Below are 57,671 nucleotides of genomic sequence, written 5' to 3'. Positions count from 1 at the left end.
CAGGTGCCTGAAAGCTGTCGCTTATCGGGTTAAAAGGGAAGCTGGTGCAAATCCGGCGCGGTCCCGCCACTGTAAAGGAGAAATCACCAATCGGGTACAAACTCTCAAGTCAGGAAACCTGCCTGTTCACTGCAAAGACTGTCCCTTTCGAGGAAAAAGGAGCGTCGCGTTTGAATGATCGCAGGCTCTTCGAGCTTGGTGTAATCGTTTATTTAGCGCATGCCCCTCTTGTTTCTTTGTGAAAAGAAGCGAGAGGTTTTTCTTTTGTTGGGGGAAGCGAGGAAGGAGCTTTAAGATGAAGCTAAGGAATATAAGCAAGATGCAGCGCCACGGTTCGAAGCTGGTTGTGCTGATTAGTATCATCGTGCTGCTAATCATAGCAGGCTGCGGGAATTCAACGGTATCACCAGGCAAGGGAGAGCTTGTTGAACCACCGAAGGCAGGTACTGGCCAGGATTCAAAGCTGCCTAATGGGCAGACAGCAGCCCCAACTGCTAAAGCGACAATCTATCCGCTCAAAGTGAAGGACGCGACAGGAAAGGAATTTATTTTTGACAAAGCGCCCGCCAGACTGGTATCGATTTCTCCAAGTGAGACGGAGACGCTGTTCGCGCTCGGCCTGGGTGAGCAGGTGTACGGAGTATCGGATTTTTGCGATTATCCGGCAGAGGCTTTGAAGAAGCCGAAGATGGGCAGCATCGTCAAGCCTAATGAGGAAGCACTGCTGGCATCGAATGCGGACCTGATTGTTACAGGCGTGTCGATGAAAATACCAGCCGTGGAACAGCTGCGTTCGCTGAAATTGAATGTGTTCAAGGTAGAGCCAAAAACTGTCGACGATGTGTTGAATAATATGCTGCTGTTCGGTCAAATTTTCAATAAGCAGGAACAGGCGGAGAAGCTGGTTGCCGAGATGAAGGCAGATCGCCAAAAGGTGACGGATGCCGTCAAAAACCTGCAGCCGGAGCAGAAAAAACGCGTATTGCTTGAATTCTCACCAGGCTGGACGGTTGGCAAAGGCGAATTCATGGACGAGCTGATTACGTTATCCGGGGGTATCAATATTTATGGAGAAATGGCCGGCTATTCGCAGCTGAATGAAGAAAAGGTGATCGCCGCCAATCCGCAGATTATTTTGTACCCGAGCAATTTGATCGACGACAAATCCAAAAAAACTTTAGATCAAATTATTAAAGAACGCAGCGGCTGGGAAAAAATCGATGCCGTGAAAAACAATCGGATCGTGGGTGTCGACAAAGACTGGATCAGTCGACCGGGGCCACGGATCACACAAGGTCTTGTTGATATTGCCAAGGGCATATACCCGGAATTGGTGAAATAAATGAAGCAAAAGCTGTTGATTTGGGGAGGGGCAGGTATGCTGCTCCTTCTTCTTGCCATTACACTATCCTTATCGATTGGGACGGTCCAGCTCCCTCTACTGCAGGTTTGGGGGATCGTGGCTCACCAGATTCCATTGATAGGCGACCATATATCGGTGAATTGGGAAGCTTCCTCCGAGCAGATTGTCTGGCGGGTACGGTTTCCGAGGGTGGTGCTTGGTGTATTGGTAGGTGCTTCGCTTGGAGTTGCCGGTGCGGCTTTCCAAGGGGTGCTGCGCAACCCACTGGCTGATCCATATACATTAGGTGTTTCCTCAGGGGCCGCTGTGGGTGCTTCCTTCCTGATCTTGTTCGGACTTCAGTTTTCTTTATTGGGCATTTGGACGATACCAGCCGTAGCATTCGGCACAGGCATGGCGTCGCTCTTGACGGTACTGCTGCTAGCCCGTATGGACGGGAAGCTGCAGATCGAAACTGTTATTTTATCCGGTGTTGTGATGCAAGCGTTTTTGGGTGCTTTTGTAGCCTTGATGGTGTCGATGTCGAAGCAGGTTGTCAACGAGATCGTGTTCTGGCTGATGGGCAGCTTGACACTGCGGGGTTGGTCCTATTCTTTGATTTTACTGCCGTATTTGGTGCTTGGTGCTTTGCTGCTGCTGTTGTTTGGACGCGCGATGAATCTGCTCTCCCTGGGAGAAGCCCAAGCCGCGCATATGGGGGTTAACGTCGAACGCACCAAGCTGACGGTATTGATCGCAGCTACCTTGGTAACCGCAGCTGCTGTATCCGTATCGGGCGTCGTTGCGTTTGTTGGATTGATTGTCCCCCATTTACTGCGTCTATTGGTTGGACCGGATTATCGGCTGCTGCTGCCGCTATCATTGATTGGAGGCGCCCTCTATGTGCTGAGTGCCGATACGCTGGGCAGGATGTTGCTAAGTCCCACGGAAATTCCACTTGGCGTGGTGACCGCATTTCTCGGTGCGCCGTTTTTTGTTTATTTGCTGCGCAAGAGCAGGCGACGAGCGCGATAGATTGTAATGAATCGTGTGGGTTGTTATCTAGTAATTATGGTGAGTTGTAAAAGTAGATAGTTATCTGAGAGCTGCAACAGTGATCGGAGGAAGGGTTTGCTTGCGAAGCGCCTCCATGCTGCAAAAAGTGTGCGTGTAGAAGGCCAGTGAGATGGGGTGAATTCAATGCCTGAAATTGGCGAAATGGCGATCATTCAAGTGGATAATGTCAGTAAAGCATATAGAACGCAAACGGTGTTGGAGCAGGTCAGCTTCACCGTAAAGCCTGGAGAATGTTTCGGTATTATCGGCCCGAATGGCAGCGGCAAATCATCGCTGTTAAAGCTGTTATCCGGTATAGACAAGCCAGATACTGGTCGTGTACTGTTGGAAGGCCGAATAGCTCATTCGTATCCTCGTAAGCAGTTGGCGCAATGGATGGCTGTGCTGGAGCAGGATTCGCTGCCTCCGCTTGGTTTCACGGTGCGGGAGATGGTTGCCATGGGCCGTTATCCCTTTCAGAACTGGTTGGGTGATGAATCGGCTGCAGATGTTGAACCACTGATTGAACATATCCTGCAGCGGCTGCAGCTTGAAGTGCTGGCAAATCGCACAGTGGACCGATTAAGTGGAGGGGAACGGCAGCGTGTTGCGCTTGGCAAGCTGATGGCGCAGCAGCCGCGTTTGCTGTTGTTGGATGAGCCAACGACTTATCTGGATATTGGCTATCAGCTGCAGATGATGGAATGGATTCGCGACTGGCAGCTGAAAGAGCAGCTAACCGTTGTTGCTGTACTCCATGATTTGAATCTGGCAGCACAATATTGCGACAGGCTGCTGCTCATGGAGGCTGGCAGGATCGTAACCATTGGTCGGCCCAGGGAAGTCATACATAGCGAGCTATTGGAGCCGGTGTATCATACCCGTCCTATTGTGCTGGAGCATCCGATATATGAAGTTCCACAAATTTTGCTTCATGCAGACAGAAAAAATAGCCGTATAAAAGGGGAAGAATGAGGATGCCTACATCACTGGAAACGATGATTTCAGCTATTCAACCGATAAATTTGGATGCTGTTCAAGCTGCGTCAGATCATTTGGATCAGCTAACGAAACCGCCGGGAAGTCTCGGCAAGCTTGAGGAGATAGCCAAGCAGCTGGCAGGTATTACAGGGATAACGGTTCCAAAGATCGGTAAAAAGGCAGTCATTGTCATGGCAGCCGACCATGGCGTGTGTGAGGAGGGAATTAGCGCTTTTCCATCTGAGGTTACTCAGCAAATGGTACTGAATTTCTGCAGCGGTGGGGCTGCTGTGAATGTATTGGCTCGTCATGCCAATGCCGATGTGGTCTGTGTGGATATCGGAGTGAATGCTCCATTGGAGCACCCTTTGCTGTATTCACGTAAGGTGCGCTTTGGAACTGCCAATATGGCCAAAGGGCCTGCGATGACAGAGCAGGAAGCGCTCCAGGCAATCCAGGTCGGTACTAAACTGGTTGAAGAGCTGGCAGCACAGGGATATACGTTGTTTGCAACTGGCGAGATGGGTATCGGTAACACGACAGCAAGCTCTGCCATATTAGCTGTATTAACGGAGGAAGAGATTAAGCACACGGTAGGACGCGGGACGGGTATAGATGATGAGCGATTGCAGCATAAGCAAGCTGTTATTGCGCGCGCCATCGAGCTCAATCAGCCGGATAAGGATAATGCTCTGGACGTTCTTGCCAAGCTGGGAGGGCTGGAAATCGCAGGGCTAACCGGGGTAATTCTTGGTGCGGCATTGCATCGTTGTCCGATTGTGATAGATGGATTTATTTCCTCAGCTGCGGCACTTGTAGCAAGTCGAATTGCGCCGCTGAGCGTTTCTTATATGATTGCTTCCCATCAGTCGCAGGAGAAAGGGCATGAACGCTTGCTGGAAGCCATCGGATTGTCTCCAATGCTGCATATGGATATGAGGCTTGGTGAAGGTACAGGAGCTGTGCTGGCATTCCCGATTATAGAAGCAGCACTCAAGATTATGATGGAAATGGCTACATTCGCAAGTGCCGGTGTTTCACAAACGGATAATCAAACAGACTCTTAACAACTGGAGGGGCTTCCATGCTCGTATTGGTGACAGGTGGCGCGCGCAGCGGCAAAAGCTCCTTTGCCGAGGCCTATACCGCTAAGCTTGGTGATCGGGGATTATACATCGCTACAGCACAAGCTTATGACGATGAAATGAAGGAGAGAATTGGGCTGCACCGTCAGCAACGAGAAGAAACGGGTTTTGAATGGACGACTTTAGAAGAACCTCTGCTTCTGACAGAAGCCTTGCAGTCATTCAAGAACAAGAATGATGGAAAAAAGGAAACCGATGAAGCTGTTATTTTGGTTGACTGCCTGACCCTATGGCTAAGTAATTGGCTGTTGAAGGTCGAGCAGATGCCAGATATGGAGCAGCTTTTGCGAGCAAAGCTGGATGAATTGGTTGCTGTTTGTCAATCCGTTGCCAGCCAAGGAAAACATTTGATTCTTGTTACGAATGAAGTTGGCTATGGTCTCGTTCCAGAGTACAAGCTGGGTAGGCAATTCCGGGACCTGTCGGGTACGATGAACCGATTGTTGGCCAACGCGGCAGATCAGGTATTTCTGGTTACGTCCGGGATTCCGGTGGAGCTGACAAGCTTACGCTACAAGTTGTAGCATCAAAAAGGAGATGGCAGGTGGACATAGGTGTTGTTGTATTCTTGGCAAGAAACGGCGATCATGCTATTGGCTGCCATTATGATTGATTGGTGGATTGGAGATCCACGTTGGCCAACACATCCTGTGATTCGCATAGGACAGTGGATCAGCTGGCTGGAATCGAAGCTGCATCGGGAGAATGCCACGGCTGTATCCAGGCAGGCACAACGGCTGAAGGGGATTGTACTGCTGGTCTCGACGCTTATGTTTACATTTCTCGTGATGTATACGCTGCTGCTTGTCGCACGTTGGATTCATCCATGGCTCGGTTACACGGTGAATGTCTGGTTCATTTCGACAACGATTGCAATTAAAGGTCTCAAAGATGCGGCTATGCAGGTGTATCGTCCTCTCCAGCTTGATCAGATGGAGGAAGCAAGAAAGTACGTCGGTTATATCGTTGGTAGAAATACCTCTGAGCTGGACGAACCAGAAATTACGAGAGCAACGGTGGAGACTGTAGCGGAAAATATCGTCGATGCTGTTGTGTCCCCGTTGTTTTTTGCCCTACTGGGCGGTGCGCCCTTGGCGATGCTGTATCGTGCGGCGAACACGCTGGATTCGATGGTTGGTTATCGAAACGATAAATATCTGTATTTCGGCTGGGCATCGGCGAGATGGGATGATGTGATGAACTGGCTGCCTGCTCGTGTCACCGGCTTCTTGCTGGTAATGGCCGCAGCTGTCCAAAGAGGCTGCTCCGCTGTCAGGGCAGTCCGGTCGATCGTACATTTTGCAAGACTGCATCCAAGTCCCAACAGCGGAATTCCTGAATCGGCAGTGGCGGGTGCACTCGGTATCGAGCTTGGAGGCGTGAACGTCTATCATGGGAGGACAAGTGAGCGGGCTCGGATGGGCTGGCCGCTGCGTGAACGAGGTCGATCCGATATTATTAATACAATCCAATTGTTATATGTGGTTAGTTATTTGATTGCGGGAGGGTTGATATGCGCACTATGCTGGGCTTGGTGGTAAAGATGCTGGCGGCCTGTGCAGCAGCCTTTCAATTTTTGACTAGACTCCCGGTTCCGATTCAGCTGCAATATGACAATGCTTTATTTCGCAGAAGTGTGATCTTTTATCCGCTTGTAGGTACGGTTCTCGGACTGCTGCTTAGCTTGACGGGATTGCTGCTGCAAGGCTATGGACTGCCTGACGGATGGCTATCGGGCGGTATTGGGTCCAGCAGTGTTGTTGCCGCGCTCCTACTCGTATTATGGGTGGCCATGACAGGAGCCCTTCATTTGGATGGTCTGATGGATACTGCAGATGGTATCTTCAGCCATCGTTCACGCGAGCAGATGCTGGAAATTATGAAGGACAGTCGAGTCGGCGCCATGGGCGTGGTTGGCTGTATGCTGCTGCTGCTCTGCAAGTGGACACTACTTCAGCAGTGGCTGACGCTTCCCGTTGGAACCTTTGCTTACATGCTGCCACTCTCTGCTCTTTGGAGCCGCTGGTATATGGTAGTGGCGATTGCTTGTTGGCCTTACGCAAGGAATGAGGAAACGAAACGTGGACTGGGTTCTTTTTTTCGCGGAATTGGTTGGAAGCACTTATCGATACATACGGCTTTGGCTATAGCTTTGTCCCTTCTGCTCGCTGGCTGGCATGAAGGTGAATGGATCTCTAGTCAGGCGCTTATGGCAACGGGTGTGGCGCTGCTGAGCACACTGCTGATCGGTGTAGGCATGAGTATGTACTTAAACCGTAAGCTTGGCGGGCTGACAGGAGATACCTATGGTGCAATGAATGAAATTGTGGAAACAGCCCTGCTGCTGATCATCTATCTGGTTGTTCGTTAACAGAAGCATGCTTCGGCCATAAGGAAAGAATGTCCGTTAATAGGGAATCAAGGTTGTGTGTATCAGGATTGGGAGGATGGAATCATGTTAGAAAAGTATGGTCATGGCGGCGATTTATGGACGGCAGCAGAAACTTTCGGCAAAACCAAGAATCAATTTCTTGATTACAGCTCGAATATGAACCCGTTGGGTCCACCTGCTGTCGTGGAGCAGATTCTGCGGGATCATTGGCGCGATATGGCTGCCTACCCTGATCCGGCTGTAAGGGAACTGCGCGGCAAGCTGGCCGAGAGATATAAGATACCCGTCGAATCTGTTCTTGTAGGTAATGGGGCGGCCGAACTGATTGATCTGGCTGTAAGAGTGCTTCAGCCTGCCGTGATGGCAGTAGCAAGACCTTCATTCACGGAGTATGAGGAAGCTGCGGAAAAGATGGGCGGCCGCATTTTGAATGTACCTCTGCATGCACATCACGATTTTGAGCTGCAGCTGTCCGATGTAGAGTATGCGCGTGCCGCTTCAGATTTGTTATTTCTGGGGTCTCCTAATAATCCGACAGGAAGGCTATTATCTGAACAAGTGAGAGCATATTTAGCGAAGTCTGGTAAGCCGGTCATTCTCGACGAGGCATTTATCGATTTTTGCCCTGAGGAAGAGCAATTGACCATGATACGAATTGCAGCACAATCCAGTCATCTGATGGTCATTCGCTCGATGACGAAGTTTTACTCCATCCCAGGATTGCGGCTCGGCTTTATTGTGGCACATCCGGAGCAAATTAGCCGGCTGCAGCGGTTGCAGGTGCAGTGGAGTGTCAACATGCTGGCTCAGCTTGTTGGCATCGGTGTGATGAAGGATCACGATTATGAACAAAGCACGCATAACTGGTTAGCCAAAGAACGCCCATGGATGATCGGTCAGCTGCAGCAGCTTGGTCTCCAGGTAACGCGGAGCGATACGAATTATATTTTATTTTCGCTGAGTGGTCTTGGGTTGAAGGCGAAGGAACTGCAGCAGGAAATGGGACAGCGCGGCATATTAATAAGGGATGCTTCCCGATTTCATGGGCTGGATGAGACCTATGTCCGTGTAGCTATTCGATTGCGAGAGCATAATGAGCGGTTGATCGCAGCGCTGCGGGATTCACTTGAAGCGTTGGCAGCACGGCAGTCGATAATGGAACGTAATTGGATAAAGTCCGATGCTGTTGACCAAGGTGATATCGTGCAAGTTAAGAATACGCCAAGCAATGAAGCAGAAGGTCATCCTTTGAAAGGGGCAAGAAACGCAGCCGGACTTCCGCTGAAGCTGCAGCAGGCACCGACGCTGATGGTTCAAGGGACTTCCTCGGATGCGGGTAAAAGTCTGATTACGACCGCCTTTTGCCGTATTTTTCTACAAGACGGTTACCTGGTTGCTCCATTTAAATCGCAAAACATGTCGCTCAATTCATATGTCACATTGGATGGCAAGGAAATTGGACGCGCACAGGGGATGCAGGCGGATGCCTGCCGGATTGCGGCAACAACCGATATGAACCCGATTTTGCTCAAACCGAAAAAAGATATGGTCGCTCAGGTCGTAGTTCACGGCAAACCTTATCGTGACTATGATGCACGCACGTATCGGGAAAAGTATTTGCCCGAAGCGGAGCTGATCGTCAAGGATTCCTTGCAGCGGCTGCGTGAGACTTATGATCTTGTTGTGATTGAAGGAGCCGGAAGTCCTGCTGAGGTTAATCTCAAGGACCGTGATATCGTCAACATGCGGCTGGCTGGCTGGGCAGATGCTCCGGTTGTGCTGGTTGCGGATATCGACAGGGGGGGAGTCTTTGCATCACTGCTCGGTACGATGGAAATATTTACACTCGAGGAACGGGATCGTGTGAAAGGCTTTATTATCAATAAGTTCCGTGGTGATGTAACGCTTTTGAAGCCAGGCCTGGATTGGCTGGAGGCGCGCACAGGCAAGCCGGTGCTTGGCGTAATTCCCTTTTTGCCGGATCTTGAGCTGGAGGATGAGGATTCTGCATCCCTGGATCGGAAGCTGTCTGCCGGAGGGCTGCAAAGGCGCTCTAAAGAAACCGATGGTTATGCAGATGGTACAGAGCATCCGAAGCTTGATATTGCTGTCATCAGGCTTCCACGCTTGTCCAACTTTACAGATGTGGACCCGCTTCTCTATGAGCAGGATGTGCAGGTGCGTTATATTAGCTCACCACAGGAGCTTGGAGCTGCGGATGCGATCATGATTCCAGGCAGCAAAAACACGGTCGATGACCTGCTTTTTTTAAGAGAGACCGGATTGGAAAAAGCATTGCTTGAGCACGCGCGGCAAGGCGGGCATATCGTCGGCATATGCGCAGGGTATCAAATGCTGGGTGAACGGCTGCTCGATCCGCTGCATTCCGAGTCTGACCGTCCCGAGACCGAGGGCATGGGTCTACTGCCGCTCGAGACGACTTTTGCAGCAGATAAGCGTACAGTCCGGACCTCTGGCACGACCCGCCTGTTTGCTGCTGAGGACGAGTTGTTTACGATAAGCGGCTATGAAATTCATATGGGACAGACGCGTTTTTTGCGTCCGGTCGTACATCCTTTTCAGCTTCAAGAAGAGCAGGGGGAGCTGGCACCGCATCCGGATGGAGCGATTACGGACAACGGCAAAGTATGGGGGACATATGTACATGGGATTCTGCATAATGATGCATTTCGCAGAGCCTGGCTGAATGAGCTGCGAAGCAGTAAGGGTTGGGAGCCCAAAGGAATTGAGCTTGCTTTTCAAGCACGCAGGGAAACGGCGTTCGATCGGCTGGCCGATCATGTCAGAAGTCATTTGGATATGGCACGTTTATATGAGATGATAGGCGTAGATACGCAAGGCTAATTACAAGCACTTATACAAGTTATAGAACTTGTTTCAAAAGAAGAAGATATTGATCTTATTCATAGAGGAGGCTGAACGATGAAAATTTATACACGAACTGGTGATGCCGGGCAGACCGGAGTTATTGGGGGCAGAGTGGATAAGGATGATGTGCGTGTGGAAGCGTACGGAACTGTGGATGAATTAAAATGCTTTGTCGGTCAGGCGATGGGTTTTCTGGACAAGGATAAATTTGAGGATTTGCTCAATGATTTGCTGGAAATTCAGCATGAGTTGTTTGATTGCGGCTCGGATCTGGCACTGCTCAAGCAGGAGCTTCGCCCTTACAAGGTAACCGCTGAAATGGTAGACCGGCTGGAAGCATGGATTGATAAGTACGACGCGGAAACACCGGATATTACGAAGTTTATTTTGCCGGGAGGAAGTCTTGCTTCTTCCACACTTCATGTATGCCGGACCGTGTGCCGCCGGGCTGAGCGTCGTGTCGTTACACTGGCTCGTACACAACCGATCAATGAAGAGGTGCGCCGTTATTTGAACCGTTTATCCGATTTCTTTTTTACCGTTGCCCGTTTGGCCAACAGCCGCATAGATGTGAAAGATATTGAATATGCGCGCAGCGCTAACGTGTTTCGACGCAAATGAGCAGCTATTACGAGCCTTTAACGTACACGGTTTCAGTGGAAGAAGACGGCTTTTATCTGAAAACGATTTTGCAAAATCGAATGTATGTGTCCCGCAAGTTGTTGTCCCGATTGAAGCTTACCGAGCAGGGGATTTTACTTAATGGGCAGCGTGAATACATCAGCGTCCGCGTTCATACCGGAGATGTGATTGAGGTCCGCATGGAACAGGAGGAGTCCGAGGACATCCTGCCGCAGGAGCTGCCGCTTGATATACTTTTTGAGGATGAGCATCTATTGATCGTCAACAAAGCGGCTGGGATGATCGTGCATCCAACTCATGGTCATTATGTCAACACGCTGGCCAACGGGGTTGTCCATTATTGGCAGCAGCAGGGTAAGAGCTACCGCTTTCGCCCGATTCATCGCTTGGATCAGGAGACGTCCGGTACGCTGGCTATAGCCAAAAACCCGTTTGTGCAGCAGCAGGTGTCGGAGCAAATGAAAGCCAATCTGGTGAAAAAGGAATACGTAGCGCTGCTGTACGGCGTTATGGAGCAGGATGAGGGTACCGTGAACGCGCCTATTGACCGAGACCATGAGCAGCCTCATATTCGAATCGTGACGGAGTCCGGTTATCCAGCGGTAACGCATTATAAAGTGGAGCAGCGCTTCGAGGAAGTGACACTGGTGCGTCTATGGCTGGAAACCGGACGTACCCATCAAATCCGCGTGCATATGCAGCATCTTGGACATCCGCTGGTTGGCGATAAGCTCTATAAAAGGCAGCAGGCAGAGCTAAACGAACAGACAGCTGCGGACTTGGTTGAAACCGATCTAAAGGATTCTTTGACAGGGGCAGCACTCGATGAACCTTCAATATCGGATAAACATGCAACGCTTGTCCTGGAGCGGCATGCCTTGCATGCCATTAAGCTTGGATTTAACCACCCTGCTACAAAGCAGTGGATTGAGTTTCATGCCCCATTGCCCTTTGATATCGAGAGTTATATGGCACAGCTGCAAGGTTAACTGACCTTGGGAGAGTTACTTGAAGCTTTAGTATAAACTTTCAACTCCTCGATAATAGTCGCGCTGAGGCCACTGTTTTTTTCGAAAAGCACACCGTAGCTATGGTAGCTTAGAGAGGATTGCTGCCATCTCAAATAACCGACGACGGAGATATCCTTATCGGTAAAGTTAAACCCGATCTGTATTTTAATGCGATTGGCTTTGCAATTCAGATTTAGCTTACTTTCGATTCTACAGCCATTTCTGCTTAAATCTATCAGCTTGGCATATACGATTTTGCTCGTTAGGACAGAACCATTAATCTCCGTAATTTCAAATGAACAGTCTACAGGTTTAGTGAAAATATAACGGAAGGGTTCTTTTCTCCGACTTGTAAACATGAATAGACCTCCAATATGTATCAAATTCTATATACTATTCTATACAAATTGTATCATCGGGGCTGTCCAATATCCATGAGAGGTTATGTAGGGTCGTGTCGAAACCAATGAGAGCTATTGAAGGGTTTTGTCGCATATTAAAAGTAAATTAGACCTACAGTGTTTTAAGCTGTAAGTCCAATTCGCTATATATAAAGATAAGGGATGTTTATAATATAACGGATAGATATGAATCTTATATGAGAAAGTGATTAAATTTACGTTAATTTTTATATGATAGATGAATCCTGTATAATAAACACTAGTAGATGGAAGGATGATCAGCTTGACTGCTCCCAAAAAAGTTCTTATATATCATTATCCTAAGTGTGGCACTTGCCGGAATGCGTTGAAATCCTTACAGCAAAAAGGTGTGGAGGTTGAGAAAATCGATTTGTTCGAAACCCCGCCTGAGCGAGAGCAACTGAAAAAGATGATTGAACAAAGCGGCCTTGAGATTAAAAAGTGGTTTAATACTTCTGGCGAGGTTTATAAAGAGCAAGGTCTCAAGGATAAGCTGCCGCAAATGACAGATGAGCAAAAGATTGAGTTGCTGGCTTCCAATGGACGTTTGATCAAGCGGCCTATCGCCACCGATGGCACCCATGTAACCGTCGGTTATAAAGAAGAGCAATATGAACAGGAATGGGGCCAATAACAGTGCCACCAGAGTAAGTTATAGAGGAGAGTGACCGTTGTTGCAGCGTAAGAAAAAAAATAAGAAAAATCCCTTCTGGCTGCTCGGATCAGGGTTGGTTTTTATATTGGCGCAAGGCAAATGGTTAATTGGATTATTAAAGGTCGGTAAGTTCGGCGGCGCATTTTTATCCATGCTGATTTCCATTGGTGCTTATGCATTGCTGTTTCCCTGGAGCTTTGCTATCGGATTCGTACTCTTGATTTTTGTGCATGAAATGGGGCACGTGATTGCTGCGAAGCAAAAAGGTTTACCCGTTTCGGCGCCTATGTTCATTCCGTTCCTAGGGGCCATGATTAGCATGAAGCGCCACCCGAGGGATGCGGTTACGGAAGCGTATGTGGGGATTGGTGGACCCGTACTGGGTACAGTGGGGGCATTGGTCGTGTTTGGCCTGGGTTATTATTTAAATAGTCCATTCCTGTATAGCCTGGCGCAGGCTGGCTTTCTGATCAATTTGTTTAATTTGATCCCGATTCATCCGCTGGATGGAGGAAGAATTGTAACAGCTGTCTCCAGATGGCTGTGGCTGGTTGGTTTGATCGGGGGGCTTGTGCTGATCATTTACAACTTTAATATTATTTTGTTAATTATTTGGGCGCTGTTCGCTTACGATTTGTATAACAAATATGTCAAGCATCGGAAAACAGGCAGTGAACCTCGAGCTATTGCAGCGAGCTTTTTGATTCCGGCAGAGCCGTTGATTGAGCAGGGCTACCTGATTCCAGGTGAGGAGCATAAGCGCGAGCTGCCATTCCTGACCTACTCGGATCTGGAAGGACAGCAATTTGTAGAGGTCAACTGGGAAGGCTTGAATTTCCATGGAACTATTGCGCTCGGAAGACAAGCTTTGATCCGCCGCACACACGTAGTTCGATTGGAACGATTGAAGAAAGAGGATGGTCTCTATTTGATGGTTCATATTCAGGTAGATTACGAGCCTTTTGAAAATGATAAATATTATGAAGTGCCAACAGCGTCCCGTTGGAAATTTGGAATCGCCTATTTGGCGCTTGCCGGATTTTTATATGGCATGATGACATTCGTACAAAAGCTGAGTCAGGCTTCATCAGGGTTGTAAGGTTGTAAGGGTTACTTAAGCTTATGGGAGGCATATATGAAACGATTTCAATCACAGCGGTTATCCTTATTGGGTTCCGCTATTTTTTCTGAAATGGCACAGTGGAAGGAAGAGGTTATTGCAAGCGGCCTTGATGTGATTGACCTGGGTATCGGCAGTCCGGACCAGCCGCCTTCAGAGCGGGTCATGCAAGCCATGGAGCAGGCTGTACGCAAGCCTGAGAATTATGGATATCCTACCTCCGAGGGAAGCTTGGCTTTTCGCGAGACGGTAGCGCGTTGGTATCAATACCGGTTTGGTGTACAACTGGATGCAGCGACAGACATTATCACATTGATGGGCTCGCAGGATGGTCTGGCACATTTGGCTATGGCGGTTACCGATCCTGGTGATGTGGTTCTGCTCCCGGACCCCGGTTATCCGATCTATGCGGGAAGTCTAGTGCTGGCTGGCGTGACTCCCTTTTTCCTGCCGCTTAGAGAGGATCATGATTATTTGCCTAAGCTTGAGGACATTCCAGAGGAAACAGCTCGTCAAGCCAAATTTATTTTGGTTAATTATCCGAGCAATCCTTTATCGGCGGTTGCGCCGCGACATTTTTTTGAACGGCTGGTTGCTTATGCGAAGCAATACGAGCTGTTGATTGTGCATGATTTTGCATACTCGGAGCTAGCATTTGATGATTTTCAGCCTATTAGCATTTTGGAGATCGAGGGCGCAAAGGAGGTTGCTGTCGAGTTTCATTCTTTGTCCAAAAGCTTTAATATGGCTGGCTGCCGAATCGCCTTTATGGTAGGTCAGCCCGATGCCGTCCACGCGCTTCGCCTGCTGAAATCCAACATCGATTATGGGGTGTTTAAGGCTGTGCAGGAAGCAGGCATTGCCGCTTTGGAGGAGGATATGGAGCAGGAGCATTCGGTTGCTGCCCTGTATGAGAAACGTCGCGATATCGTGATTGACGGGCTTGCTGCTGTTGGCTGGACCATACCCAAGCCCCGAGCAACGATGTTTATTTGGGCGCGTATTCCTGAGGGCTGGACTTCTCGACAAATTTCCCGGGAAATGCTGTATGCGGTTGGTGTGGTGGTCATTCCAGGAGATGCATTTGGTTCAGAGGGTGAAGGCTATGTTCGGATTGCGCTGGTGCAGGATGAAGACAAGCTGAAAGAAGCTGTAAGGCGTATAGGTGAATTTTTGCGGGAACGGCCTGTGTACAATTCTAATCAATAGATACTTAAAGATGTCATAAAATCATACTCTTGGTTGTCATTAAATTGCAATTCAAACTTCGATCTAAACATGCTACTATGTAACCAAGTCATTATTTTATAGGAGGCATACATACGTGTCGAATGTAGTAAAAGTAGGAATAATCGGTTGTGGAGGCATTGCCAACGGTAAGCATCTACCAAGCTTGTCCAAGCTGGGAACAGTTGAGCTTGTCGCTTTTTGTGACATTGTTGTGGAGAAAGCCCATGAAGCGGCTAAACAATATGGTGTCGCAGGAGCTAAGGTTTATGAAGACTATACCGAGCTATTAAAAGACGGTTCGATTGATGTAATCCATGTGTGTACACCGAATGATTCGCATGCTGAAATTTCCATCGCAGCCTTGGAGTCAGGCAAGCATGTTATGTGTGAAAAGCCGATGGCTAAGACGGCAGCTGACGCTCGTCGTATGGTGGAGGTTGCCAAACGTACAGGCAAGAAGCTGACAGTTGGCTACAATAATCGTTTCCGTCCGGACAGTTTGTATTTGAAGCAGGTTGCTTCGAATGGTGATTTGGGCGATATTTATTTTGCCAAGGCCCATGCGATTCGTCGTCGCGCTGTACCTACATGGGGTGTGTTTCTTGATGAGGAAAAGCAAGGCGGAGGTCCGCTGATTGATATTGGTACACATGCTCTGGATTTGACACTTTGGGTGATGGACAATTATGAGCCGAAGGCTGTTCTCGGTACTACTTTTCACAAATTGTCGCAAAAAGAGAACGCTGCCAATGCATGGGGATCATGGGATCCGAAAAAATTCACGGTTGAAGATTCGGCCTTTGGTATGATCACGATGAAAAATGGCGCTACGATCATTCTCGAATCCAGCTGGGCATTGAATACGCTGGATGTGAAGGAAGCCAAATGTACCTTGAGCGGTACTGAAGGCGGAGCAGATATGGAAGACGGCTTGCGTCTGAATGGCGAAAAGCATAGCCGCTTGTATAAGAATCAAATCGAGCTGGGCACAAAAGGCGTGGATTTCTATGACGGCAAGCAAGAAAGCATGCAGGATACCGAGCTTCGTCTATGGATTGATGCGGTCATCAATGATACGCAGCCGATTGTAACGCCTGAGCAAGCATGCGTCGTTTCGGAAATTTTGGAAGCTATTTATGAATCCGCAAAAACCGGCAAAGCCATTTACTTCGAATAATAAAACAAGCTAGAGGAGGAAGCAGTCTTGATCAACGTTGCTATATTAAGCTTCTGGCATGTTCATGCCAAAGATTATACACGTGATGCTACCGAGCATCCCGATACGCAGGTTGTCGCATTGTGGGACGAAGATGCTGAACGTGGACGTAAGGAAGCGGCAGAACGCGGCTTCAAATTTTATGAAAATTTGGATGAATTGCTGGCACAGCCGGACATTCAGGGCGTTGTAGTGGTAACGCCTACGAACGTGCATCGCGATGTTATCATTGCGGCAGCCAAAGCAGGCAAACATATTTTCACAGAAAAAGTCGTTGCTACAACGCTTCATGAGTGCAATGAGATTCTCGCAGCTATCGAGGAAGCGGATGTTAAGCTGACAGTGTCGCTGCCGCGCTTGAACGAGTACTATACACGTGCTGTACAGGATATTTTAAGCCAGGGGCTGCTTGGTGATGTGACGTTGGTTCGTACCCGACTTTCTCATAATGGAGCCATACCTTCGGAGCGGGCAGCGAACGGTTGGCTTCCTGAACGCTTCTTTAATCGGGAGCAGTGCGGCGGTGGGGCCATGATCGATTTGGGCTGCCATCCGATGTATTTGGCTCGTTTGTTTCTTGGACTTCCCGAGAGCATCAGCGCCAATTATGGTTATGTAACCGGCAAGGAAGTTGAGGATAATGCGGTTTCCGTACTGCGTTACGCGAATGGTGCCTTAGCCGTCGTTGAAGCGGGCTTCGTTAATGCGTTCTCGCCTTTTGTCATCGAAGTACATGGTACTGAGGGAAGTCTGCTGTATTCCACACACGATAACAAGTTGCTGGTTCGCAGTACGAAGCAAGGACCGTATGTGAAGGAGTGGCAGGTTCAAACCGAGCTTCCAGAAAGCAGTCCTATAGCATTCGCCCAATGGGTCAGCCATATACAAAATGGAACAACAGCTGATGAAAATATTCAGCTTGCTCTGGACCTGACACGTTTGATGGAGGCTTCGAATCGATCTTCCCAATCGGGGGCTGCATTCAAGCTGAGTGATTTGGCTGAGTAATCAGACACATAGATGCGGTAAAGAAACCTTGGTATATTACAAAAAGAAAGGCTTGTGCGTAACTGGTGAATCAGCCAGAGTCGCGCGGCCTTTTCCCATTTATGGTTGCTCAGATGGAAGGAAATGAGGAGGTAAGTAGTTTGGAGATACATGGAAGATCGACCCCCAAGCCATACCCTTACGAGCTTATGCTGGAGCAGGGACATGCACTGGATCGCCTGGATGTAGAGTTCCGCTGGGGCCATTATGGAATTCGTATGCTGAGATTTCATCATACGACCTTTAGTCCAGGCAAAATAGTATCCTTCCATAAGCATTCCGAATTTGAATTCCACTACATTCCCCGGGGCAAAGGCAAGGTCATTCTCGGAGAGGTTCCTTATTCGCTGCAGGAAGGCATGCTCTATCTGACCGGTCCCAATCTGGTGCATTACCAGGAGGCGGATGCTCTTGAAGCGATGGATGAGCTGTGCCTGCATATCGATATTGTCAAGCTGGACCATGATGAAGCCCCAAGAGAAGTAGGCTCTGAAAGTGAACCGTCCTGCGATTGGGGACGCCGTTCGGAAATTGCCGAAGCCGAGGCCTGCATCCAACAGCTCAAGCTCCTGCCTGCGAAACCGGTGCTCGATCAATATCGGGCCATGGAATGTTTTCTGAACGCCTATCGGGCGTGGTACGAGAATCAGCCTGGGCTGTTCACCGTAATCAAGCAGTCGATTATTCAGATTCTTTTGCGTACTACGCGTGCTTATGCTTCTGGTCCTCAATCCGATATTCCATCACGTAATATGAAGCAATACCGCTATAAGCTGGCTGTACAGTTTATCAAGGATAATTATATGGAGCCGCTGACACTGGAGGTTGTGGCGGAACGTGTGCAGATTAGCCCGCGCCAGCTGCAGCGGATTTTTCGTGACCATACGGGAGGTACGTTCAGCGAATATATCGAGCACGTACGACTTACACATATTTGCAATGAGCTGAGCCTAAGCGACCAAACCATTGATCAGATTGCATTTCAGAACGGGTTTTCAAGCGCCAATTATTTGCATTATGTGTTCAAAAGAAAGCTGGGATCGACTCCGATGAAATATAGGGATCAACATCGAAGATTGACAACATAAATGAGAACTATTATCATTTATTCAACGCTTTATTTGAATGGGGTGCTTGATAATGGGGAAGATCGATTTTGATTATTTGGAAAAGCATATGTATTTTGTGAAAACAGAGGTGCCTGAAGCTCTTTTTCGGCTTGAGCTTGCTGATTTACTGGATAAAGGCAATGCCGAGCGGTTAATTGCACAATACGGACCTGTGCTAAAAGCGATGAAGCCGGAGGTTGCGTCCACTTATTTTTCGTTATGGTTCGCCTGGGTCTGTGCGGCGCTTCAGTATACGATCTCCCATCATGATGCTGCATATAACATGTCACTGCATAATCTGAGCGGGCAGGTGCATCTGGTCAATAATCGGCCGCGCTGGGCGTTTCATCTCCATGATTCCAACAGCTTGTCTGTTCCTTGTACGGATAGAAATGATTGGAGGAAGCGGGTGCTGAGCTCCTTTTATACGAATGAAGTAGCTCCGCTGATGGCGTCGATTTCGGCTGCTGTTGGAATTAATGTTGGTCAGCTCTGGGGTCAGCTCGCTACGCGTCTTCATTACGCTTATGATGCCTGGCAGAAAGAGGCCGAAACTGATCAGCTGCGACATACAATCGAGGAGGATTTTACATTTCTCCGATACGGGCTAGCTGCAGAAATATTCGGCAGGAAAAAAAATCCGTTTGACATCCAGTTTCGTCATATCGATAATCCACGGATCCCGGGAGAAACGATGCGGATCAAGGCCTCATGCTGTCTTGCCTATTTAACAGATACAGGCCATGGCTATTGTTATTCCTGTCCGCGGATGGGGGAAGAAGAGCGTATGGAGCAGCGTATGAAGATTGAAGCAACCTTGATGGCGTCTGGCAAATAAACAAACTTTACTATGTTCATAACAGTCCAACCGTTAAGTCAAGCTGAACGGATGAATGATATGGAATTTTTACAAGTGAATATAAAAAAATCCAGCACATTCACCACCCAGGTATGTTACGATAAGGACGAGTATGATGGCATATGGACACGCTTACGAAACTTTATTTTCTTCGAAAACTCTAAAGTTAGCGCTTACGAAATCAGTTTTCTTTGAAAACTCTGAAGTTAATGCTTACGAAGATAGTTTTCTACGAAAACTTTTAGGAGGTTCACAATGAGCAATATTGGAGTATGGGAAAATGCGGAGCCTGGAGTCAAAAGAAAGATTTTTGAGCCGGGCCAAACGATCATGATGATGGAAGTTCATTTCGAGGAAAATGCCGAGGGCTACGAGCACAGCCATCCGCATGAGCAATTTTCTTACTGTATCAAGGGCAAGCTGGAGTTCACTATTGATGGACAAAAGCATGTCATTGGGCAAGGTGAAACGATCTACATCCCGAGCAACGCCAAGCATGGCGCCAAAGCGATTGAGCCGAGTATTCTGCTCGATACGTTTACGCCGGTGCGTGAAGATCTGGTAAAACGCTAAATCATCATAGAAAGATCATAAAAGAGCCCTCGGAGGGCTCTTTTTGCAACGTTTACTTGATTTCTAGAGATCCGTGAAGTTGATCGTGCCTACGACCATCGACAGGAAGTTAGCCAGTTCGGCCGCTTCTTCCTCTGTCAGTTTATATACATGCTCCAGATAGCCTTCCTCCTCCAGATCGTCAGGTCCGATGACAGCGGTACGTCCTGATTGCAGATCGGTAATCAGCTTTTTTCCATAAAAGCGGTTAGTTGATGTGATCGCCAGGTCAAAACGGTGCATGGAAAGATCACCAACAAAACAAACAAAGCGTGTACGTGTATCCTCTTGAGAATCGTATAATAAATCAAATTCTGCCATTATTGCAGGTCACTCCGTTCTTGTAACTGCCATTGTACAATCGATTATACATGAAGAAGCAGATACGGGCAAAAGATCATTAGGGGATTTTGGCACATATCGTTTTCATTTGCCGCCAAACATGATAGAATTTATAGAATGCTAAAAAATTCGCACCTGATTATATACTAGGAGGTTTCACATCCAATGTCCAAACCAAAAATGAGAAGCGATATGATTAAAAAAGGCTTCGACCGCGCACCGCACCGCAGCTTATTGCGTGCAGCTGGTGTTAAAGAAGAAGATTTCGATAAGCCGTTTATTGCGGTATGTAATTCCTATATCGATATCGTTCCAGGTCACGTTCACCTTCAGGAGTTCGGTAAAATCGTTAAGGAAGCTATCCGCGAGGCGGGCGGTGTACCTTTTGAATTCAACACCATCGGTGTAGATGACGGGATTGCCATGGGTCATATCGGTATGCGTTATTCCTTGCCAAGCCGTGAAATTATTGCGGATTCCCTTGAAACTGTAGTTGCAGCACACTGGTTTGACGGTATGGTCTGTATTCCGAACTGTGATAAAATTACACCGGGTATGATGATGGGCGCTTTGCGTGTGAATATCCCGACGATTTTCGTCAGCGGTGGCCCGATGAAAGCCGGTAAAGATAAAAACGGTAAATCGATCTCGCTTTCCAATGTATTTGAAGGCGTAGGAGCGCATCAAGCTGGTAAAATTGACGATCAAAGTCTGCTTGAGCTTGAGCAATACGGATGTCCGACCTGCGGTTCATGTTCGGGTATGTTTACAGCTAACTCAATGAACTGTCTGGCTGAAGGCTTGGGCCTGGCCCTGCCAGGTAACGGTACGATTCTGGCAGTTGCAGAAGAGCGCAAAGATTTCGTTAGACAATCCGCGAAGCAGTTGATGGAAATTATTAAATTGGACATTAAGCCTCGTGATATTGTAACAATCGAAGCTATCGATAACGCATTTGCACTCGATATGGCAATGGGCGGTTCGACAAACACTGTACTTCATACATTGGCTTTGGCGCATGAAGCGGGTTTTGAATATCCGATCGAGCGCATTAACGAAGTAGCTAACCGTGTACCACATTTGGCCAAAATCGCTCCAGCTTCCGACTACCACATCGAAGATGTGCATAACGCAGGTGGTGTGAGTGCAATCATCAACGAACTGCTCAAGAAACCGGGTGCTCTGAACGGCGACTGTATTACCGTATCAGGTAAAACACTGCGTGAGAATGTAGCTGGCTGTGAAATCATCAACAAGGATGTTATTCATCCATTGGATAATCCTCATTCCGAGCGCGGCGGCTTGGCAGTGCTGTTCGGTAATTTGGCTCCAGATGGCGGAATTATTAAAGTAGGTGCGGTTGATAAAGAAGTGGGCGGCAAGCATGTGGGTCCTGCTATTTGCTTCGATTCCCAGGAAGAAGCTTTGTCTGGTATCGCTAACGGAAAAGTCAAAGAAGGCCACGTAGTTGTCATTCGTTATGAAGGCCCTAAGGGTGGTCCGGGAATGCCGGAAATGCTCGCACCTACTTCACAAATTGTTGGGATGGGTCTTGGAGCGAAGGTTGGTTTGATCACGGATGGTCGTTTCTCAGGAGCTTCCCGCGGGATCAGCATCGGTCATATTTCGCCGGAAGCGGCTGAAGGTGGTCCGATTGCTTTCGTTGAGGATGGAGACATCATCGAGCTGGATTTGATCGAACGCCGTATTGAGTTAAAAATTTCCGATGAGGAAATGCACCGTCGCAAGTCCAACTGGAAAGGCTTTGAGCTGAAAGTGAAAACAGGCTACTTGGCCCGTTACTCGAAGCTGGTTACTTCCGCAAGTACTGGCGGCGTCATGAAGATTTAATTTGATAGCACTCGTATATATAGCATATAGCAAACATCTGAAAACGGCAGCAGAGAATGTCCATGACACTCTCTCTGTCGTTTTTGTTTTTCGGATCATCTGAATCTATTGGAATCAAGACTCGATTTGCCCGTCATCTTCCACATCATGTGTAGGATGATCGCCAGGATAATCACGGGACAGACCTGCGTGCAGCTCGCGATTTTCATAGGTGAAACGGTTCGGCGGGCGTTGGTCTCTGCGCCATGGACTGCTTTTGCCGAGAGATTCTGTTAGATGTGTTGATCCATAGGGTCCTTCCGGGAATTCCTCGGCGGTGAGATCGTTTCTTTGGGATTCGACAGTTTTGAAATCCGTATATCGATTCCGATCCTCCTCAATAAAACCCTCTTGATTCGTTTCTATACCCATCATGGTTCCCCCCAATTGTCCAAAGTATCGTTTTAGGATGACCACCTCTGTATAAAAAAATTCTTGAGTTACAAATACAATTTATGTCATGATAGTACAACGACTTACATAAAGAGGTGAGGGTGATTTGTTAAAAGGGAGATTTTTTCGCAACAGCCTCATATTGATTTTATTAATTTCTAGTATTCCAGGTGTTATTGTGGGCTTTATTATTTATTGGATGGGTGGGGACCGTCTGGAGAATGAAATGCTGCAGCTGCATAAGAGTCAAATCTTACAAAGAGCCGCTAATGTCGATGACCAGTTCTCCTATCTGGAAAATTCGCTTGCCCACTGGGCATTTGATCCCAAATTTAATAGCAGCCTGAAGGATGTTAATTTCTATACGGAGTTTGAAATTGCCCGTGATGTGACGAAGACACTGGGTGTTATGCAGGGCTCAAGTCCGCTGGCTAAGCAGGTGGAGCTATTCCTCAATGGCGTGCAGCCGATTCGCTTTTATCCCGAGTATGATGTGATACAGAACAGAACGTTCATGGATAGTTATATCGAAATGCTTTCTCAAGGAAAACTGGTTTTTTGGTCCGACCTCCCAGCCGATCCGGGTAAAGCGGATGCAACCGATTTGACGTTAGTTCATAAATTGCCAGGTGTAAATTTTGAACCTTTTGGCGCCCTGCTGGTTCGTGTGGACAAAGAGAAAGCATCCAACCTGTTGAAAACGCTAACACCGTACAACGTAGGTGAAACCTTCATTATGCAAAATGATGGAAATGTGCTTCTATCCAGCGCAGGAACAGCAAATTCAATCGGCTTTGATGAGGTTCTGAGAAACGAGGTGATGAAGGGAGGAGCCAAAACCGGTTCCTTCCTGTACGACTGGAAAAACACGACCTATACGGTATCCTATGGCACGTTTTCGCGGGTTGGCTCGGATTGGATCTATGTCTCGGCTTCACCGATTAATGCGATTACGCAACCGGTTGTATTCATTTCCAAGCTGATTCTCTCCGTCAGCTGCACCGCCCTGCTGCTGGCATTCATCCTGTCGTGGCTGGCATCCCGCAAAATTTATTCTCCGATTGATCGATTGATCCGCCTGCTTGCGGCCAACAAGCTGTTTGTGGGCAGTGCGAACGAACAGACGGATGAATTTAAAATGATCGAAAAGGAATGGTTGCATTTAAGCAGAGAAAGCATTACCCTGCAAAATAAGCTGGAGCAGCAGCTGCCTCATGTGAAGGAAGGCTTCCTGCTTCAATTGGTGCAAGGTTTTCTGTACGCCTATTCAGAAGAAGATTTGAAGAAGCGGATGAGGAACTTTGACTGGATCGTGGATGATCAGCAATTTCTGGTGATGCATATTCAATTGACCGGCTTTGAAAATTTAGAGGGCAGGTTTTCATTGGGTGACGAGGGTCTGGTTACGTTTGCTGCTGCGAACATTATTGAAGAGCTGGCGGCGAATCGTTTGGAACAGGCCAGTACTATCAACTTCCACGATTTATCGATCGGTGTGCTTTTCATTGTCCCTCCAGATCGGCCGTTTACAGACAAGCTGCAGGCGTTTAGCGAGGAATTGATGCATACGATCAATCATATTTTAAAGCTGCAGGTTTCCATAGCTATCGGGAAAACGACTCCCTTGATTGCCCAGATCCCATTTCGTTATGAAGAAGCCAAGCAAGCCCTGAGCTATCGCAATTTTGAAAATGAAAATCAGATGCTGGATCTGGAGACGCTTGAAATGAGTGAAGAAATGAATGAGCTGCGTTACCCGTTCGTACTGGAACGTGAAATTATACAAATGCTTCGTACAGGTCAGCAGCAGGAGGCTGAGCACACGATTGTGCTGTTTCTGGAGGAGCTGTTGGAACGAAGGGCCAAGGAAATTGATATTCAGCAGGGAATGCTTCAGCTTCTCGGCAGCATCCTGCATGCCATCCGTCACTCCGGTATGGACCCGAGCCGGGTGTATAAATCAGCCAATCTGTATGAACAACTGACCCAGATCCGTGAGCCGCAGAAGATGTTGAATTGGTTTAATGCCAAGGTCATACACCCTTTTGTGAGGGAGCTGGAGGCTCGTTCCGATGTGCAGGTCAAGAAGGTTGTTGAGTCGGCAATGATCTATTTGCAAAATGAGTATATGAATGAAATTTCATTGGACAGCTGTGCAGAGCATACCGGGATGAACGCCGTCTCACTCAGCAAATCATTCAAGCAGGTAAATGGGAAAAACTTCATTGATTACTTGACCGAGCTGCGAATAGGGAAGGCCAAAGAGCTGCTCCGTGATACAGAGCTGAAAATAAACGATGTTGCCGTGCAGGTCGGGTATCAGCATAGTTATTTTAACCGAATTTTTAAAAAGCAGGAAGGTATAACACCGAGCCATTATCGGGAGATGAGTCGGAATACATACATATAATCCAAGCTAGAAAACCGTCACAGCCGAGTCTGTTCGACGGTTTTTTGGCGTATCTCTGCAAAAAAGTCTTAAAAAATAAGAAAAGTGCAAGGACTTCGAAGCTGTCCAACTCCCAGTGAACTAAAAAATCTAAAAATGGAAAAAATGTCCTGACCTTCATTGAGGCTATTTCAAAAAAATCTGATTGTTGGAAAATTATGCTGCGACTAAGCTAAGTGGTATAGCGATTGAAAGGAGTAAACACATGGCCAAAGCAACCCGGTCCGATTCGCTTGCAGCCCAAGGACAAGCTGCGGTGAAGGTTCCTTCAAAAAGTCCGCTGTTGGCAAAGCTCAGCAGAGATAAATATTTGCTCCTGCTTTGTGTGCCGGGACTACTGTACTTTTTTATTTTCAAATACGTTCCGATGTGGGGCGTGCTGCTTGCCTTCAAAAACTATCAGCCTTTCATTGGTTTCTTTGATAGTGAATGGGTCGGCTTCGCTAATTTCCAGCAGTTTTTTCAGGACCCGATTTTTTTCAAGCTGGTGAGGAATACGCTGCTGCTGGGGTTATACGATCTTGTTTTCTTTTTTCCGGCACCCATTTTATTATCATTATTGTTAAATGAGGTTCGGATCTCTTTGTATAAAAGGTTCATTCAAACGATTATTTATGTACCGCATTTTATTTCGATGGTTATTTTGGCCAGTATTTCCTATTTGCTGCTCACGACAGAGGGTGGTGCTGTCAATGAAATGGTGTTCAGCCTTACAGGGTACAGAATTGATTTTCTGACCAGTGAGAACTGGTTCCGACCGCTCATTATTACACAGAACCTGTGGAAGGAAGTCGGATGGGGAACGATTATTTTTCTCGCGGCATTGGCGGGGGTTGATCAGGAGCAGTATGAAGCCGCTATTGTGGATGGGGCTAATCGCTTTCGTCAGGTATGGCATATTACGCTGCCAGCCATTCGTGGGACGATCATTGTGCTGCTGATTCTACGTATGGGCAATTTCCTCGATCGGGGCTTTGAGCAGGTGCTGCTGATGAGCAACGCACTGAATCGGCCTGTGGCTGAGGTATTCGATACTTATGTGTACACGCTCGGGATAACGCAGGGAGCGTTCAGCTACAGTACGGCGGTTGGATTGTTTAAAGCTATTATTGGTATTATTTTGGTCTTCACGTCCAACTATTTGGCTAAGCGTTCTGGTCATTCAGGGATATTTTGAGGAGTAATGATTAGGTTCGCTGCACGACCAGAGTGTTCCTACGATTGCTGTTGTTTCCCTATTTTATGAATTTATAAGACATTTAGCGGCGAAAATCCGGAAACAAAGGCGAACGCTAACGCTTCTCCAGGATCATTTGGCCACTCCGCTCTTTATTCACCAAACTTTTAATGGAGTAGTTTTCTAAGAAAACGCTAAGGAGGTTGCAACTATGCGGCATAGCAGCTTGGGCGGCAAATGGTTCGATATCGCCAACTATTCGTTTCTGGCATTGGTGGCGCTCTGCATGATGCTGCCCATTATGTATATTGTGGCAGGCTCATTTGCATCGGAAATCGAAATCGGCAGTCGGTCGTTTTTTCTGATTCCGCAGAACATCACGTTTAATGCTTATGAGTACGTGTTCAAGGATCATACCTTGCCGCGCAGTTTATTGGTATCCGTATTTATTACGGTAGCGGGTACTCTCGTTAATTTGTTCTTCACCTTTACCTTCGCCTACGGTTTATCGCGCAGGAACATGCTGGGTCGAAATGTGATGATGAATATGATTATTTTCTCGATGGTATTCAGCGGCGGGATGATTCCGACTTATTTGGTCGTAAAAAACATGGGGCTGCTCAACTCCTACTGGGCCGTGATGCTTCCTGTAGCGATCAACGCATTTAATCTGATCGTCATCAAGTCTTTTTTTCAGGAAATCCCGAATGAGCTGATCGAATCCGCACGGATGGACGGCTGCAACGATTTAGGTGTGTTATGGCGGGTTGTGCTGCCTTTATCGAAGCCGGTTATTGCTACGTTTGGCCTGTTTTATGCAGTGAGTCACTGGAACGATTTTTTCAATGCGCTGCTGTACTTAAGTGATTCGAAGATGTGGCCGATGCAGGTTCTGCTCCGACAGATGATTTTGCTGGCTTCAGGCTCACTTGATATGTCGACTATGGATCTGACTTATGTGAAGCCACCTGATCAATCGATCAAGATGGCCGTCGTCGTTGTCGGTACGTTACCTATTTTACTGGTTTATCCGTTTATTCAGAAGCATTTTGCCAAGGGTGTCCTGTTGGGCGCTGTCAAAGGGTAGAGCTTCGGGTAGATGATCCTCATAGCTCAGCATGTAATTCCAGTTCGATCCAAAAGGGAGGAAATATCGTATGAAATGGGTTCAACAACCAAAACGTTCATTGTTTGCTTTGACCAGTATGGCTGTAACCGTAAGTGTTATCGCAGGCTGCAGCAGCTCTCCCGCCGCACCTCCGGCCAGTGCTCCTGCTACCCCAGCGGCATCAACTGCCAAGCCGGGTGACGCCCCCAAGACAGCAGAGCCGCCATTCAAGCTCAGCATCATGCTGAAAAGCTATTCGAATGATAATGCTTCTGCGGAAAGCAAAGTGTGGAAGCAGGTAGAGGAATATACGAACACCAAGCTGGATCTGCAGTTTGTACCTGATGCCTCCTACCTGGATAAGATGAACATTACGTTGGCATCCGGCTCCATGCCTGCCGCTATCTTTGTGGTGAATGTGAAGCTGCCCTCGGTTGCTAATGCAATTAAAGGTGGCGCCTTCTGGGAAGTGGGTCCGTATCTGAAGGATTATCCGAATCTGAGCAAGGCCAACCCGACGATTTTGAACAACACCTCGGTAAATGGCAAGTATTATGGTCTGTATACGACCCGTCCTATTGGGCGCATGGGTATATCTTACCGTAAGGACTGGCTGGATAATCTGGGAATGGCCGAACCCAAGACGATTGATGACTTTTACAATATGCTGAAGGCTTTTACTACCAAGGACCCGGACAAAAATGGCAAGGATGACACCTACGGCATGGTAGTGACCAAATATTCTGGTCCATGGGATATTATGCAGACCTGGTTTGGGGCGCCTAATAAGTGGGGTGTGAAGGACGGTAAGCTGGTTCCTGCCCATCTGACTACCGAGTACATGGATGCACTTAAATTTTACAAAAAACTGTATGATGAAAAGCTGATCAATCAGGATTTTGCCGTATATGATTCTGCCAAGTGGAATGATCCGATAGTGAATGGAAAAGCCGGAGTTGCTGTTGATGTGGCGGACCGATCCTATCAAATCGACGAGAAGCTGAAGACGGTTGATCCCAAGGGAGCGATAGATGTCATTGGCGCTGTGAGCGGTCCGACAGGGCTTCACAATCAACCGACGACCGGTTACGCAGGAGTATTCCTCATATCCAAATCTGCTGTCAAGACAGAGGCTGAGCTGAAGAAGGTTCTGCAGTTCTTTGATAAGTCGAACGACAAGGAGATGCAGGCTCTGCTCGGTTACGGTATTGAAGGCACGCATTACAAAATGGACAACGGCAAGCTCGCTCCACTCTTAACGATTAATGACAATATGGCTCCCGATATTAATAACAAAAACTTGAATCAAATTTCCTTGCAAATTCCTTATATTATGCCTGATTTGTTTCCACCAGCTACACCGCTTCGCATTAAGGCAAACAATGTGATGAAAGAAAATGAGAAAATCATTGTGTCCAACCCTGGAGAACCGCTGACTTCGGCCACCTTCACCCAGAAGGGAGCTCAGCTGGACCAGATTGTAGAGGACGCTCGTATCAAGTATATTGTCGGCAAGGTCGATGAAGCTGGCTTTAAAGCCGATATGGAGCTGTGGAAAAAAAGCGGCGGTGACGATTACACGAAGGAAATGAATGAAGCTTATACCGTAATTAAAAAATAAAGGGGGAGATCCGATTGATTCTCACCAGTGGAGCTAAAGGAACAATATGGCCTTCGGAACGGCGCAGTTTTCAAGACCAGTTAACCGGGGTAACCGTGACCCAATTGACAGATTATCGTTCTCACAGCTTTCATATTTATTTTACGAATAACGGTTTTTACGGGGAAGGCAAGCTGCTCTTTGGATCGGACCGCGGGAACGTCACAAATCTGTTCAGTATGGATCTGCACACTGGCGAAATGACCCAATTGACCGATCTGCAGCGTGGTTTGGCTTCACGGATTCAGGGGACGTTTCTCAATCCGGCTCGTTCTGAGGCTTATTATTATTATAACCGGACGATTGTAGCCATTGATTTGCAAACGCTGGAGGAGCGTACGCTGTACACGGTTCCGGATGGATATACGTTTGGCAGTATGAGCTGTACCTCCGATGGCAATAAGCTGTGTTTTGGTCTCAACGAGGATTTGTCAGGCCGTATCCATATGGATATGTCCAACGGTTATACAGGGTTCGAAGCGTACTTCAGTGCGAGGCCGCATTGTATGATTATGGAGGTTTCGACTGCAAGTGGAGTAGTCCAGAAGCTGTATGAGGATCAGCTGTGGTTAGGTCATATCAATACCTCGCCCACACAGCCGAACCTGCTTACCTTTTGCCATGAAGGTCCATGGGATATGATTGATCATCGCATCTGGGTGTTCGATATGAACTCCGGTCGTCATTGGAAGGTAAGGGACACAAAGCCTAATGAATATGTGGGCCATGAGTATTGGATGAAAGATGGTATCCATATCGGATATCATGGCTATACCGGATCGCTGACGGATCATAACGGCAAAATTATCGGTTCGGTCCACTATGATAATAGTCATGTTGAGGAATACAGCTTTCCATTTCAAAATATGCATGTCCATTCGAATGACTTGAACCTCGTCGTTGGGGATGGACAACAAACAAATGCTTATCATGGGCAGCAGCTTCAGGATACGCTGCAGCTATGGAAGCATGATGGTTCCGGCTTTCAGGGACCCCGTATTCTTTGCAAGCATCGTGGCAGCTTTCATACACAGAGTCTGCATGTGCATCCGAGATTAAGCCCAGATGGGCAGCATGTGCTCTTCACGAGCGATATGTCAGGCTATGGCAATCTGTACATGGTTGATGTTCCTGAATTTGAGACGCTGCCTGAGCATAAGTTAGACTAGACGTCAAAAGACTGTCTGACAAATGATTGTGGTGATACCGCAGTTGTACAGCAGGACAATTTATGATAGTATGGTAATAATTTCAATTCGCCAGGGGAAGCACCTCTCTTACATCTCATGTAGGAGGGTGCTTTTTTTGCGTTTGAAATAACTTGTATAGGAGGGCTGTCAAATGAACTTATTATTTTTAAACAGCTTGGAGAAGCGGGTTTCGGAGGATCGTAGCGTAAGTGCACAGGTATCGATAGGTGAGAGTCAGGGGAGCTGGTACGTAGGCTGGCAGGAAACGAAACCTGATGGTCGTCAGGTACAGGAATCATGGTTTGAAGGGCACAGCTGGGAAGATATGCTGGCAGCATTTCGTCACAATATTTTCACCAAGCAGTGTGACGGTTTTCAGCCGTTGCTGGAAGTAGCGATGCTGCCGGAAATTACAGCGCTTGACCGCAAGACAGCACGAATTCAATTGCTCGCCTATTATAGCGAAATTCACGCCAATGAGGAGCTGTATGAAAAGCTGCGGCAGTGGCGGCTCAAGCAAGCCAGCAGAGAAAGCAAGGCGCCATTTCTGGTTGCAACGAACAGGCTGCTGCGAATGGTCAGTGTCTATTTGCCGCGCACAATGGAAGAGCTTAAGCAGCTGCCGGGTATGGGCGTTAATAAATCGAATGCCTATGGGACCGAGCTGCTCAGTATAATCCAGGATCAAGAGCGGTCAACACCATTCCCGCTAGATTGGGTTGAAGAGCAAGTGAATCCTGCCGAATTCAACGGTTGGCTGGAGCAGGAGAAGGGACGCAAGCGCAAGCTGCAGGAGAATAAGCAGGAGATCCGCAGCAAGCTATTGGAAGCGATTACCCGAGGTGATGGTTTGGATGCATTAAGGGAGCAGACCCAGCTCGAGCGACGCGATTTGCTGCTGTGGATTGAGGAGCTGGACAAGGAGGGTTATGATATGGAGCCTTATATTGAGGCTATTCTTCATGATGTGCCTGCTGAAGAGCAATCACTGGCATGGACCGCTTTTGAACAAAAAGGCGATCGTTATTTGAAGCCTATTCTGCAAGCGGTATATGTACCGGAGGCGCTGCAAGGCAAGGAATTAGACCGGATGTATGAGTGGCTAAGAGTGCTTCGTATGAAATTTCGCCGCGTACATGCGGAGCAAGCGATTGAGGCTGGTTAAGGCTTACAGTGTGACTAACCAGAACTCTACTTGACATGCAAAAAGAGGTCTTCTCCATGGAGATGGCCTCTGGTTTCTTAAGCTTGTACCTATTCGATATCGGAGCCCGCTTACTTAACAACCAGCACCGGTATTTTCGCGTGATGGAGAATTTCCGAGCTGACACTACCGAGTAGGATTTCTTTAAAGGTGCCAAACCCTCGGCTGCCAACAATAATAAGGTCAGCATGATTAGCTTCCGCGTAATCCAGAATGACTCTTGCCGGTGCCCCTCCATCCAATAAAGTAGCGGAGGTCTTGTCCAGATTCGAGATCAGCAGCTTTGCTTCATCTACGAGTTCATTTGCTGCTTGATACAATTCTGTTTGGACAACGGCAGGACCGGTAATGACGGCATCATTCAGCACCAGATTGGAGACTTGGAATACGTGAACAACCTCCAATTCTGAATCCGCAAATACTCGTTTCATCTCGATTGCTTTATTTAATGCAATTTTTGCCGTTTCCGAACCGTCATATGCCACGATAATTTTATTGAACATAGAAGCTCACCTCTGTTAGTAGTATACCCACCTATTACCCTTAAAATCAGGATGTGAAGCGAGTGCAATCCAAATCATCCAAAACGGTTACTTATATGTATGAGAAACTCCTGTGCACTGGAATGAAGGTTCCAGGCACAGGAGTCAATTTGAGAACAGCAAGTCGATTCAACTCACAGCCATTCCTTTTTGCGAAACAAAACGAACATGGACATACCTACGATAAACATGAAAATAACGGCTGCAATCCCGCCATATTCCCAGTGAAGACCTGGGACATACTCGAAATTCATTCCGTAAATACCGGTAATAAACGTCAATGGCATAAATATGGTCGTCAGCGCAGTAAATATACGCATAATTTCATTTGCTCGGTTAGAAAGACTTGACTGATAAGCCTCACGTAAGTTGCCCATTAGATCGCGAAAGGTGTCGAACGTTTCAGAAATTTTGACGGCATTTTCGTAAATATCGCCAAAGTATTTTTTGAGCGGATCGCTGATCAGCTTCAGTTCTTTTTTATTCAGGGTTGAGATCACATCACGCTGTGGGCCGAGCACCTTTTTCAACCACAGGATTTCGCTTCGCAGACCAATAATCTCATTCAAATGGGATTTCTTTGTATGCATCAAGATATCTTCTTCAAGCTTCTCGATCTTCGCTTCGATACGATCGCCTACATTGGTATAATTATCGACAACCAGATCTATTAAGTGATATAAAAAAGTGTCCGCAGAGGCAACCTCTTCTTCCCATAGTACAGGCTTCAGGGCGCGCAGCTCATTAATCTTTTGACGGGTTACCGTTATAATATAATGCTTGCCAAGAAAAATATTCAAAGCCCGCAGGAAAATTTCTTCATCATCAAAACGAATGCTGTTGACCACGATAAAATAATTGGAGTCGTACAGCTCAATTTTGGGGCGCTGTTCCTCTTCCGTCAAGCAGTCCTCGACGGCCAGCTCATGAAGGTGATACAGCGGTTGTAAAATTTCCAAATCCTCGACATCTGCGTCGATCCAGTAGAACCCGTGTTCCGGCGCTTCCATGGCTGTCGTAATATCCTCCACCAAAGTGAAAATGCCGTCCTGCACCAAGCGTGTTTTCATTCTGATTCACCTCTTCACATGATTTACTTGAGAGGAAATACAGGCGGAAGAAACGACGCTAACATCATGCGGACAGCTTTATACCGGGCAGACAAGGTTTTATATAGAGTGGATTTAGGTCCACGTCAAATACGCTTGTATTGGCAAAGTATTGCTGGGCGCATGAGAATCAGCGGCGTAAGCCAACTGCATTCCTAACGATCTATTCGGTTGGTTGTGAACGTAGATACTACTCGTCGGGTCTCCGTCCATTCGTTGGTTGCACCCCTTTGCTATTGGTGTCGAATACTTGTCTAGTATAAACCTACATGCCTTGCACAGCAAGGTGGAAACGATAAAATTAATATGTTTTTTTGAGCCCTTGATACAGTATGCAAAATGCTGGCGGAGGTGCTCCTTCTATCCAATTACATGAAATGTGAAAATGAAATTTATACGGCGCTCTTGACTTTAATGAGGTTGTAGTAAATAATATAAAGAAAAATATAAAATTACTTTTCTTATCAAGAGCAGGTGGAGGGACTAGCCCGATGACACCCGGCAACCGACAAACCGTTGGCATATCGCGTAAGCGTATGACAGTGGAATGCACGGTGCTAATTCTTGCGGAAGCGAACATAGCTTCTGAGAGATGAGAGAGGACATTGTTATTGATAACAAGGCCTTTCTCGTTCGCGCGAAAAGGTCTTTTTAGCGTCCTTTTGCGTAAAAAAACGATTACTTACCCAAGAAGGAGTGAATTACCATGCCTATTAAAATCCCTGATCACTTGCCAGCCAAAGAAATTTTATTGAACGAAAATATATTTGTGATGAGCGAGACCGAAGCCTTTCATCAGGATATTCGTCCTCTGCGTATCGCTATTTTGAACTTGATGCCGACGAAGGAAACAACCGAGACCCAAATTTTGCGTCTGATCGGCAACACACCGGTACAATTGGAATTTGTACTGCTGCACCCGGGTTCGCATACCTCGAAGAATACATCCGCTGAGCATCTGGAGCAATTTTACAAAACCTTTAACGATGTTCGCAAAGAAAGATTTGACGGCTTGATCATTACCGGAGCGCCTGTCGAGCAGTTGGAATTTGAAGATGTGAATTATTGGGAAGAGCTGAAGCAAATTATGGATTGGAGCACGGAAAATGTGACTTCGACCTTGCATATTTGTTGGGCCGCTCAGGCAGGCTTGTACCATCATTTTGGAGTTCCCAAATATCCATTGGACAGCAAAATGTTCGGGGTATTCCCACACGTAACGAGCAAGCAAAATGTAAAGCTGCTGCGCGGCTTCGATGAGCTGTTCTGGGTGCCTCAATCCCGTCATACGGAGGTTCGCAGAGAGGATATCGAGAAGATTGCAGCCTTGGAGATTTTGTCCGAATCACCGGAGGCAGGCGTGTACATCGCGGCTACGCAGGACGGTAAGCATATCTTCGTCACGGGACATTCCGAATATGATGCGTGTACGCTGAAGTATGAATATGACCGTGATATTAATAAAGGCATGGAAGTGGCTGTTCCTAAAAACTACTATCCCAATGATGATCCGACCAAGGAACCGCTCGTTTCGTGGAGGGCACATGCCAATTTGTTATTTTCCAACTGGTTGAACTATTATGTATATCAAGAGACACCATACGATTTGTATAAAGGGGAGTATAGTATATGAGCAACGGGCAAGATCAAGATAAGCTATTGAAAATAGAAAGCAGATTAGCACAAATCGGTTCACAGGAGGAGCCGGTAACGGGAGCTGTCAGCTTCCCGGTATACCAAGCTACGGCGTTTCGTCATCCGAAGCTGGGACAAAGCACGGGGTTCGATTACTCCCGAACCAAAAACCCGACACGCAAAGTACTTGAGGATGCGATTGCCGAGCTGGAATCCGGAGACGCGGGTTTTGCCTGCAGCTCCGGTATGGCGGCCCTGCAAACGATATTTGCTCTATTCAGTCAAGGTGATCATCTGATCGTATCCCTGGATCTGTACGGTGGTACGTATCGGTTGCTGGAAAAAATTATGTCACGGTTTGGTGTAACTGCCTCTTATGTAGATACCAATGATCTGGATGCATTGGAGTCGCACTTTACCGAGAATACGAAGGCAATTGTAATTGAAACACCAACCAATCCTTTAATGATGATTACGGATCTTGAGCTCGTATGTAGCTGGGCGAAGAAGAAAAATGTACTGACAATCGTTGATAATACGCTATTAACCCCGTTCTTCCAGCGTCCGATTGAGCTTGGGGCGGATATTATTATTCACAGTGCGACCAAATACCTGGGTGGACATAACGATGTGCTGGCGGGTCTGATCGTAACCAAAGGCCAACAATTATCCGAACAAATGGCGTTCTTACATAATTCAATAGGAGCTGTATTAGGTCCGCAGGACAGCTGGTTACTGATGAGAGGTATGAAAACATTGGCTCTTCGTATGGAGCGCCATCAATATAATGCAACACGGATCGCTGAGTTTCTATTGACGCATCCTTGTGTAGACTCTGTATATTATCCGGCACTCACCAGCCATCCGGGACATGAAATACAGAAGAAGCAGTCCTCAGGTAACGCTGGAATTTTCTCCTTTAAGCTAAAGGATGCCAGATACGTCGAACCGATTCTTCGCCATATCAAGCTGATTGCTTTTGCCGAAAGCCTCGGTGGCGTGGAGTCGTTGATGACCTACCCTGCTGTACAGACGCATGCTGATATTCCGGTAGAAATCCGTGAAAGAATCGGGTTGGACGACCGTTTACTGCGTTATTCTGTAGGTATAGAGCATGTTGAGGATCTAATTGCGGATTTATCCAGAGCGATTGATTTGGCCCAAGCAGAAATCGAAGGGGCTTGATAGCAGAGAAGTTAAGCAGCAGCCGATAATAAAGAAGTTGTTATTCTTTGTCGAATAATGACAATTCATGTAGCTGATGGAATGGTAGTTGACATTCATTGGCTATTTTTTTAATATTTGCAAAGAAACGTTTTCATTTTTTTGCTTTTTTGTATTCACTCTGTGTTCATTCATGATATGATCAAAACTAGATAATTGAAATGATTTCAACCTTAGTCAGAGGGGGAGAACAATGCAGTCTGCCTTACAGAAGTGGAAAGAAAGATTGAAATACCTGTACCTTCTTCCTTTATCCAACGAGTCTTTGAAATACTTCCCCCCAGACTTTACTATCCGTGATCCCATTGTATCGATGATTAAGCAGTACCGCCGAAAAGGTCAGCCCATCGGTATGATTTTATTTTATATGGAGGAGTTTCACCACTTATTTGCCACTCATCCATACCCCTATATTCAAAATCTGCAGAAGCTTGTACGTGAAAAGCTGCTCGAAATACTACCCCGTTACTTCAAAAGCTCGAACCTTCTAGGCATTAAACAGTTCGCAAGCGATGATATCTGCATGTTTATTAAGGAGTATCCTGGCTTTAGCTTTGACGATTTGCAGCGCAAAGCACTTTTAATGCGGCAGGAGCTGGAGCAAAGCCTGCGTATTCCGATGAGACCTAATGAGGATACGATCTATTCCTTTCAAACCGGATGCCATACCATAGGAATGGATATTGAAAATACGGAAGCCGCTATTCGCAGTTCTTATCATTATGCATTAGCGATTGCGACAAAAAAACTGCCTTCACACTTTTCCAAGTCCAGACAAGAGCTGCTTGATATTATTGATCTGGAAAAAATCACTGTTCTGGCTCAACCGATAATGAGTTTAAACAGCGGTGAAATTTTTGGATGGGAGATATTGACGCGCGGCCCATTGAATTCGGTTTTTCATACACCTACAGAGCTTTTTGATTTTGCCTATCAAGCTGACTTATTGTCCAAAATGGAATTTATTGTAATGAAAAAAGCGTTCGAGGAAATAAGTAAACGTGGCATCCGTGAACAAGTATTCATTAATGTAACTCCTGTGACGTTATGTCATCCTTTATTTTTGAATCAACTTCTAATGGTTTTGTCGGCTTACGATAATATATCGGCTTCGCAGATTATATTGGAGATTACGGAGCGGCATTCAATTCGTGATTTTGCTTACATGGGCGCTTTGATGGCGAACTACCGCTCGCATGGCTTCCGATTCGCTGTAGATGATGCGGGTGCTGGTTACTCCAGCTTGCAATCTATATCCGAGCTTATACCCGATATCATCAAGATCGATAAATCCGTTATTCAAAATATAGATCAACTCGTGGTGAAGCAGTATCTGCTTCGTGCGCTGCTGTTATTTGCAGAGAATATAAACTGTCAGGTTATTGCCGAAGGTATAGAAAGTCAAGGAGAAGCGGATATTTTATATGAAATGCATGTACATATGGGACAAGGGTTTTATTTTGCAAGACCTGAACCGATCGTTGCTTATCAGGAGCGTATGCTGCAATGCCGTTCTATTACGGAAAAAATCCAGCAAAACCGCCAAATATGCAGCGTAATCGCATAACCATGACTATGAAAAGTTTGTGAATGGTAAGCACTGCTTGCTCGTTCACAGGCTCTTTTTTAATGACGGGGCTTTTTTATTGTGATACGATAGTTATAAGAAAAACCTCAAAAAGGAGTGAGCAGAGAATGAGTTCCATAGACCACATCCTTGATCGTGCTGTCGCGGGAAACAGAATCAGTCTGGAAGACTGTGTAAGCTTATATGAATCCGATCAGATCGAAAAGATGGGCCATGCCGCCAATCAGATCATGTTAAAGCACCATCCAGATCCAATCACTACTTTTGTTATTGGTCGAAACATTAATTACACGAACATCTGTGATGTATACTGCCGTTTCTGTGCTTTCTACCGTGCGCCTGGCTCCAAGGAAGGCTACGTGCTGCCGGATGAAACGATTTTTCAAAAGATCCAGGAAACGCTGGATGTCAGGGGTACAGAAATATTGATGCAGGGCGGAACAAATCCGAATCTGCCTTTCACTTACTATACAAATCTGCTTCGTGAGATCAAGAAACGTTTCGATATTACGATGCATTCCTTCTCACCAGCCGAAATTATGAAAATGAAGGATGTCTCGGACGGTCTGACGCTTGAAGAGGTCATTCGTGAGCTGCATGCGGCTGGTCTGGACTCCTTGCCAGGCGGCGGAGCTGAAATCCTTGATGATCGTACCCGTAGAAAAATCAGTCGGCTTAAGGGCTCCTGGCGTGATTGGATGGACGTAATGGAAACTGCACATCGCATCGGGATGCATTCTACGGCTACTATGGTTATTGGCTTCGGTGAAACGTCTGAGGAGCGTGCTACACACTTGCTGCGCGTTCGTGACGGACAAGATCTCTGTATCTCCAATGGTTGGAATACACCAGGCTTCCTGGCCTTTATTTCCTGGACATTCCAGCCAGATAACACCAACATGAAGGGTGAGAAGCTGGGTCCCGAGGCTTATCTGAAAAATCTCGCGATCAGCCGGATCATGCTCGATAATATCCCGAATTTTCAATCGTCATGGGTGACGATGGGGCCGGAGGTCGGCAAGCAATCGCTCCATTATGGATGTAACGACTTCGGAAGCACGATGATTGAAGAAAATGTCGTATCCGCGGCAGGCACCACACACAAGGTGAACATCGGTTCGACACTTGACCTTATTCGTCAGGCAGGCAAAATCCCTGCGCAGCGTAATACGAAATATGAGATTCTGCGTATGTTCGATGATGTCAACGAAAAGATCGATTTTGATTTTGTGATGCAGAACTAGACGCTTGATAAGGATAATTTAGGGATGATTTGGTGACAATAGGGTGAAAACTTCATAGGTAATTTAGCGTGTATGAACGACACCAAATAGTGTATTCATCACGTTAAATGCATGTATTAACTACAACGCTTATCTAATATTAAATCCGAAGGAGGATTAGTATGGATAAGCGTTTTTTGGCATCTGGAAGAGATATTAGAGGAAGGAAAAGGGCAATATTGTCCGATGAAAGCAATGGTTCTGCTATTAAGAATTATAGCCAAATTACCATCCATGATTTGTTTTCAAAATTTATTGACCTAAAGCGATCAGAGGGGATTTCCGAAGTCAGGAAAAAGGACTTGCTTAAAGATAAGAAGTATTTCACAAACTTTCTCAAATCAAAAGGTTATTCGGAACTTATGGACGATATAACCACAAGTACTATTCGTGAATGGTTGATTGAGATGCAGGAACAGTATGTTGTGTATCAAACGCATGTTCGTGGCGGCAAGCGTAAAGGTCTTGCACCGAAGACCATCAATGGACGAATAAAGAATATAAAGCATTTTTACAATGTCATAATTGAAAATAGGCTTTGGGAGAGAAATGAAGCAGCACCAATCAAATTGCTTAAAGAACCTATAGATACCGTTGAAGGGCTAACGGAGGATCAAGTAAAAGCAATGCTCAAAGCTTGCAAAAAAAGTACGTATACTGGCTATCGAGACTATGTACTAATTCTTATTGGTATCGATTGTGGCTTGAGAGCAGGCGAAATGGTATCGCTCACTTCAAAAAGTTTTGATTTTGACATAGGTGTGGTCAAGGTCGAAGAGGATATCTCGAAAAATGGTAAAGCTAGAATAGTTCCTGTGTCACGCAAAGTTTTAAATCTCATTCAGAAACTTTTAGCAGAAAATAAATTGAATTTTGGTTCAGACCATCTATTAATGACTGCATACGGACAAACAATGACAACTAAGGGAATTGTACGACAATTTGGAACAATAAGAAAAAACGCAGGTCTTACTGGAATCAAAGCTTCGTGCCATGTGCTTAGACATACATTCGCCAAATTTTATATACAAAATGGAGGCGATGCTTTCACTTTGCAAAAACTTTTAGGGCATTCAAGAATGGATATTGTTAGGACTTACATTCAAATGAATGCTATTGATATAGCGGCAGCGCATAAACGCTTCTCGCCAGCAAGTAAATTTAGGGTCTGATGAAGTCATATTCAAATCGCCATGACATGCACTCGAAGAGAAGGGGTTTTACAATCACAGGTACGATGTATTGAGCTAGAGAAAAGCGTTTTGGCGGCGAATATTACGAAAGATATGAGTGTGTTCGGCAAAGATTAAATATTTTTGCCGAATACAGTTGAACAAAAATAAAAACGAGAAATACCTTGACATAAGCACAACATAAATGATATTATTACTTCATTGGCTTGAACTTCACTTTTCTTAAAATAAAGCGCAATATAAATGACTAAGAGGAGGAAGAGGTAAATCATTTGTATAATAACAATATTAAAGAGTACTTCTTAATGAACTATCCGACTGATTCTAAAACAACGTATGAGAAGTTATTCTTAAAGAGTGAGCAATTGGAACGTGAGCAATGTCTAGATTTGTACGAGTTTGATATAAATCATATTTCCGATTTTGTTAGATCGTTAAAATTAAATTATGTTGCTACAGCTAGAAATTATGGAAGTATTATTAAATCATACATCACATGGGCAATTCATGAAGGTTACACAAAAAATCCTCTAAATCCTTTAGAGGGTGTACCGTCAACATGGTTTGACCAATTTATTACTACTGACTTCTTACCTTACTTTTCTTACAAACAAATTAGAAGTCTTTCCTTGTTTTGTGAAAATGCACAAGATGCAGTGATTATAGAAGCAATTTTTGAGGGTATTCAAGGCAAGGAAGTATGCGAACTAAGGAATCTTAAACTAGATGATGTTAATTTTGATGAGAATAAGGTGCGACTAATAGACGAAAATGGTGAAAAAAGAACACTTGTAGTAAGTCACAATTTAATGGAAACCATAGAAGACGCATTGAGCGAGACCACCTATTTAAAAAAGAATGGAAGAATGGAAGGGGAGAGCAATGTTAGATATTTCACGGATTTAGTAGATAGCAACTTTGTTGTGCGAAGCTCTAACACTACAAGAGATAAAACTAATGGTGCAGTTGATAAGCATGTAATCTTTAGAAGACTTACTACTATTTCAAAGTTATATGCTATAGCTAATTTAAACGTGAAAAACATTTCACGTTCGGGTATGATAAAAATGGGATACGATCTACTTAATATATACGGAAAATTGGAAAGAGATCAATATCTTGAAATAGCTGAGAGGTACAAAATAAACTCCTTACCTTCTTTGAAGGAGATAGTCAGTGTTCAGAACATAAACCGTTTATATGATAGTCATGACCTTTTAAAGTAAGGTCTTATAATAAGCACAACATAAATGATATATTTAAAGGTGGGATGTTCGGTAGAAATATTAATGTAAAATTTGGTTATAGAATTAAAAAAATAAATTAAAGCAGATAGGAAGTAAAACAAATGGCTAATACAAAAATCAAGAAGTTCGTACTTTTGACAAAACACAGGAGGCAAAGGGGCGCGAAAAGCAACTTTTGAGGAAAATTAAAAGCTTCATTAAACATTAATTAAATACGGATACGAGTTGCTTGAACGGATCATTTAAAAGTAGCCTAAACTCTGAGCTTTTTAAATAAACACAAAAGAGGAGATTGTAAAATGCTTACAGAAAAACTAGTTATTCATCCAAAAACGAATTTTAATGAAATGCTTGATCCTACAATTGATGGATCGCTCATTATAGATAAAATGCGCATATATGAAGAATTAAGAAATCATTTTATCGAAGAAGCTATATTAATAAACGATGTAATAGATTCGAACTCAAACGAAACATTTTACCCATACTTTGGAGGATACTGGAAAGCATTAGAAAGGTTTAAGAAATATAGAACGGAATTGCGTAAAGAACATTTAAGAGATTACATTGAAAACAAAATTGAATCGATGTATGTAGAACATATAAATGAAATGGTATAAGCGCAATATAAATGGATTTAAAACATAAATAATGCAAAAATAAATGACGGTTATATTAGAGGAGATTTAGTATGATATTGAAAAATAATTTACAAGCATTACTTAATACGGAGCAACAACGGAATCTTCACATGGAAGCATTTGACGAACTAGCTGATGTAATTACCAATTTTATTGATCAAAGCAATGATTCAAACGGAGAAGGTAATTATTACGTATGCTCTGCTTCCCCTGGTCATGGTAAGACCGCCGCACTTGAAGCTACAGTTAAATTTAAAATCACTCAAAATTATAAAGTACCATTGTTACTGGTCTTTCTTGACAATGACAATATGCAAAAATTCTTTAAATCAGTAAGAGACTTTGCAAAAAATGCTAACAAAACAAATGCTATCCAAGCTATTGATACTGACAATGTTGATGAATTTTTATCTCACTTGGATATATATCAAGTCCTATGTATTACCCAACAGCGCTTTCGTGATCTTGCAAATGGAATTGGTAATTCCCAAGATTATATGTGGTACAAGTTGCCAACAAAGGGGATATCCATTAAGCGGAACATTATAGTAGATGAAATGCCTATATTTATGGATCATTGTACTTTTGATCTGGGGAGCCAAGATAATCATGTTGATTGGTTTGATTCAATGGCAAGCGAAAGCCGTCTGAGTAATGAAGATATAAGATTTACTAGGAAACTTATAACCAAAATAATCAATCAAGAAATAAATGGAGATTTGCCCGTTACAAAGCAATTAAGTCGACATGTCGAGGATAGTACTAGCTTAGAAAAACTAGATGCAATATTAAATAAATTAACAACGAGAAATGTGGGTAGTGAACACCTTTCAAAATTTTCATGGTTCAAAAAACTCCTACATCAAGATGATGTAGCGGCAATTGATAGGAATGATAGAGGCTCAAATATTTTATGTGCAAGAAGAATTGATTATAAAGCTTTAGGGAACATTTTGATTTTGGATGGGACAAGTAATATAACCAAGTCATTGTATAATGGCGAGTACAAATTTATTCATACAAACAACTACCATGATTATCAGAGTAGACTCCATTTACATTTACGTGAAATCAATACATCAAGTTATGCAAAGAAAAACAAAGAGAATAATAAAGCAATATTTCAACTGATAGCCGACGATATGGAAGCAATCCGATCATCAGAAATTGATCCATTTCCATTAATGCAGAAAGCAGATATTAATACTTGTATTAAGCATAATATTATTAAAGCTGACCAAATCCGTTTTTATGATGGCAATAATGACGAGGAAAAAGCATTAAATATACTCAATACTACTGGAAAAAACGGATTAAATAGCTATGATGCTTTAGCATTATTGAATATCCCTATAAAACAGCCTTCCGTATATAAGAAAATGGCTATTTCATTATATGGTACGAGTATTGACCTAACTATGAACAAAGGAAAGTCAAAAACATGGTTTGTTGATAATAGAGTGCAATTAGTTTTCGAAGCACTTGTTCTTAATGATCTTGTGCAAATCATCCATAGGAGTAGCATTCGTAACATTAATGCTAAGTCTATTGTGAATATTTATCTCTATACAATTCGTAAGGAATGGCTAGAAATACTTAAATCAGAATTTAGCTTGCCATTAAGCAATATCAGTAATTTTAAGCTACAAGACTTGCCGTTAGAAAAATTTGAGCATAAATGTATTGAGTGGGCTGAAAAATCAAGTAAATTTGCTGCAAAATACGAAAATCATATTTTCAATAATACTTATCATACTGCTTATGATATAGGTGGAAGACCCTTTAAAGAATGGCTTAATTCAAACTGGAGAAAAACTGATAGGCAAGAACTTATCAAAGAATGCTTCTCCATGAATGGTTTGGGGATAAGAATTGATGGAAAAGGTTATAAATCCATTTATTTAATATCAGAAGATTAAATATTACCAATAATGTTAGGTGACGAACTGTTTCTATATTACAGAGAATAATCTCGTCACCTACTTTTTCATTAAAATTATGAAAGGTGGTATACATGCCAATTAGTATTGAAGATAAACAGAAAGCACGTAAGACAAATCTAATAGAGTTCTGTGAGAAGAATAATTATGAACTCAAACCAGAAAAAAATGGTGATTATAGAGTTGTTGGCTATAACGGACTATTTATCAAAGACAACATGTTTTATAGGTATAGCACTAATGAGTCGGGTCAAGCTATTGATTTTTGTGTAGGTATACTAGGTATGCATTTTAAGGATGCTATAGAAGCGTTACTTGATGTAGATAGCGTAGTGAATGACATGGAAGGTGCTCGCCTCCGGCTCTCACTGGCGAAACAGGAAAAAAAGGGTGAGTTTATATTGCCAAATAAGTCTGGGTGTAACTCCTTGTTCGCGTATTTATGTAAGATTAGAGGAATCAAAATGAAGACAATAAGAAATATGCTAGATAGAGGTTTGCTCTATCAAGATGATAATAATAATTGTGTGTTTCCTTGTTATGACATTATGAGGAATCCAAAAGGAGCTATTTTTAGAGGGACGTATAATGAGAAAGCCTTCAAAGGTAGAGCTGCTCATTCTGATATGAATTATGGTTGGGTTGTTGCACCTGGGGAATATTGTGAAAGGGTCATTATCGTAGAAGCTCCTATTGATGCAATGTCACTCATGGATATGTACCCAAACAGGGTAGAGAAGAATTATTTATTAGCAATGGGTGGGCTTCATCTAGATATGATCATGACATTCTTGAAGGAAAATAAGCAAGTAGCAAGTGTAGTATTGGCTTTGGATAATGATGCACCTGCTAAAGAGTTTATTGTAAAGGTGAAATCGGAGTTAGAACCAATTTATCATGTAAATGAATTTTTGCCAAAAGTTCTTAAGGATTGGAATGAACTGTTGATGCAAAAGCGCATCACATAATTTTTTTTCCTGTTCCGCAGCCTGCCTTTAGGCAGGCAGATTATAGATAGTAAAGTTACAATCGAAAAACATTGGAGGAAAAGGCATGTTGACAATGAAAAATTTTATTGATGTAAAAAAAGATGTAATTTCAAGTGGAGAAGAAATATTCTCTTTAGAAAAAAACTGGAAAATATTTAAACCATATCTTAATAAACTTGTGGTAAAGGAAAGTCTTAAAAAGGGCTTGGAGTTTAATAATGTCAAGGTGGAGACAAGTGTTAAAGCAACTATGCGTTGGTATCTAGAAATTCAAAATAAAATTGAAGCTGATGCTGAATTTCTGTTTGCAAAGCAATCTCTCCATAAATCAATGTATGGTGTAGAAGCAAAAACTGATGAGGATTGGTACTCTGATCCTTTCACCACTTCAAAAGCGTACTCAAAATTAGAGTCAAAATTTGAAAAGAAATATCAGCCCCGTAAAGGAAGTTTCGAATGGTATCAATGGAAACGTGCTAGTTTCCCTATTACGCCTTTCGTTGCAACATTACTTAAAACAGCTATAACAGATGCAGAAGCTTTCTTAATAATAAACAGTAAAACACATTCTGTTGCAGCTTTCATCAAAGATAACATTCTATACTTTGCTGATTTGCTTGTAGAATGGGATTCTGTAAATGATTTGAAAGAGTTCATGGGTGAAGTAACTCAGATAACGATACTTAATCGTCATTGATCAACTTGTTTCATTCCATCCAAGTTCCGCAGCCTGCCTTTAGGCAGGCTTGACAATAAATTTTAAGAGTATTAGGTGTAAATGATAATAAAAACATATATCGAATATGAAGAAGTAGAAGCTACCGATTAAATACTGTAACCAGTTAAAAATACTCATATAAGTCTATAAAAGTGTCCTTCCGCGCTGAGCATGTTATAGCTTACCGATAAAGAGTTAACAAATCTCACTTTTTCTATAAAGTGTTTGACTAATTACCTTGTGAAAATTTCTGAAGGGTTCTGTGGAAAAAATGTGCTTATTATTAAAAAATTTTCATTTTCATCGATAAGGTATTGATGAGCAGCTGCATACATAAAATTGAACTTTTATCTAAGCTCAATACGTTACCAGACGAACAGATTAAGTGTTCAGAGCCACTTGGATATATTGGAAACATATGCTATGTTGGGATGAATGGGATACTCTGATGGTTAATTATGTAAGGATATAAGGGGGTTGTATTTTTATGATTGAGTTCAAGATGGATATGAAAGCCGCGGAATTTATTGATAGTATTATAATAAAAATGATAAGTGAATTTGGTATTACAAAGGAAGAAGCATATGGAAGGGTTAATGAAAGATGGAAACATCTTGGACATATTAGTGAAGATGATATTATTTTTCACGAAACAGAGGAGTTTTGGGCTTACGATATCTACTACGGACATGATTCACGATGGTGGGCGAGAATGAATGATAAAAACCTAAAACCAGTCCCACATTCTTAAATAAAGGCTCTTTTCTAAAAATTGTGGCTATGATTGAGTCAATGATATTATAGGTTCAAATGGGCATGAAAAACCAGTTGGTTGTGATCAACTGGTTCAATAAAAACTCTTATATTGAATATTCATTCAACCATTTGGTTGCCTGTTCATAATTATCGAAAAATTTTACAGACTCTTTTGTGTTGGATTGCTTTAAGTAGTTCAATATTTCGCCTTCTTCAAGGAGAAATGCTATTGCCTTGCTATGGTTTAGAATGGTTTCATTGAAGAATTTATCTTTCCATTTTTTCTGAACAGAAAAATGGTCTGGGGTGTATCCTTTTCTATCTACCAACAATCTGTATTTCCGACCTTCGGAAATGAATTGCTGACATACTTGTTCAAAATCATTAAACCATTCATTAACGTCCTCTGCATTTATCTTGCCAATCAGATGGGTAACAATTAAATCTCCTGAAACTGTCGTGTTGACATTCTTTTCAATCAACGTAAAATCATCTCCCTTAGTTTCTATTATGAGTAAAAATCCTATAAAATCAATACATAGCTTCTAAAACTCTGCTTTTATAAAAGCAACATTATTTACGTAAAAAGCCTAAATAAAAGAAAATCGAGTTCCTGAACAAAATGGATATGATTGTACAATAAACCACTCTGTCCATGAACGGTTTTCTTTTGATCAGAAATCAATAAAACATCTAAAATAAAAGGACGAGCTTATGACCCATTCAAGATTCATAGATACAGGCGAGAGGGTACATGACTTTCTATTCAAGACGGAGGTTCTAATAGAATGTCCCTCGTGCATGAAATGTGCAAATGCCGTAAAAATACAAGATGTAGATTATGAATATAAGCTGATATGTAGTCGTTGTGGTATCTTGTCTAATCCAACAATAGGATCAGGGAGTAACGGTACTTTCATGGGGCTAAATCTTTGGTTAAGAACTAACTGTTGCGGGAATGTTCTTTGGGCTTATAACATAGAGCATTTAAATTTTTTAGATACCTACATCAATTCATCATTACGTGAACGCATCCCATATAAAAATCAGAGTTTGGCAAGTAGATTACCTGAATGGTTAAAGAATGCGAAAAATCGTCAAGAACTATCGAAAGGAATAGATAAGTTAAGGAATAGGCTTGAAGATGGCATTAAATGAATAAGTTTTATTAGGAGGACTTTTTTGAACGTATTGAAGTGGCTTGTAACTTGGAGGAGTACTAAATAAAATGGCTGAATTAAATTTTGAGATCATTTTAAGTAATCAAGTAGTTAATGAATCGATGGTAGAATCACTTTTTAAAAATTTTGAATTATTCATCCCCCTTAGTATGAGAGGGTCCAACCTAACTAATGCCAATTTGATTCCTTATGAAAGAACTAAATTTTTTAGGGCAATTAAAAAGGAGTTTGAGAAGAGAAACAGATTTGTTCTTTCTGTTGAAGAAAAACGGCAGTTATTTATTTTTAAAAAAAGCGTTAGCAGTAGTATGATTACTGGAAGAATACAAACTAAATTTGACCAAGGAATCGTCGATGATGTAATACAATATGTAAGTAACGTTATGAAAGAGCATTGTGGTATCGTATCGTTTATGAGCTCTGCGGAAGATAATTTTTGGCAGAATAATATGGATGTTCAATATTTTACTTTAAAGAATAAAAGTTTATCGAATTATAAGCTGATTCCAAAGCCTATGTTTCCAGATAAAGAAATTGTTGATGTTGAGGCAAATCCAGGACATCATCATTATACGGACGGGGCTTGGTTTGGTTCATCTTGGACTATGTGGTTCGGAAAAGAATATTTTAAATTTATACCTAAAGAAATACTTACTGGATTCAAAAACTGCTATGAGAACATAGAGTTTTCAGAGGATTTATTAAGAATTAAGCTATACGAAAATATCTGGGACTATGAACTCTATGAAAATCGTGAGAAACAATGCGCTTTTAGAAAATGGACAGGGATTGACGAAGTAGCCCACACTCTTATTAAGCAACCTAAAACAGTTGACGACCCTGCTATCAGTATCCAAACAGAGGATTCATGTAAATATGGTGGGATAAGACGGATTACTTATTATTTCAATCGTGATGGTAACGTCGTAACCAAATCTAAAGCCCAAGTCAGTAAGATCTATGAATTAGCTCAAAGCGGTGATGTATTATGGACAACGGAAGAAACAATTAAGTAGTAACAGACCTGCTAACTAACCAGATTTTGTAACTCTAACCTCAACAGAGACATACGTTTGAATGAAGCGCTGAATATAAACGATCCATTCAACGGGTAACTTACCAAGAACGAAAAAGCGTGAAAACTGAACAAATGAGAGCCTTGCATGCCGAGGCATTCCCGTGGAAACGGCGTCAAACAACCATGTGAGTAGGACATAGACCAATAAAGCGGTAAATAGTTTGCCATAGACGGCATTTAAGGTGGTGCCGAATAGCGTTGCCAGGTTTAAACGCTACTTGATCCAGTGAAAAAAGACTTCGATCTGCCAGCGAGCTTTATACATCGACGCATAATAGCAATTGTCTTCAATTCGATCAATTTGTTCTCAATTGATAGGGCAGTCCAAAGATATTCAGATCTCAGCAATGAAGAATCTGGACTTTAGTAGCCTAAGTGTCTGATGACGCTAGCAAACTGTTCCGTAACCTAAGGTACACAGAGAATGGAGTTTCAGAGTGGAGAAGTTTGGAGAGCTTCAATGGCAATTGGTATCCCATATGGGAAGAAATTATATTGTTGTCCTTGGATGCAGAAGCCTTGGTTGGAGTACATAGTTGGAGCGCATAGTAAAAAGTATGTTCAATTGCTCAAGGAAGCATGGTGCAATCATACTCATTCCAGCCGCGAAGAAAGAGCAATTGCTGAATGTGCCAGATGAGTACATATTTCTTGAATAGGGCTAGACAGCGTGGAATGCTTGAAGAAGAATCTGATAGGGTTAAGCATGGATATTTCAATAAAAGAGAAGTTTTATGTAAGACCAATCGTATCTGAGAAGGAGAAATATGATATGAGTTATTCGTTTTCAATCATAACTGTTTTAATGCAAGTCATTTCGTTGCTAATGGTAGTATTACTAGTTTTTGCGTTGATCAGCGGAATAAGGTACTTTAATTGGAAGAAGAAAAATGATGTTGAAATAGGCAAGAAGCTTGATAAAGTAATTGAAATGCTTAGTAAGGATAGGTCATAAAATAAAACAGATGAAATAGCCTGTATTCTTTCTTTGTTAGATTTCTGGAAATGTTGAAATATGAATCATTTCTTATATTAACAATGGATTACAAGGTGGTCCAAATGGTTACGGAGAAGTATTAAACTCTATTGAGATAATTGCCCAACTAAATCCTAATAAAATCATTGTTAGTATCCTGCCAGATAGGAGTTTGTCAAATGCAATTAAAACAGTATCCAATTGCTACTTGTCATATTTGCAAACAGGGGTGGGTAGTAATTGTTAAGGAGATTGCTACTAATAAATTTTTAGTTTACTGCAATGAATGTGAAGCGGAATGGGATAATCCAGAAAGTTATTTTAATAAAGAAGAGAGCACTCTTTTTAATTTTGGAAGAGTAACAGAACCAGACGGGAAAGCAATTAAGGAACTTGGTTGGGAAAAATTTATTAATCAGGATTTGAAGAACCGAATCAGTTAAACTTTTATAATGTAAAAGCCACGACTGGTTTTCATTTGCCATGTGCCGCTGATAGTCTATAATCTCCAATCGTATATGATATTGGAAATCTATGAAAACACGAAAAATAGAATTAAATGAGGTAGCGGCAAGAGTCTTATCTCGTATGGCTAACTTACAGTTCACTAAAAGCAACATATCAGGGAATCAAAAACAATATTAAAATATTTTCAGGGATTTTAATTATGATTATTTAAATTAAATTGTAAATTAATGCAATATTTTGTGGTATTATAAAAGGGGAATGAGTGTTTGTATCTATACATAAGTACGGCTAATATGGGGTGAATCGATGGCAAGAACGGTTATTACAGCATTTGATGATTTTCAAAAAAATGTAATTAACTTAGATTCAGAAGTGACTAATATGGCAAGAAAAAGTAGGGATTGGTTGATGAAACAAATCAACGATTTTCCTATCAAGGACATCACATTTCCTGAGCTATATTCTGAGAAAAATATTTATTCTGGTTCTTTTGCAAGAAAAACAAAAATAAGAGAATTGGATGACATTGACCTTATGATTGCTTTTAGCGCAGCATATGGTTCTTACTATGAAATTTATTATGATCATGTAAAGATATTTGTAACAGACAATAAGCTTTCTGCTTTTTGTAATGATGGAACCAATGTTTTAAACTCAAGGAAAATAATAAATAAGATAATTAGCAGACTTAGGCAAGTCTCCCAATATGGTTCAGCAAATGTAAAGCGTAATCAAGAGGCTGTAACATTAAAGTTAGCAACCTATATTTGGAATTTTGATATTGTTCCTTGTTTTTTTACACAAAAGGATCATTATGATAAAGATTATTACCTAATTCCTGATGGTGATGGAAATTGGAAAAAAACTGATCCAAGAATTGATGCTAAAAGATCATCAATAATTAATCAATATCATGATGGTAATGTGTTAAATGTAATTAGAATAATTAAGTTTTGGAACACACGACCAACTATGCCTTCAATACCATCTTATCTATTGGAAAATATGATTCTAAATTACTACGAAAATAATAGTTCAAAAGCTAGTCCATATGTTGATATTGAGATTGAGAAAATACTTGGTCATATTAGTATTGTTATATTTTATGATTTAGATGATCCAAAGGGGATACAAGGAGATTTGAATAAATTGTCCTATGCAGAAAAATTGAAAATAAGTAACAGGGCAAATATAGACTATCAAAAAGCGATTGAGGCAAGAAATTTTGAAAGCAATGGAGAAAATGAGAGGTCAATAAGAAAGTGGAAAGAAATTTTCGGTCCATCCTTTTATTGATTGAGAGGAGAAGAAGTTATAAAAAACAATATATACCAAAAACAAAATGAAGCAGTAAACATCATGAAACTTGCTTCTATGAGATACTTGTATTCGCAAGGAAAGATAAGTATGGGAATAAACTTAATAATAAGTGTTCCTTTTATCATTATTATTTCATGTTTGCCTATTTTTTTTGGTGCGAATGAACTTTATAGAGAGTTAATTTCAATTGCTTCGGTAATAGTCATAGGCTTTGGTTTCTTTTTTGATCATAGAATGGAAGAATATAAAAGCAAAGCAGCAGCAATGCAAGAAAGTTTTGATACAAGTGTTATGGAGTTGGAATGGAACGACACCCAGTCAAGTGGGATTCCAGATAAGGAAGATATTCTTGCTATCTCGAATAAATATAAAAAAATAGAACCCGAATTTGAATCTCTAAAAAACTGGTATCCAAAAGCAGTACAAGAAATCCCTTTGTTTGCTGCCAGATTAATATGTCAACGAACGAATTTATGGTGGGACATCTCTTTAAGGAGAAATTTTTTGACGCACTTGACTATATTAACAGTTATTTTGTTTTTTATCCTTTTAGCGATTGCCCTAATCGGTGGTATTACAGTATTAGACTTTATTTTAAAGGTCATAGTGCCTTTTTTACCATTAGCTAGATTTACTTATAAGCAATTTTACGATAATTATAAAGCAATGAAATCGATAAATAGTTTAAAGCAGAAAATAGAAAGAAGCTTTAACGAAATATTGAACAAAGATTTAAATTCATCAGATATTACAAAAAAGTCACGTTCATTTCAAGATGAAATTTTCAAACATCGAAAGTCTTGTCCACTGATATTTGACTGGTTTTATTTTCGTTATAGAAAAGAACAGGAATCTATTTCAAATTACTCTGCTGATGAGTCAGTTGTACAGTATAAAATAGCTAAAGGAATACAATGATTCAACATAACTTTAATCCAAACCAAAACACTTTCACAGCCTTGTTTTATGGGGAGGGATATCATCAATGAACATATACGGAAAGGCTGCCTTAAAGGCTGTGAAGTTATTTGAAGCAAAACAAGCTCCAATACGATGGAAGCTTGGAACATGGCTACTGTACAGATATTTGGAGAAGGAACGCATTCACAGAAAAAAGGCTGTCCCAAAAATGCCTTTATTGGCGGTTGTGAAGCTGGTTTTGTTAAAGGGATCAATAGCGGCAGTCATAGTGATCGTAAATCGAAAAACATAAAGGTTATGCGATTAGGGCAATTGAGTTGCTTAAGGTTAAAGCCAGAATTGGCAGAAGATAAGCATGCGTTGTGGAAAGAGGTTGTGAAAGGGAAGTTAAAAAGCATAACTCACAGATGGATGTGGTGATTGCTCTGTGGGAGAATGGACTGATTAAATGAAAACTAAGTAAGATAAGGAAGTGACTTGTGAATAGCATTGATCAAATATACAATAAGCTAATCGCAAATGAAAAAATGAAAAATGGTAGTAAATATGAAAGGTTGGCTGCTATAGTTTACAAAATTATTGATGAGAGTAATGTAGTTATTCATGATCTAAGATTAAAGGGTATTGGTAAGTCTGCGCAACATCAAATAGATGTAACTATAGAGAAAAATGGAAGACTTAAGAGAATCCTTGTTGAATGCAAACAATACGATAAAGTTATCGGAATTGGAATCGTAAGAGATTTTTTTGGTGCAATATCTCAAATAAAACCTGATGAAGCATTTGTTGTCACAACCGTTGGCTATACAAAAGGAGCCATAGATTTTGCTAAGGATGAAAATATAAATTTATCTATTCTAAAAGAAGCGGTTGAATCAGACTGGGATGGAATAATAAGAAGTGTGGAAATCAATTTAGAATTTATTCTGATGAAGAACCTTATAATTAATTGGATAGCTATTGATGATGATGAAATAAAAAGAGTTCAAGGTTTGCTTAAGGATAATTGGGGTGGGCAACGTTCCGCAAGTACCCAACATGAGTTTTTTTATGATCACAATTATAATCAGATTTCTAATATTCAAGATGTCATTAAACCAATAATAAATTTAGCTCCAAGTATACCAAACGAAGTGACAGAGGGGAGACATGAGTTTGAGCAAAAAAAATATGTGATAATGCTTGGTCATTTTGTTGCGATTAAAGGTTTTGAATTTAGATTTACTTCTTACTCGTGGGAGCATCAACTTATTGTAAACGACGGTGGTAAAGTTGCGTTATTACTTTTTAAAAGTATGGAAAAGGATGAAAAGTTTTTCATATTTGAAGAGAATATTTCCAAATGGATGTTCGATGACAATGGGGAAGTAATTGAAAAAAACAAATAGAATGATAATGAAAATATAGAGCTATCAAAATGCTCTAGTTATCATTTCAAAAAGTATACTTTATGCCATGCCGATTCCACTTCCATTCTTTATAGTATTTAGCCTTTCAAAATGTGGGGTTTCAATATTTGAAACATTTCAAATAAAACTGGTATGTTTTGAAATAACATGCTAATATACTGGAAACCAATCGAAGGGTGAGAGCCAAATGGGAGAGATACGGAGCTTTGGCTATATACGTGTTTCAACGAAAGAACAAAATGAAGCAAGACAAATAGAAGCATTGAAAGGTTTAGACATTCAAGAACGCGATCTTTACATAGACAAGCAAAGCGGTAAGGATTTTGATCGACCAAAATACCAAGCTTTAAAGTTGGTATTGAGAAGAGGCGATATACTTTTTATTAAAGAGCTGGATCGGTTAGGCAGAAACGCAGAAGAAATCAAAAAGGAATGGAAGGAAATCACTCAGGAAATTGGCGCGAATATTGTTATTTTGGATATGCCAATTTTAGATACCAGGCAATACAAGAACGGTCTAGAGAAGGTAATATCCACAATAGTATTAGAATTATTGTCGTATATGGCTGAAAGAGAAAAGGAAAAAATCAATAGTAGGCAAATGGAAGGAATAGCAGCGGCTAAGAATAGTGGAGTTAAGTTTGGTAGACCAAAACGTGAAATTAGCAATGAGTTTATTGTTGTTTATGAGGAATGGAAAACTGGAAGCATTACAGCGGTAGAGGCAATGCGTAGGGTCGATATGAAACCTAATACGTTTTATAGAAGAACAAATGAATATGAACAGGAGCGAGCATCCGTTTAATAATGGATGTTATTTTGCATAGATAAACAATCAGCCATGGTGGGTAGCAAAAGATGTATGTGATGTATTAGATATTAAGAATCCAACAATGTCATTAAAGAAGCTAGATGAAGATGAACTGACTAAGTATAACTTAGGGGGTCAACAGGGAGAAACAAACATAGTAAATGAATCTGGTCTTTATTCCCTTCTTCTTGGAAGTCGGGAGAAAGAAACATTGAAAAATTCATTGACCTCAATTTTGAGGTGAATGAATATATCGATACAATAGGTTGGAAACTGCCAATATATGAAATGACGCGCGATGGAATCATGCAAGGGGTAGTAGCAAGAAAACATTGAAAATTTCAACGACCTTAATTTTAAGGCGGTTGAATATTTCGATAAAAAAGGCGAAAACAGACCAATGTACGAAATAGCACGCGATGGGTTTATGATGCTGGCAATGGGGTTTACTGGTAACCTGGTTTGTCGTGACAGACTGAGTTATACCAATACAAATTAATCAACGGAACCTTCAAATGAAAAAGCATCCCAATAATAGTGGATGCTTTTTTTCTTATTCTATTAGGGGAAAGGGGGGATAGTTTCTACTTTTTTTCAAAAGTGTATATTGTAGCAGGGTATAGGCACTGCAAATCGCCGCGCTGTATTTTGAAAAATACGATAATATTATCAACTACAGCTACACGCCAAATGGTACTATAGGTATAAAAAGGAAAATATATACTTGATTAATTAGAAATATTTCAGGAGGGATAGATAAGTCATGATGATATCCTTTGAAAGAGAATCATGTAAATTTCAGGTTAGGGTAGGTTGTATCATAATAAATAACAATAAGATTCTATTACAAAGGTCGATCGAAAACCAAAGATGGTTTTTACCTGGAGGGCGAGCTGAGTTTTTTGAAGACGCTGGTGGGACAATTGAAAGAGAAATTTGGGAAGAGTTCGCTGTTTCTGTTATTGACAAAAAACTTGTATGGTTAGTGGAGAACTTTACGTCATATCCATCACTGCAACTCCATGAAATAGCACTATTTTATCTCGTCACTTTGCCTCAAGATAGTTCGATATATCTTCAAGAATCTGAATTTATCAGTAACGAAGAAGAATTTGTGAATCAGTGGGTCAGTTTAGAACGACTTGATAATTACAGTATTATTCCTCAATTTGTTGTACCAGAGATAAGAGTGCTTGATATTTCAAAAGGTGTAAAGCACATATTGAACAAAGAAGATAGATTAAGCTAACGCAGAAAGATAATTGAACGTACCAAGGGAGCAGCCGTTGCGACAACTACTCTCTTACTGAATTGAAGTATCGGACAGTAATTTTTCATAAGATCTGTTATAATTTTACTGTTAGTTGCAGGTCAAAACATGAAGGTTGGTCATGATACACAAATTCAGGGGGTAATTATGGTTTCGATAATTCAAATGAAACTCGAAGATTCTTGTAGAATACGTGATATTGACCGCTCAGAAATTATTGATTTGATATACAAATGCAAGGATGGAAATCTTGAGGAAATTAAAGCAGGACATGAATGCCCGAACTGGAAAGAAGACGAGTATCAAGAAATCATTCCACGATACGAATATGAACTCAAAAACGGCGGAACGGCTTTTGGAGCGTATGACGGGAATAAATTAGTTGGATTCGGAGTCTTAGCTCATAAGTTTAGGGGTAAAGAGAATAACCAACTTCAGATAGATCTAATGTATGTTACACGGGAATACCGAAGACAAGGAATTGGTCGACGAATTTTGGACGTACTAAGTGAAGTAGCGATTGAAAAAGGGGCGAAATACTTATATATATCTTCAACTGAAACTGAGTCTGCGGTAAACTTTTATTCAAGCTATGGCTCTAAAATTACCTCAGAAGTAGATAAGGAATTATTTGAAAAAGAACCTTATGACATTCATATGTTAAAGAAGCTTTAACACTTCACCTTAAGTATGAAATTATCGACTAGAGGGACACCAATTCGTTGACCTAACGGAGACGATAGTTAAGTTGAACAGACTGCCGTGGCAGTCTGCTTTGTTCGTTGAAGTAACGGGAGGATTGTTGAGTGGTAATGGAGAATAGTAGTAAATCTAATTTTAATTGTTGAGGTGAGAAAATGGAAAAAGAGCAACTACTTAATGAGATGAAGCAAGATATGTTGCGTGAAATTCAGAATGTAGTCAAGGAAATTAGATTGGATGAATCTGATGAAGTATGTTACATCTCTCTTCTTGGAACCGATTACGAACCTGTACTTGGATTAATCACTCTTGGAATCAAATCATATCGAGACAAGTTGATAAAAGAAGAGCACCGTCAAAAGCTGTGGTATCTGTGGAATTCTGGTGAGATGCCTGTTAAGTATCAAGTAGGGCTTGAAAAAGTGCTCCCTTCATTCCAAGAGAAACAGGAAAATTTTGTGGAGTTAATTGGAGACAATGAGTGGGAAGATTCTTGGAAGGCTTGTCAAAATGTTCGCTTTGAAGTTGCGTATCAATTAAACTCATTTGATTGGAGTAAAATCTTGCCCATCACAACGGATTTTGTTTTGTATTCAGACTGGGAAGCAATTGATGTTGAGAATGGCGACTTAGAAAGAAGTATTCCAAAGGAAAAACTTATAATTCTTAAGGAATACAGTTTGGTATAATTTTTTTTACTCCGTTAAAGGGTACGAGAGTGCAGGAGTTGCTTGTAGCGGCTCCTTTTTTATTCCCGCTGAAGTAACTGGCAGAAAAATGGTAGGTACTTCTGGATATTCCACAGACAAGAGGTGTACGATGGTCGAAGAACTAAAAAAAGAAATTATTAATGAATTAATCAATTTGATTCCGAAGGCTGTATCAGAGATTGATAAACCTCATAATGATAAGGTATGCTTTATCGCCCTTTATAGAGATGATTACGACCCATTAGTTAGCCTAATACAATTAGGATTGGTAAAGTATCGCCAAGAATGCTTTGAAAGTTCAGGGTTTTCTTTTAATTCAGGAGAACAGCCTGCTAAGTATCAGAATGACCTAACTGACGAAAAATTGAAAGAAAAAGAAAAACTATTAATCTCCATGTTGAACCCAGATGATTATTACGGCGAGTGGTGGAAGCAAACAGAAAAGATTATGTTTGAAGTATCCATGAGACTAAACGAATATGAATGGAATGAAATCTTAGATATATCGGATGATTTTATTGTCTTTGTAGATTGGGAAGCATGGGAGGGCGACTTGTCAGTAAGCGTTCCAAAAGAGAAAATTGAGAACCTCATCAAAAAGGGGTTGTACGATGAGAAATTTATCAAGAAAAGTGATGAATAGATGGGTTCATTGAACTAACCAGGAATAATTGTTGAATAAACATCATATTCGCGGCTATCGTAATAATTCGGCAACCGCGTTATGCTAAACATTCCTGTTAGTGCTAAGAAATAGGCTTTGTCAAAAAAGGAGCGCCTCGGTATGATGGGTTTGTCGACGGGTTTGTAACCCATAACC

57 protein-coding genes and 2 riboswitches (1 of these 59 running past the window's edge) are annotated in these 57,671 nt (G+C 42.7%); of the genes, 51 read left to right on the top strand and 6 right to left on the bottom strand.

Annotation, left to right across the window (positions count from 1 at the left end):
• A riboswitch (cobalamin riboswitch) is annotated at window positions 1-140 on the top strand (it extends 16 nt beyond the left edge of the window).
• Window positions 141-295: 155 nt separating this feature from the next.
• The 10 genes from BK127_RS33120 (at window position 296) to BK127_RS33075 (ending at window position 11,436) form a co-directional block, all read left to right on the top strand.
• Complete coding sequence (locus tag BK127_RS33120; RefSeq protein WP_256711552.1) at window positions 296-1,342, top strand: ABC transporter substrate-binding protein; 1,047 nt, start codon at window positions 296-298, stop codon at window positions 1,340-1,342.
• Window positions 1,343-2,377: a FecCD family ABC transporter permease gene (locus BK127_RS33115; protein WP_076236370.1), complete on the top strand. Its 1,035-nt coding sequence runs from the start codon at window positions 1,343-1,345 to the stop codon at window positions 2,375-2,377.
• 165 nt (window positions 2,378-2,542) lie between these two features.
• Window positions 2,543-3,373 carry an ABC transporter ATP-binding protein gene (locus BK127_RS33110; protein ID WP_372237398.1) on the top strand — a complete coding sequence of 277 codons (831 nt, stop codon included), beginning with the start codon at window positions 2,543-2,545 and terminating at the stop codon, window positions 3,371-3,373.
• A gap of 2 nt (window positions 3,374-3,375) precedes the next feature.
• The gene (gene cobT, locus BK127_RS33105; protein WP_076236369.1) at window positions 3,376-4,446 is read left to right on the top strand and encodes a nicotinate-nucleotide--dimethylbenzimidazole phosphoribosyltransferase; all 1,071 of its coding nucleotides are present in this window, start codon (window positions 3,376-3,378) and stop codon (window positions 4,444-4,446) included.
• A gap of 17 nt (window positions 4,447-4,463) precedes the next feature.
• On the top strand, window positions 4,464-5,048 hold the full coding sequence (gene cobU, locus BK127_RS33100; RefSeq protein WP_076236368.1) for a bifunctional adenosylcobinamide kinase/adenosylcobinamide-phosphate guanylyltransferase: 585 nt from the start codon (window positions 4,464-4,466) through the stop codon (window positions 5,046-5,048).
• 30 nt (window positions 5,049-5,078) lie between these two features.
• Window positions 5,079-6,065, top strand: coding sequence for an adenosylcobinamide-phosphate synthase CbiB (cbiB, locus tag BK127_RS33095; RefSeq protein ID WP_076236367.1), 987 nt, complete (start codon window positions 5,079-5,081; stop codon window positions 6,063-6,065).
• Window positions 6,038-6,895, top strand: a complete 858-nt coding sequence (cobS, locus tag BK127_RS33090; RefSeq protein ID WP_076236366.1) for an adenosylcobinamide-GDP ribazoletransferase — start codon at window positions 6,038-6,040, stop codon at window positions 6,893-6,895. Before cbiB ends, cobS begins: the two co-directional genes overlap by 28 nt.
• A gap of 84 nt (window positions 6,896-6,979) precedes the next feature.
• Window positions 6,980-9,781, top strand: coding sequence for a cobyric acid synthase (locus tag BK127_RS45600; RefSeq protein WP_076236365.1), 2,802 nt, complete (start codon window positions 6,980-6,982; stop codon window positions 9,779-9,781).
• A gap of 78 nt (window positions 9,782-9,859) precedes the next feature.
• Window positions 9,860-10,426: a cob(I)yrinic acid a,c-diamide adenosyltransferase gene (locus BK127_RS33080; protein WP_076236364.1), complete on the top strand. Its 567-nt coding sequence runs from the start codon at window positions 9,860-9,862 to the stop codon at window positions 10,424-10,426.
• Complete coding sequence (locus BK127_RS33075) at window positions 10,423-11,436, top strand: RluA family pseudouridine synthase (RefSeq protein ID WP_076236363.1); 1,014 nt, start codon at window positions 10,423-10,425, stop codon at window positions 11,434-11,436. The genes BK127_RS33080 and BK127_RS33075 overlap by 4 nt, the downstream gene beginning before the upstream one ends.
• Here the strand turns inward: BK127_RS33075 and BK127_RS33070 are convergent.
• Window positions 11,433-11,816 carry a PilZ domain-containing protein gene (locus BK127_RS33070; protein WP_076236362.1) on the bottom strand — a complete coding sequence of 128 codons (384 nt, stop codon included), beginning with the start codon at window positions 11,814-11,816 and terminating at the stop codon, window positions 11,433-11,435. The two genes, BK127_RS33075 and BK127_RS33070, sit on opposite strands and share 4 nt — an antisense overlap.
• A 316-nt stretch (window positions 11,817-12,132) precedes the next feature.
• On the opposite strand from BK127_RS33070, the gene BK127_RS33065 reads away from it, so the two are divergent.
• The 8 genes from BK127_RS33065 to BK127_RS33030 all read left to right on the top strand — a co-directional run bounded on the left by BK127_RS33065 (window position 12,133) and on the right by BK127_RS33030 (window position 19,688).
• Entirely contained in the window at window positions 12,133-12,513 is a 381-nt protein-coding gene (locus BK127_RS33065) for an arsenate reductase family protein (protein WP_076236361.1), read from the top strand.
• A 37-nt stretch (window positions 12,514-12,550) separates the two neighbouring features.
• Window positions 12,551-13,633 carry a site-2 protease family protein gene (locus tag BK127_RS33060; RefSeq protein WP_076236360.1) on the top strand — a complete coding sequence of 361 codons (1,083 nt, stop codon included), beginning with the start codon at window positions 12,551-12,553 and terminating at the stop codon, window positions 13,631-13,633.
• Between the two features lie 36 nt (window positions 13,634-13,669).
• Complete coding sequence (locus BK127_RS33055; protein WP_076236359.1) at window positions 13,670-14,863, top strand: aminotransferase class I/II-fold pyridoxal phosphate-dependent enzyme; 1,194 nt, start codon at window positions 13,670-13,672, stop codon at window positions 14,861-14,863.
• Window positions 14,864-14,978: 115 nt separating this feature from the next.
• Window positions 14,979-16,061, top strand: a complete 1,083-nt coding sequence (locus tag BK127_RS33050) for a Gfo/Idh/MocA family protein (RefSeq protein ID WP_076236358.1) — start codon at window positions 14,979-14,981, stop codon at window positions 16,059-16,061.
• 27 nt (window positions 16,062-16,088) lie between these two features.
• Window positions 16,089-17,108, top strand: coding sequence for a Gfo/Idh/MocA family protein (locus BK127_RS33045; protein WP_076236357.1), 1,020 nt, complete (start codon window positions 16,089-16,091; stop codon window positions 17,106-17,108).
• A 188-nt stretch (window positions 17,109-17,296) separates the two neighbouring features.
• Complete coding sequence (locus BK127_RS33040) at window positions 17,297-18,235, top strand: helix-turn-helix domain-containing protein (protein ID WP_372237399.1); 939 nt, start codon at window positions 17,297-17,299, stop codon at window positions 18,233-18,235.
• A gap of 52 nt (window positions 18,236-18,287) precedes the next feature.
• On the top strand, window positions 18,288-19,094 hold the full coding sequence (locus BK127_RS33035; RefSeq protein WP_076236356.1) for a ferric iron reductase: 807 nt from the start codon (window positions 18,288-18,290) through the stop codon (window positions 19,092-19,094).
• Window positions 19,095-19,370: 276 nt separating this feature from the next.
• Complete coding sequence (locus tag BK127_RS33030) at window positions 19,371-19,688, top strand: cupin domain-containing protein (protein ID WP_076236355.1); 318 nt, start codon at window positions 19,371-19,373, stop codon at window positions 19,686-19,688.
• A 63-nt stretch (window positions 19,689-19,751) separates the two neighbouring features.
• Here the strand turns inward: BK127_RS33030 and BK127_RS33025 are convergent, their stop codons facing one another.
• On the bottom strand, window positions 19,752-20,048 hold the full coding sequence (locus BK127_RS33025) for a DUF3055 domain-containing protein (RefSeq protein WP_076236354.1): 297 nt from the start codon (window positions 20,046-20,048) through the stop codon (window positions 19,752-19,754).
• A gap of 186 nt (window positions 20,049-20,234) precedes the next feature.
• Between BK127_RS33025 and ilvD the strand changes: the two genes are divergently transcribed.
• Entirely contained in the window at window positions 20,235-21,920 is a 1,686-nt protein-coding gene (gene ilvD / locus BK127_RS33020; RefSeq protein ID WP_076236353.1) for a dihydroxy-acid dehydratase, read from the top strand.
• Between the two features lie 114 nt (window positions 21,921-22,034).
• Here the strand turns inward: ilvD and BK127_RS33015 are convergent, their stop codons facing one another.
• Window positions 22,035-22,331 (bottom strand): hypothetical protein, encoded by a 297-nt coding sequence (locus BK127_RS33015; RefSeq protein WP_076236352.1) that lies wholly within the window; start codon window positions 22,329-22,331, stop codon window positions 22,035-22,037.
• 127 nt (window positions 22,332-22,458) lie between these two features.
• Between BK127_RS33015 and BK127_RS33010 the strand changes: the two genes are divergently transcribed.
• The 6 genes from BK127_RS33010 (at window position 22,459) to BK127_RS32985 (ending at window position 31,101) form a co-directional block, all read left to right on the top strand.
• Complete coding sequence (locus tag BK127_RS33010) at window positions 22,459-24,762, top strand: helix-turn-helix domain-containing protein (protein ID WP_076236351.1); 2,304 nt, start codon at window positions 22,459-22,461, stop codon at window positions 24,760-24,762.
• A 244-nt stretch (window positions 24,763-25,006) separates the two neighbouring features.
• Window positions 25,007-25,978 (top strand): ABC transporter permease, encoded by a 972-nt coding sequence (locus tag BK127_RS33005; RefSeq protein WP_076236350.1) that lies wholly within the window; start codon window positions 25,007-25,009, stop codon window positions 25,976-25,978.
• 211 nt (window positions 25,979-26,189) lie between these two features.
• Window positions 26,190-27,065 (top strand): carbohydrate ABC transporter permease, encoded by an 876-nt coding sequence (locus BK127_RS33000; RefSeq protein WP_076236349.1) that lies wholly within the window; start codon window positions 26,190-26,192, stop codon window positions 27,063-27,065.
• Window positions 27,066-27,135: 70 nt separating this feature from the next.
• On the top strand, window positions 27,136-28,707 hold the full coding sequence (locus tag BK127_RS32995; protein ID WP_076236348.1) for an extracellular solute-binding protein: 1,572 nt from the start codon (window positions 27,136-27,138) through the stop codon (window positions 28,705-28,707).
• A gap of 14 nt (window positions 28,708-28,721) precedes the next feature.
• Window positions 28,722-29,915, top strand: a complete 1,194-nt coding sequence (locus BK127_RS32990) for an oligogalacturonate lyase family protein (protein ID WP_218639062.1) — start codon at window positions 28,722-28,724, stop codon at window positions 29,913-29,915.
• A 172-nt stretch (window positions 29,916-30,087) separates the two neighbouring features.
• Window positions 30,088-31,101, top strand: a complete 1,014-nt coding sequence (locus BK127_RS32985) for an HRDC domain-containing protein (RefSeq protein ID WP_076236347.1) — start codon at window positions 30,088-30,090, stop codon at window positions 31,099-31,101.
• A 110-nt stretch (window positions 31,102-31,211) separates the two neighbouring features.
• Here BK127_RS32985 and BK127_RS32980 read toward each other — a convergent pair whose 3' ends face one another.
• Both BK127_RS32980 and corA read right to left on the bottom strand, forming a co-directional pair.
• Complete coding sequence (locus BK127_RS32980; RefSeq protein ID WP_076236346.1) at window positions 31,212-31,643, bottom strand: universal stress protein; 432 nt, start codon at window positions 31,641-31,643, stop codon at window positions 31,212-31,214.
• Window positions 31,644-31,816: 173 nt separating this feature from the next.
• On the bottom strand, window positions 31,817-32,752 hold the full coding sequence (gene corA / locus BK127_RS32975; protein WP_076236345.1) for a magnesium/cobalt transporter CorA: 936 nt from the start codon (window positions 32,750-32,752) through the stop codon (window positions 31,817-31,819).
• A gap of 497 nt (window positions 32,753-33,249) precedes the next feature.
• Window positions 33,250-33,390: riboswitch (SAM riboswitch) on the top strand.
• A 107-nt stretch (window positions 33,391-33,497) separates the two neighbouring features.
• Between corA and metA the strand changes: the two genes are divergently transcribed.
• From metA to BK127_RS32920, 11 genes are all read left to right on the top strand, one after another.
• Window positions 33,498-34,424 carry a homoserine O-acetyltransferase MetA gene (gene metA, locus BK127_RS32970; protein ID WP_076236344.1) on the top strand — a complete coding sequence of 309 codons (927 nt, stop codon included), beginning with the start codon at window positions 33,498-33,500 and terminating at the stop codon, window positions 34,422-34,424.
• On the top strand, window positions 34,421-35,611 hold the full coding sequence (locus BK127_RS32965) for an aminotransferase class I/II-fold pyridoxal phosphate-dependent enzyme (RefSeq protein WP_076236343.1): 1,191 nt from the start codon (window positions 34,421-34,423) through the stop codon (window positions 35,609-35,611). The genes metA and BK127_RS32965 overlap by 4 nt, the downstream gene beginning before the upstream one ends.
• Before the next feature lie 232 nt (window positions 35,612-35,843).
• Entirely contained in the window at window positions 35,844-37,217 is a 1,374-nt protein-coding gene (locus BK127_RS32960; RefSeq protein WP_076236342.1) for an EAL domain-containing protein, read from the top strand.
• A 128-nt stretch (window positions 37,218-37,345) separates the two neighbouring features.
• A complete protein-coding gene (gene mqnC / locus BK127_RS32955; protein ID WP_076236341.1) occupies window positions 37,346-38,482 on the top strand; it encodes a cyclic dehypoxanthinyl futalosine synthase in 1,137 nt (378 codons plus the stop codon).
• Between the two features lie 161 nt (window positions 38,483-38,643).
• On the top strand, window positions 38,644-39,693 hold the full coding sequence (locus tag BK127_RS32950) for a tyrosine-type recombinase/integrase (protein WP_076236340.1): 1,050 nt from the start codon (window positions 38,644-38,646) through the stop codon (window positions 39,691-39,693).
• Between the two features lie 293 nt (window positions 39,694-39,986).
• Window positions 39,987-40,940: a tyrosine-type recombinase/integrase gene (locus tag BK127_RS32945; protein ID WP_076236339.1), complete on the top strand. Its 954-nt coding sequence runs from the start codon at window positions 39,987-39,989 to the stop codon at window positions 40,938-40,940.
• Window positions 40,941-41,260: 320 nt separating this feature from the next.
• On the top strand, window positions 41,261-41,581 hold the full coding sequence (locus tag BK127_RS32940) for a hypothetical protein (protein WP_076236338.1): 321 nt from the start codon (window positions 41,261-41,263) through the stop codon (window positions 41,579-41,581).
• A 71-nt stretch (window positions 41,582-41,652) separates the two neighbouring features.
• The gene (locus BK127_RS32935) at window positions 41,653-43,521 is read left to right on the top strand and encodes a hypothetical protein (protein ID WP_076236337.1); all 1,869 of its coding nucleotides are present in this window, start codon (window positions 41,653-41,655) and stop codon (window positions 43,519-43,521) included.
• A 95-nt stretch (window positions 43,522-43,616) separates the two neighbouring features.
• Entirely contained in the window at window positions 43,617-44,510 is an 894-nt protein-coding gene (locus BK127_RS32930) for a DUF3991 and TOPRIM domain-containing protein (RefSeq protein WP_076236336.1), read from the top strand.
• A gap of 85 nt (window positions 44,511-44,595) precedes the next feature.
• Window positions 44,596-45,228, top strand: a complete 633-nt coding sequence (locus BK127_RS32925) for a hypothetical protein (protein ID WP_076236335.1) — start codon at window positions 44,596-44,598, stop codon at window positions 45,226-45,228.
• A gap of 508 nt (window positions 45,229-45,736) precedes the next feature.
• Window positions 45,737-46,000 carry a hypothetical protein gene (locus BK127_RS32920; RefSeq protein ID WP_076236334.1) on the top strand — a complete coding sequence of 88 codons (264 nt, stop codon included), beginning with the start codon at window positions 45,737-45,739 and terminating at the stop codon, window positions 45,998-46,000.
• Window positions 46,001-46,109: 109 nt separating this feature from the next.
• Here the strand turns inward: BK127_RS32920 and BK127_RS32915 are convergent, their stop codons facing one another.
• Window positions 46,110-46,541 carry a SpoIIAA family protein gene (locus BK127_RS32915; protein ID WP_076236333.1) on the bottom strand — a complete coding sequence of 144 codons (432 nt, stop codon included), beginning with the start codon at window positions 46,539-46,541 and terminating at the stop codon, window positions 46,110-46,112.
• Window positions 46,542-46,806: 265 nt separating this feature from the next.
• Here BK127_RS32915 and BK127_RS32910 point away from each other — a divergent pair, with 265 nt between their 5' ends.
• From BK127_RS32910 to BK127_RS32835, 15 genes are all read left to right on the top strand, one after another.
• On the top strand, window positions 46,807-47,163 hold the full coding sequence (locus BK127_RS32910) for a hypothetical protein (RefSeq protein ID WP_256711551.1): 357 nt from the start codon (window positions 46,807-46,809) through the stop codon (window positions 47,161-47,163).
• A gap of 70 nt (window positions 47,164-47,233) precedes the next feature.
• On the top strand, window positions 47,234-48,202 hold the full coding sequence (locus BK127_RS32905) for a hypothetical protein (RefSeq protein ID WP_076236331.1): 969 nt from the start codon (window positions 47,234-47,236) through the stop codon (window positions 48,200-48,202).
• A gap of 741 nt (window positions 48,203-48,943) precedes the next feature.
• Window positions 48,944-49,219, top strand: coding sequence for a DUF4083 family protein (locus BK127_RS32895; protein WP_144026640.1), 276 nt, complete (start codon window positions 48,944-48,946; stop codon window positions 49,217-49,219).
• 200 nt (window positions 49,220-49,419) lie between these two features.
• Window positions 49,420-49,683 (top strand): hypothetical protein, encoded by a 264-nt coding sequence (locus BK127_RS32890; protein ID WP_076236328.1) that lies wholly within the window; start codon window positions 49,420-49,422, stop codon window positions 49,681-49,683.
• 331 nt (window positions 49,684-50,014) lie between these two features.
• A complete protein-coding gene (locus BK127_RS32885; protein WP_076236327.1) occupies window positions 50,015-51,004 on the top strand; it encodes an SMODS domain-containing nucleotidyltransferase in 990 nt (329 codons plus the stop codon).
• The gene (locus BK127_RS32880; protein ID WP_076236326.1) at window positions 51,005-51,946 is read left to right on the top strand and encodes an S-4TM family putative pore-forming effector; all 942 of its coding nucleotides are present in this window, start codon (window positions 51,005-51,007) and stop codon (window positions 51,944-51,946) included.
• Between the two features lie 150 nt (window positions 51,947-52,096).
• A complete protein-coding gene (locus tag BK127_RS43210; protein WP_144026638.1) occupies window positions 52,097-52,369 on the top strand; it encodes a DUF6979 family protein in 273 nt (90 codons plus the stop codon).
• 59 nt (window positions 52,370-52,428) lie between these two features.
• Window positions 52,429-53,337, top strand: coding sequence for a restriction endonuclease (locus BK127_RS32870; protein ID WP_076236325.1), 909 nt, complete (start codon window positions 52,429-52,431; stop codon window positions 53,335-53,337).
• Between the two features lie 208 nt (window positions 53,338-53,545).
• Entirely contained in the window at window positions 53,546-54,163 is a 618-nt protein-coding gene (locus BK127_RS32865; protein WP_076236324.1) for a recombinase family protein, read from the top strand.
• A gap of 22 nt (window positions 54,164-54,185) precedes the next feature.
• Complete coding sequence (locus BK127_RS32860) at window positions 54,186-54,413, top strand: BRO-N domain-containing protein (RefSeq protein ID WP_083689786.1); 228 nt, start codon at window positions 54,186-54,188, stop codon at window positions 54,411-54,413.
• A gap of 87 nt (window positions 54,414-54,500) precedes the next feature.
• Window positions 54,501-54,668, top strand: a complete 168-nt coding sequence (locus BK127_RS45870) for a Rha family transcriptional regulator (RefSeq protein WP_083689785.1) — start codon at window positions 54,501-54,503, stop codon at window positions 54,666-54,668.
• A 264-nt stretch (window positions 54,669-54,932) separates the two neighbouring features.
• Window positions 54,933-55,418, top strand: a complete 486-nt coding sequence (locus BK127_RS32850; protein WP_076236323.1) for an NUDIX hydrolase — start codon at window positions 54,933-54,935, stop codon at window positions 55,416-55,418.
• A 129-nt stretch (window positions 55,419-55,547) separates the two neighbouring features.
• Complete coding sequence (locus BK127_RS32845) at window positions 55,548-56,114, top strand: GNAT family N-acetyltransferase (RefSeq protein WP_305954342.1); 567 nt, start codon at window positions 55,548-55,550, stop codon at window positions 56,112-56,114.
• Window positions 56,115-56,296: 182 nt separating this feature from the next.
• Window positions 56,297-56,830, top strand: coding sequence for a hypothetical protein (locus BK127_RS32840; RefSeq protein WP_076236321.1), 534 nt, complete (start codon window positions 56,297-56,299; stop codon window positions 56,828-56,830).
• 130 nt (window positions 56,831-56,960) lie between these two features.
• Window positions 56,961-57,494, top strand: coding sequence for a hypothetical protein (locus tag BK127_RS32835; protein ID WP_076236320.1), 534 nt, complete (start codon window positions 56,961-56,963; stop codon window positions 57,492-57,494).
• The last annotated feature ends 177 nt before the right edge of the window (window positions 57,495-57,671 follow it).

Source organism: Paenibacillus sp. FSL H7-0331, assembly GCF_001956045.1.
This window is presented reverse-complemented; position numbering and strand designations above follow the sequence as displayed.

Excerpts from the sequence above, each read along its gene's own strand:
- BK127_RS43210 (WP_144026638.1), top strand. The coding sequence starts at position 52,097 with ATGGCTACTGTACAGATATTTGGAGAAGGAACGCATTCACAGAAAAAA.
- BK127_RS32845 (WP_305954342.1), top strand. The coding sequence starts at position 55,548 with ATGAAGGTTGGTCATGATACACAAATTCAGGGGGTAATTATGGTTTCG.
- cobS (WP_076236366.1), top strand. The coding sequence starts at position 6,038 with ATGCGCACTATGCTGGGCTTGGTGGTAAAGATGCTGGCGGCCTGTGCA.
- BK127_RS32940 (WP_076236338.1), top strand. The coding sequence starts at position 41,261 with ATGCTTACAGAAAAACTAGTTATTCATCCAAAAACGAATTTTAATGAA.
- cobT (WP_076236369.1), top strand. The coding sequence starts at position 3,376 with ATGCCTACATCACTGGAAACGATGATTTCAGCTATTCAACCGATAAAT.
- BK127_RS33015 (WP_076236352.1), bottom strand. The coding sequence starts at position 22,331 with ATGGGTATAGAAACGAATCAAGAGGGTTTTATTGAGGAGGATCGGAAT.
- BK127_RS33075 (WP_076236363.1), top strand. The coding sequence starts at position 10,423 with ATGAGCAGCTATTACGAGCCTTTAACGTACACGGTTTCAGTGGAAGAA.
- metA (WP_076236344.1), top strand. The coding sequence starts at position 33,498 with ATGCCTATTAAAATCCCTGATCACTTGCCAGCCAAAGAAATTTTATTG.
- BK127_RS32935 (WP_076236337.1), top strand. The coding sequence starts at position 41,653 with ATGATATTGAAAAATAATTTACAAGCATTACTTAATACGGAGCAACAA.
- BK127_RS32835 (WP_076236320.1), top strand. The coding sequence starts at position 56,961 with ATGGTCGAAGAACTAAAAAAAGAAATTATTAATGAATTAATCAATTTG.
- BK127_RS33080 (WP_076236364.1), top strand. The coding sequence starts at position 9,860 with ATGAAAATTTATACACGAACTGGTGATGCCGGGCAGACCGGAGTTATT.
- BK127_RS32930 (WP_076236336.1), top strand. The coding sequence starts at position 43,617 with ATGCCAATTAGTATTGAAGATAAACAGAAAGCACGTAAGACAAATCTA.
- BK127_RS45600 (WP_076236365.1), top strand. The coding sequence starts at position 6,980 with ATGTTAGAAAAGTATGGTCATGGCGGCGATTTATGGACGGCAGCAGAA.
- BK127_RS33065 (WP_076236361.1), top strand. The coding sequence starts at position 12,133 with ATGATCAGCTTGACTGCTCCCAAAAAAGTTCTTATATATCATTATCCT.
- mqnC (WP_076236341.1), top strand. The coding sequence starts at position 37,346 with ATGAGTTCCATAGACCACATCCTTGATCGTGCTGTCGCGGGAAACAGA.
- BK127_RS32920 (WP_076236334.1), top strand. The coding sequence starts at position 45,737 with ATGATTGAGTTCAAGATGGATATGAAAGCCGCGGAATTTATTGATAGT.
- BK127_RS33030 (WP_076236355.1), top strand. The coding sequence starts at position 19,371 with ATGAGCAATATTGGAGTATGGGAAAATGCGGAGCCTGGAGTCAAAAGA.
- BK127_RS33000 (WP_076236349.1), top strand. The coding sequence starts at position 26,190 with ATGCGGCATAGCAGCTTGGGCGGCAAATGGTTCGATATCGCCAACTAT.
- BK127_RS33005 (WP_076236350.1), top strand. The coding sequence starts at position 25,007 with ATGGCCAAAGCAACCCGGTCCGATTCGCTTGCAGCCCAAGGACAAGCT.
- BK127_RS32950 (WP_076236340.1), top strand. The coding sequence starts at position 38,644 with ATGGATAAGCGTTTTTTGGCATCTGGAAGAGATATTAGAGGAAGGAAA.
- BK127_RS33035 (WP_076236356.1), top strand. The coding sequence starts at position 18,288 with ATGGGGAAGATCGATTTTGATTATTTGGAAAAGCATATGTATTTTGTG.
- BK127_RS32960 (WP_076236342.1), top strand. The coding sequence starts at position 35,844 with ATGCAGTCTGCCTTACAGAAGTGGAAAGAAAGATTGAAATACCTGTAC.
- BK127_RS32890 (WP_076236328.1), top strand. The coding sequence starts at position 49,420 with ATGCAATTAAAACAGTATCCAATTGCTACTTGTCATATTTGCAAACAG.
- BK127_RS33070 (WP_076236362.1), bottom strand. The coding sequence starts at position 11,816 with ATGTTTACAAGTCGGAGAAAAGAACCCTTCCGTTATATTTTCACTAAA.
- BK127_RS32965 (WP_076236343.1), top strand. The coding sequence starts at position 34,421 with ATGAGCAACGGGCAAGATCAAGATAAGCTATTGAAAATAGAAAGCAGA.
- corA (WP_076236345.1), bottom strand. The coding sequence starts at position 32,752 with ATGAAAACACGCTTGGTGCAGGACGGCATTTTCACTTTGGTGGAGGAT.
- BK127_RS32910 (WP_256711551.1), top strand. The coding sequence starts at position 46,807 with ATGAAATGTGCAAATGCCGTAAAAATACAAGATGTAGATTATGAATAT.
- BK127_RS32885 (WP_076236327.1), top strand. The coding sequence starts at position 50,015 with ATGGCAAGAACGGTTATTACAGCATTTGATGATTTTCAAAAAAATGTA.
- BK127_RS32850 (WP_076236323.1), top strand. The coding sequence starts at position 54,933 with ATGATGATATCCTTTGAAAGAGAATCATGTAAATTTCAGGTTAGGGTA.
- BK127_RS32995 (WP_076236348.1), top strand. The coding sequence starts at position 27,136 with ATGAAATGGGTTCAACAACCAAAACGTTCATTGTTTGCTTTGACCAGT.
- BK127_RS33110 (WP_372237398.1), top strand. The coding sequence starts at position 2,543 with ATGCCTGAAATTGGCGAAATGGCGATCATTCAAGTGGATAATGTCAGT.
- BK127_RS32985 (WP_076236347.1), top strand. The coding sequence starts at position 30,088 with ATGAACTTATTATTTTTAAACAGCTTGGAGAAGCGGGTTTCGGAGGAT.
- BK127_RS32840 (WP_076236321.1), top strand. The coding sequence starts at position 56,297 with ATGGAAAAAGAGCAACTACTTAATGAGATGAAGCAAGATATGTTGCGT.
- BK127_RS32980 (WP_076236346.1), bottom strand. The coding sequence starts at position 31,643 with ATGTTCAATAAAATTATCGTGGCATATGACGGTTCGGAAACGGCAAAA.
- BK127_RS33115 (WP_076236370.1), top strand. The coding sequence starts at position 1,343 with ATGAAGCAAAAGCTGTTGATTTGGGGAGGGGCAGGTATGCTGCTCCTT.
- BK127_RS32905 (WP_076236331.1), top strand. The coding sequence starts at position 47,234 with ATGGCTGAATTAAATTTTGAGATCATTTTAAGTAATCAAGTAGTTAAT.
- BK127_RS33025 (WP_076236354.1), bottom strand. The coding sequence starts at position 20,048 with ATGGCAGAATTTGATTTATTATACGATTCTCAAGAGGATACACGTACA.
- BK127_RS32865 (WP_076236324.1), top strand. The coding sequence starts at position 53,546 with ATGGGAGAGATACGGAGCTTTGGCTATATACGTGTTTCAACGAAAGAA.
- BK127_RS33040 (WP_372237399.1), top strand. The coding sequence starts at position 17,297 with ATGCTGGAGCAGGGACATGCACTGGATCGCCTGGATGTAGAGTTCCGC.
- BK127_RS32925 (WP_076236335.1), top strand. The coding sequence starts at position 44,596 with ATGTTGACAATGAAAAATTTTATTGATGTAAAAAAAGATGTAATTTCA.
- cobU (WP_076236368.1), top strand. The coding sequence starts at position 4,464 with ATGCTCGTATTGGTGACAGGTGGCGCGCGCAGCGGCAAAAGCTCCTTT.
- BK127_RS33055 (WP_076236359.1), top strand. The coding sequence starts at position 13,670 with ATGAAACGATTTCAATCACAGCGGTTATCCTTATTGGGTTCCGCTATT.
- BK127_RS33120 (WP_256711552.1), top strand. The coding sequence starts at position 296 with ATGAAGCTAAGGAATATAAGCAAGATGCAGCGCCACGGTTCGAAGCTG.
- ilvD (WP_076236353.1), top strand. The coding sequence starts at position 20,235 with ATGTCCAAACCAAAAATGAGAAGCGATATGATTAAAAAAGGCTTCGAC.